The 52,397-nt window shown below is 60.8% G+C and carries 69 protein-coding genes (1 of these 69 running past the window's edge); 37 read left to right on the top strand and 32 right to left on the bottom strand.

The window, feature by feature from the left end; translation table 11 throughout:
- Nucleotides 1-53 carry the final stretch of an MFS transporter gene (locus ACR0BK_RS11685; protein WP_480554753.1) on the top strand. 1,558 nt of this gene lie to the left of the window's left edge, so 53 of the gene's 1,611 nt are visible here — the last part of the coding sequence; its start codon lies beyond the left edge, outside the window; it ends in the stop codon at nt 51-53.
- Between the two features lie 54 nt (nt 54-107).
- On the opposite strand, the gene rpmE is transcribed toward ACR0BK_RS11685, so the two are convergent.
- The gene (gene rpmE, locus ACR0BK_RS11680) at nt 108-329 is read right to left on the bottom strand and encodes a 50S ribosomal protein L31 (protein WP_480473936.1); all 222 of its coding nucleotides are present in this window, start codon (nt 327-329) and stop codon (nt 108-110) included.
- Nucleotides 330-340: 11 nt separating this feature from the next.
- Complete coding sequence (rplS, locus tag ACR0BK_RS11675) at nt 341-724, bottom strand: 50S ribosomal protein L19 (RefSeq protein WP_480473935.1); 384 nt, start codon at nt 722-724, stop codon at nt 341-343.
- Between the two features lie 379 nt (nt 725-1,103).
- On the opposite strand from rplS, the gene ACR0BK_RS11670 reads away from it, so the two are divergent.
- Nucleotides 1,104-1,904 carry a glycoside hydrolase family 25 protein gene (locus ACR0BK_RS11670; protein ID WP_480473934.1) on the top strand — a complete coding sequence of 267 codons (801 nt, stop codon included), beginning with the start codon at nt 1,104-1,106 and terminating at the stop codon, nt 1,902-1,904.
- Here ACR0BK_RS11670 and ACR0BK_RS11665 read toward each other — a convergent pair.
- The 12 genes from ACR0BK_RS11665 to ACR0BK_RS11610 form a co-directional block, all read right to left on the bottom strand.
- A complete protein-coding gene (locus ACR0BK_RS11665; RefSeq protein ID WP_480473933.1) occupies nt 1,901-2,326 on the bottom strand; it encodes a hypothetical protein in 426 nt (141 codons plus the stop codon). The genes ACR0BK_RS11670 and ACR0BK_RS11665 overlap by 4 nt on opposite strands.
- Before the next feature lie 134 nt (nt 2,327-2,460).
- Nucleotides 2,461-3,270, bottom strand: coding sequence for a tRNA (guanosine(37)-N1)-methyltransferase TrmD (gene trmD, locus ACR0BK_RS11660; protein WP_480554752.1), 810 nt, complete (start codon nt 3,268-3,270; stop codon nt 2,461-2,463).
- Nucleotides 3,267-4,082, bottom strand: coding sequence for a hypothetical protein (locus ACR0BK_RS11655; RefSeq protein ID WP_480554750.1), 816 nt, complete (start codon nt 4,080-4,082; stop codon nt 3,267-3,269). Before ACR0BK_RS11655 ends, trmD begins: the two co-directional genes overlap by 4 nt.
- Nucleotides 4,082-4,585 carry a ribosome maturation factor RimM gene (gene rimM, locus ACR0BK_RS11650; RefSeq protein ID WP_480554749.1) on the bottom strand — a complete coding sequence of 168 codons (504 nt, stop codon included), beginning with the start codon at nt 4,583-4,585 and terminating at the stop codon, nt 4,082-4,084. Before rimM ends, ACR0BK_RS11655 begins: the two co-directional genes overlap by 1 nt.
- Nucleotides 4,578-4,727: a hypothetical protein gene (locus ACR0BK_RS11645; protein ID WP_209506115.1), complete on the bottom strand. Its 150-nt coding sequence runs from the start codon at nt 4,725-4,727 to the stop codon at nt 4,578-4,580. Before ACR0BK_RS11645 ends, rimM begins: the two co-directional genes overlap by 8 nt.
- Before the next feature lie 6 nt (nt 4,728-4,733).
- Complete coding sequence (gene bluB / locus ACR0BK_RS11640; RefSeq protein WP_480554747.1) at nt 4,734-5,369, bottom strand: 5,6-dimethylbenzimidazole synthase; 636 nt, start codon at nt 5,367-5,369, stop codon at nt 4,734-4,736.
- A gap of 12 nt (nt 5,370-5,381) precedes the next feature.
- On the bottom strand, nt 5,382-5,771 hold the full coding sequence (gene rpsP, locus ACR0BK_RS11635; protein ID WP_209506119.1) for a 30S ribosomal protein S16: 390 nt from the start codon (nt 5,769-5,771) through the stop codon (nt 5,382-5,384).
- A gap of 122 nt (nt 5,772-5,893) precedes the next feature.
- A complete protein-coding gene (locus tag ACR0BK_RS11630) occupies nt 5,894-6,190 on the bottom strand; it encodes a chorismate mutase (RefSeq protein WP_209506121.1) in 297 nt (98 codons plus the stop codon).
- Nucleotides 6,187-6,729 (bottom strand): GNAT family N-acetyltransferase, encoded by a 543-nt coding sequence (locus ACR0BK_RS11625; RefSeq protein ID WP_267365321.1) that lies wholly within the window; start codon nt 6,727-6,729, stop codon nt 6,187-6,189. Before ACR0BK_RS11625 ends, ACR0BK_RS11630 begins: the two co-directional genes overlap by 4 nt.
- Nucleotides 6,726-7,280 carry a GNAT family N-acetyltransferase gene (locus ACR0BK_RS11620; RefSeq protein ID WP_209506125.1) on the bottom strand — a complete coding sequence of 185 codons (555 nt, stop codon included), beginning with the start codon at nt 7,278-7,280 and terminating at the stop codon, nt 6,726-6,728. The genes ACR0BK_RS11625 and ACR0BK_RS11620 overlap by 4 nt, the downstream gene beginning before the upstream one ends.
- Entirely contained in the window at nt 7,280-8,788 is a 1,509-nt protein-coding gene (gene ffh / locus ACR0BK_RS11615; RefSeq protein WP_480554746.1) for a signal recognition particle protein, read from the bottom strand. Before ffh ends, ACR0BK_RS11620 begins: the two co-directional genes overlap by 1 nt.
- Before the next feature lie 163 nt (nt 8,789-8,951).
- Nucleotides 8,952-9,464: a hypothetical protein gene (locus tag ACR0BK_RS11610; protein WP_480554745.1), complete on the bottom strand. Its 513-nt coding sequence runs from the start codon at nt 9,462-9,464 to the stop codon at nt 8,952-8,954.
- A 91-nt stretch (nt 9,465-9,555) separates the two neighbouring features.
- Here ACR0BK_RS11610 and ACR0BK_RS11605 point away from each other — a divergent pair, with 91 nt between their 5' ends.
- Nucleotides 9,556-10,086, top strand: a complete 531-nt coding sequence (locus tag ACR0BK_RS11605) for a prolyl-tRNA synthetase associated domain-containing protein (protein ID WP_480554744.1) — start codon at nt 9,556-9,558, stop codon at nt 10,084-10,086.
- Here ACR0BK_RS11605 and ACR0BK_RS11600 read toward each other — a convergent pair whose 3' ends face one another.
- Both ACR0BK_RS11600 and ACR0BK_RS11595 read right to left on the bottom strand, forming a co-directional pair.
- Nucleotides 10,087-10,824: an aspartate/glutamate racemase family protein gene (locus ACR0BK_RS11600; RefSeq protein WP_480554845.1), complete on the bottom strand. Its 738-nt coding sequence runs from the start codon at nt 10,822-10,824 to the stop codon at nt 10,087-10,089. It abuts the gene before it with no gap.
- A gap of 72 nt (nt 10,825-10,896) precedes the next feature.
- Nucleotides 10,897-11,478 (bottom strand): FMN-dependent NADH-azoreductase, encoded by a 582-nt coding sequence (locus ACR0BK_RS11595; protein ID WP_480554743.1) that lies wholly within the window; start codon nt 11,476-11,478, stop codon nt 10,897-10,899.
- Between the two features lie 119 nt (nt 11,479-11,597).
- On the opposite strand from ACR0BK_RS11595, the gene ACR0BK_RS11590 reads away from it, so the two are divergent.
- From ACR0BK_RS11590 to ACR0BK_RS11580, 3 genes are all read left to right on the top strand, one after another.
- Nucleotides 11,598-12,476, top strand: a complete 879-nt coding sequence (locus tag ACR0BK_RS11590; RefSeq protein WP_480554844.1) for a LysR family transcriptional regulator — start codon at nt 11,598-11,600, stop codon at nt 12,474-12,476.
- Nucleotides 12,473-13,387: a DMT family transporter gene (locus ACR0BK_RS11585; protein ID WP_480473918.1), complete on the top strand. Its 915-nt coding sequence runs from the start codon at nt 12,473-12,475 to the stop codon at nt 13,385-13,387. The genes ACR0BK_RS11590 and ACR0BK_RS11585 overlap by 4 nt, the downstream gene beginning before the upstream one ends.
- Nucleotides 13,388-13,512: 125 nt before the next feature.
- Nucleotides 13,513-13,926 (top strand): universal stress protein, encoded by a 414-nt coding sequence (locus ACR0BK_RS11580; protein ID WP_480473917.1) that lies wholly within the window; start codon nt 13,513-13,515, stop codon nt 13,924-13,926.
- Here the strand turns inward: ACR0BK_RS11580 and ACR0BK_RS11575 are convergent.
- Nucleotides 13,923-14,258 carry an ArsR/SmtB family transcription factor gene (locus ACR0BK_RS11575; protein ID WP_480473915.1) on the bottom strand — a complete coding sequence of 112 codons (336 nt, stop codon included), beginning with the start codon at nt 14,256-14,258 and terminating at the stop codon, nt 13,923-13,925. The genes ACR0BK_RS11580 and ACR0BK_RS11575 overlap by 4 nt on opposite strands.
- Before the next feature lie 84 nt (nt 14,259-14,342).
- On the opposite strand from ACR0BK_RS11575, the gene ACR0BK_RS11570 reads away from it, so the two are divergent.
- The 7 genes from ACR0BK_RS11570 (at nt 14,343) to ACR0BK_RS11540 (ending at nt 19,071) form a co-directional block, all read left to right on the top strand.
- Nucleotides 14,343-15,254 (top strand): DMT family transporter, encoded by a 912-nt coding sequence (locus ACR0BK_RS11570; protein WP_480554742.1) that lies wholly within the window; start codon nt 14,343-14,345, stop codon nt 15,252-15,254.
- 184 nt (nt 15,255-15,438) lie between these two features.
- Nucleotides 15,439-15,771, top strand: coding sequence for an AtpZ/AtpI family protein (locus tag ACR0BK_RS11565; protein WP_480473911.1), 333 nt, complete (start codon nt 15,439-15,441; stop codon nt 15,769-15,771).
- A gap of 2 nt (nt 15,772-15,773) precedes the next feature.
- Entirely contained in the window at nt 15,774-16,559 is a 786-nt protein-coding gene (locus tag ACR0BK_RS11560; protein WP_267366759.1) for a F0F1 ATP synthase subunit A, read from the top strand.
- Between the two features lie 48 nt (nt 16,560-16,607).
- On the top strand, nt 16,608-16,832 hold the full coding sequence (locus tag ACR0BK_RS11555) for a F0F1 ATP synthase subunit C (protein WP_005981269.1): 225 nt from the start codon (nt 16,608-16,610) through the stop codon (nt 16,830-16,832).
- 86 nt (nt 16,833-16,918) lie between these two features.
- On the top strand, nt 16,919-17,470 hold the full coding sequence (locus ACR0BK_RS11550; RefSeq protein ID WP_480494682.1) for a F0F1 ATP synthase subunit B': 552 nt from the start codon (nt 16,919-16,921) through the stop codon (nt 17,468-17,470).
- Nucleotides 17,471-17,475: 5 nt separating this feature from the next.
- Entirely contained in the window at nt 17,476-18,036 is a 561-nt protein-coding gene (locus ACR0BK_RS11545; protein ID WP_480494680.1) for a F0F1 ATP synthase subunit B, read from the top strand.
- A gap of 201 nt (nt 18,037-18,237) precedes the next feature.
- On the top strand, nt 18,238-19,071 hold the full coding sequence (locus ACR0BK_RS11540; RefSeq protein ID WP_480554741.1) for a hypothetical protein: 834 nt from the start codon (nt 18,238-18,240) through the stop codon (nt 19,069-19,071).
- A gap of 30 nt (nt 19,072-19,101) precedes the next feature.
- Here ACR0BK_RS11540 and ACR0BK_RS11535 read toward each other — a convergent pair whose 3' ends face one another.
- Complete coding sequence (locus ACR0BK_RS11535; RefSeq protein WP_267365974.1) at nt 19,102-19,872, bottom strand: FCD domain-containing protein; 771 nt, start codon at nt 19,870-19,872, stop codon at nt 19,102-19,104.
- Between the two features lie 150 nt (nt 19,873-20,022).
- Here ACR0BK_RS11535 and ACR0BK_RS11530 point away from each other — a divergent pair, with 150 nt between their 5' ends.
- The 5 genes from ACR0BK_RS11530 (at nt 20,023) to ACR0BK_RS11510 (ending at nt 26,741) form a co-directional block, all read left to right on the top strand.
- On the top strand, nt 20,023-21,216 hold the full coding sequence (locus tag ACR0BK_RS11530; RefSeq protein ID WP_480554740.1) for an aminotransferase-like domain-containing protein: 1,194 nt from the start codon (nt 20,023-20,025) through the stop codon (nt 21,214-21,216).
- A 44-nt stretch (nt 21,217-21,260) separates the two neighbouring features.
- Nucleotides 21,261-21,668 carry a hypothetical protein gene (locus tag ACR0BK_RS11525; RefSeq protein ID WP_480483776.1) on the top strand — a complete coding sequence of 136 codons (408 nt, stop codon included), beginning with the start codon at nt 21,261-21,263 and terminating at the stop codon, nt 21,666-21,668.
- 140 nt (nt 21,669-21,808) lie between these two features.
- The gene (locus ACR0BK_RS11520; RefSeq protein ID WP_480473900.1) at nt 21,809-25,264 is read left to right on the top strand and encodes a chromosome segregation SMC family protein; all 3,456 of its coding nucleotides are present in this window, start codon (nt 21,809-21,811) and stop codon (nt 25,262-25,264) included.
- 53 nt (nt 25,265-25,317) lie between these two features.
- Complete coding sequence (locus tag ACR0BK_RS11515; RefSeq protein ID WP_480494786.1) at nt 25,318-25,668, top strand: hypothetical protein; 351 nt, start codon at nt 25,318-25,320, stop codon at nt 25,666-25,668.
- Nucleotides 25,669-25,940: 272 nt separating this feature from the next.
- Nucleotides 25,941-26,741, top strand: coding sequence for a hypothetical protein (locus tag ACR0BK_RS11510; RefSeq protein WP_480554739.1), 801 nt, complete (start codon nt 25,941-25,943; stop codon nt 26,739-26,741).
- Nucleotides 26,742-26,816: 75 nt separating this feature from the next.
- Here the strand turns inward: ACR0BK_RS11510 and ACR0BK_RS11505 are convergent, their stop codons facing one another.
- Genes ACR0BK_RS11505 through cobD form a run of 3 tightly spaced genes read right to left on the bottom strand, consistent with a single transcriptional unit; the run spans nt 26,817 to nt 29,874 of the window.
- Nucleotides 26,817-27,980, bottom strand: a complete 1,164-nt coding sequence (locus tag ACR0BK_RS11505) for a lytic murein transglycosylase (RefSeq protein WP_480554738.1) — start codon at nt 27,978-27,980, stop codon at nt 26,817-26,819.
- 11 nt (nt 27,981-27,991) lie between these two features.
- Nucleotides 27,992-28,912: an adenosylcobinamide-phosphate synthase CbiB gene (cbiB, locus tag ACR0BK_RS11500; protein WP_480554737.1), complete on the bottom strand. Its 921-nt coding sequence runs from the start codon at nt 28,910-28,912 to the stop codon at nt 27,992-27,994.
- Nucleotides 28,909-29,874 (bottom strand): threonine-phosphate decarboxylase CobD, encoded by a 966-nt coding sequence (gene cobD / locus ACR0BK_RS11495; RefSeq protein ID WP_480554736.1) that lies wholly within the window; start codon nt 29,872-29,874, stop codon nt 28,909-28,911. The genes cbiB and cobD overlap by 4 nt, the downstream gene beginning before the upstream one ends.
- 185 nt (nt 29,875-30,059) lie before the next feature.
- On the opposite strand from cobD, the gene ACR0BK_RS11490 reads away from it, so the two are divergent.
- Complete coding sequence (locus tag ACR0BK_RS11490) at nt 30,060-30,422, top strand: response regulator transcription factor (RefSeq protein WP_209506176.1); 363 nt, start codon at nt 30,060-30,062, stop codon at nt 30,420-30,422.
- Here the strand turns inward: ACR0BK_RS11490 and ACR0BK_RS11485 are convergent.
- The gene (locus ACR0BK_RS11485; protein WP_480554735.1) at nt 30,404-31,393 is read right to left on the bottom strand and encodes a glutathione S-transferase family protein; all 990 of its coding nucleotides are present in this window, start codon (nt 31,391-31,393) and stop codon (nt 30,404-30,406) included. The genes ACR0BK_RS11490 and ACR0BK_RS11485 overlap by 19 nt on opposite strands.
- Nucleotides 31,394-31,605: 212 nt before the next feature.
- Between ACR0BK_RS11485 and ACR0BK_RS11480 the strand changes: the two genes are divergently transcribed.
- Nucleotides 31,606-31,959, top strand: coding sequence for a hypothetical protein (locus ACR0BK_RS11480; RefSeq protein WP_480494662.1), 354 nt, complete (start codon nt 31,606-31,608; stop codon nt 31,957-31,959).
- 148 nt (nt 31,960-32,107) lie between these two features.
- Here the strand turns inward: ACR0BK_RS11480 and ACR0BK_RS11475 are convergent, their stop codons facing one another.
- The gene (locus tag ACR0BK_RS11475; RefSeq protein WP_480554733.1) at nt 32,108-33,280 is read right to left on the bottom strand and encodes a MalY/PatB family protein; all 1,173 of its coding nucleotides are present in this window, start codon (nt 33,278-33,280) and stop codon (nt 32,108-32,110) included.
- Nucleotides 33,281-33,374: 94 nt separating this feature from the next.
- Between ACR0BK_RS11475 and def (ACR0BK_RS11470) the strand changes: the two genes are divergently transcribed.
- The 5 genes from def (ACR0BK_RS11470) to ACR0BK_RS11450 are packed head-to-tail and all read left to right on the top strand — an operon-like array spanning nt 33,375 to nt 35,831.
- On the top strand, nt 33,375-33,893 hold the full coding sequence (gene def, locus ACR0BK_RS11470) for a peptide deformylase (protein ID WP_480494658.1): 519 nt from the start codon (nt 33,375-33,377) through the stop codon (nt 33,891-33,893).
- The gene (gene def, locus ACR0BK_RS11465; protein ID WP_480494656.1) at nt 33,890-34,384 is read left to right on the top strand and encodes a peptide deformylase; all 495 of its coding nucleotides are present in this window, start codon (nt 33,890-33,892) and stop codon (nt 34,382-34,384) included. Before def (ACR0BK_RS11470) ends, def (ACR0BK_RS11465) begins: the two co-directional genes overlap by 4 nt.
- Nucleotides 34,385-34,437: 53 nt before the next feature.
- Nucleotides 34,438-35,346, top strand: a complete 909-nt coding sequence (gene fmt / locus ACR0BK_RS11460; protein ID WP_480554731.1) for a methionyl-tRNA formyltransferase — start codon at nt 34,438-34,440, stop codon at nt 35,344-35,346.
- 10 nt (nt 35,347-35,356) lie between these two features.
- Nucleotides 35,357-35,593: a hypothetical protein gene (locus ACR0BK_RS11455; protein WP_267364066.1), complete on the top strand. Its 237-nt coding sequence runs from the start codon at nt 35,357-35,359 to the stop codon at nt 35,591-35,593.
- Nucleotide 35,594: 1 nt separating this feature from the next.
- Nucleotides 35,595-35,831: a GlsB/YeaQ/YmgE family stress response membrane protein gene (locus tag ACR0BK_RS11450; RefSeq protein WP_480473887.1), complete on the top strand. Its 237-nt coding sequence runs from the start codon at nt 35,595-35,597 to the stop codon at nt 35,829-35,831.
- A gap of 61 nt (nt 35,832-35,892) precedes the next feature.
- Here the strand turns inward: ACR0BK_RS11450 and ACR0BK_RS11445 are convergent, their stop codons facing one another.
- From ACR0BK_RS11445 to ACR0BK_RS11415, 7 genes are all read right to left on the bottom strand, one after another.
- Nucleotides 35,893-36,495 carry a COG3904 family protein gene (locus ACR0BK_RS11445; protein WP_480519463.1) on the bottom strand — a complete coding sequence of 201 codons (603 nt, stop codon included), beginning with the start codon at nt 36,493-36,495 and terminating at the stop codon, nt 35,893-35,895.
- A gap of 64 nt (nt 36,496-36,559) precedes the next feature.
- Nucleotides 36,560-37,183, bottom strand: a complete 624-nt coding sequence (locus ACR0BK_RS11440; RefSeq protein WP_480494648.1) for a trimeric intracellular cation channel family protein — start codon at nt 37,181-37,183, stop codon at nt 36,560-36,562.
- On the bottom strand, nt 37,180-37,647 hold the full coding sequence (rnhA, locus tag ACR0BK_RS11435; RefSeq protein ID WP_480519465.1) for a ribonuclease HI: 468 nt from the start codon (nt 37,645-37,647) through the stop codon (nt 37,180-37,182). Before rnhA ends, ACR0BK_RS11440 begins: the two co-directional genes overlap by 4 nt.
- A complete protein-coding gene (locus ACR0BK_RS11430) occupies nt 37,640-38,227 on the bottom strand; it encodes a class I SAM-dependent methyltransferase (protein ID WP_480554730.1) in 588 nt (195 codons plus the stop codon). The genes rnhA and ACR0BK_RS11430 overlap by 8 nt, the downstream gene beginning before the upstream one ends.
- Entirely contained in the window at nt 38,224-38,676 is a 453-nt protein-coding gene (locus tag ACR0BK_RS11425) for a DUF3429 domain-containing protein (protein WP_480554728.1), read from the bottom strand. The genes ACR0BK_RS11430 and ACR0BK_RS11425 overlap by 4 nt, the downstream gene beginning before the upstream one ends.
- Nucleotides 38,673-39,623, bottom strand: a complete 951-nt coding sequence (gene ispH, locus ACR0BK_RS11420) for a 4-hydroxy-3-methylbut-2-enyl diphosphate reductase (protein WP_480494643.1) — start codon at nt 39,621-39,623, stop codon at nt 38,673-38,675. Before ispH ends, ACR0BK_RS11425 begins: the two co-directional genes overlap by 4 nt.
- Nucleotides 39,624-39,812: 189 nt before the next feature.
- Nucleotides 39,813-40,388, bottom strand: coding sequence for a LabA-like NYN domain-containing protein (locus tag ACR0BK_RS11415; RefSeq protein WP_209506211.1), 576 nt, complete (start codon nt 40,386-40,388; stop codon nt 39,813-39,815).
- A gap of 149 nt (nt 40,389-40,537) precedes the next feature.
- Between ACR0BK_RS11415 and folK the strand changes: the two genes are divergently transcribed.
- The 6 genes from folK (at nt 40,538) to ACR0BK_RS11385 (ending at nt 45,792) form a co-directional block, all read left to right on the top strand.
- Nucleotides 40,538-41,107 carry a 2-amino-4-hydroxy-6-hydroxymethyldihydropteridine diphosphokinase gene (folK, locus tag ACR0BK_RS11410; protein ID WP_480554727.1) on the top strand — a complete coding sequence of 190 codons (570 nt, stop codon included), beginning with the start codon at nt 40,538-40,540 and terminating at the stop codon, nt 41,105-41,107.
- A 94-nt stretch (nt 41,108-41,201) separates the two neighbouring features.
- Nucleotides 41,202-41,555, top strand: coding sequence for a DNA-directed RNA polymerase subunit omega (gene rpoZ, locus ACR0BK_RS11405; RefSeq protein WP_209506215.1), 354 nt, complete (start codon nt 41,202-41,204; stop codon nt 41,553-41,555).
- Nucleotides 41,556-41,581: 26 nt separating this feature from the next.
- Nucleotides 41,582-43,714 carry a RelA/SpoT family protein gene (locus ACR0BK_RS11400; RefSeq protein ID WP_480473878.1) on the top strand — a complete coding sequence of 711 codons (2,133 nt, stop codon included), beginning with the start codon at nt 41,582-41,584 and terminating at the stop codon, nt 43,712-43,714.
- 16 nt (nt 43,715-43,730) lie between these two features.
- The gene (locus ACR0BK_RS11395) at nt 43,731-44,423 is read left to right on the top strand and encodes a DUF2062 domain-containing protein (protein ID WP_267364078.1); all 693 of its coding nucleotides are present in this window, start codon (nt 43,731-43,733) and stop codon (nt 44,421-44,423) included.
- Nucleotides 44,423-45,169: a pyridoxine 5'-phosphate synthase gene (locus tag ACR0BK_RS11390; RefSeq protein WP_209598891.1), complete on the top strand. Its 747-nt coding sequence runs from the start codon at nt 44,423-44,425 to the stop codon at nt 45,167-45,169. Before ACR0BK_RS11395 ends, ACR0BK_RS11390 begins: the two co-directional genes overlap by 1 nt.
- Nucleotides 45,166-45,792 (top strand): LysE family translocator, encoded by a 627-nt coding sequence (locus ACR0BK_RS11385; RefSeq protein WP_480554726.1) that lies wholly within the window; start codon nt 45,166-45,168, stop codon nt 45,790-45,792. Before ACR0BK_RS11390 ends, ACR0BK_RS11385 begins: the two co-directional genes overlap by 4 nt.
- A gap of 38 nt (nt 45,793-45,830) precedes the next feature.
- Here the strand turns inward: ACR0BK_RS11385 and ACR0BK_RS11380 are convergent, their stop codons facing one another.
- Nucleotides 45,831-46,679, bottom strand: a complete 849-nt coding sequence (locus ACR0BK_RS11380) for a CE1 family esterase (RefSeq protein WP_480554725.1) — start codon at nt 46,677-46,679, stop codon at nt 45,831-45,833.
- 126 nt (nt 46,680-46,805) lie between these two features.
- On the opposite strand from ACR0BK_RS11380, the gene acpS reads away from it, so the two are divergent.
- The 4 genes from acpS (at nt 46,806) to ACR0BK_RS11360 (ending at nt 49,432) form a co-directional block, all read left to right on the top strand.
- Nucleotides 46,806-47,225: a holo-ACP synthase gene (gene acpS, locus ACR0BK_RS11375; protein WP_209506227.1), complete on the top strand. Its 420-nt coding sequence runs from the start codon at nt 46,806-46,808 to the stop codon at nt 47,223-47,225.
- 62 nt (nt 47,226-47,287) lie between these two features.
- Complete coding sequence (lepB, locus tag ACR0BK_RS11370; protein ID WP_480473873.1) at nt 47,288-48,127, top strand: signal peptidase I; 840 nt, start codon at nt 47,288-47,290, stop codon at nt 48,125-48,127.
- The gene (gene rnc, locus ACR0BK_RS11365; protein WP_480494632.1) at nt 48,124-48,801 is read left to right on the top strand and encodes a ribonuclease III; all 678 of its coding nucleotides are present in this window, start codon (nt 48,124-48,126) and stop codon (nt 48,799-48,801) included. Before lepB ends, rnc begins: the two co-directional genes overlap by 4 nt.
- A gap of 154 nt (nt 48,802-48,955) precedes the next feature.
- Complete coding sequence (locus tag ACR0BK_RS11360) at nt 48,956-49,432, top strand: hypothetical protein (RefSeq protein ID WP_480473869.1); 477 nt, start codon at nt 48,956-48,958, stop codon at nt 49,430-49,432.
- A gap of 51 nt (nt 49,433-49,483) precedes the next feature.
- Here the strand turns inward: ACR0BK_RS11360 and ACR0BK_RS11355 are convergent, their stop codons facing one another.
- On the bottom strand, nt 49,484-50,866 hold the full coding sequence (locus tag ACR0BK_RS11355; RefSeq protein ID WP_480554724.1) for a multicopper oxidase family protein: 1,383 nt from the start codon (nt 50,864-50,866) through the stop codon (nt 49,484-49,486).
- 160 nt (nt 50,867-51,026) lie between these two features.
- Between ACR0BK_RS11355 and era the strand changes: the two genes are divergently transcribed.
- Both era and ACR0BK_RS11345 read left to right on the top strand, forming a co-directional pair.
- Complete coding sequence (gene era / locus ACR0BK_RS11350; RefSeq protein WP_480519479.1) at nt 51,027-51,935, top strand: GTPase Era; 909 nt, start codon at nt 51,027-51,029, stop codon at nt 51,933-51,935.
- Nucleotides 51,932-52,261: a DUF1491 family protein gene (locus tag ACR0BK_RS11345; protein WP_209598772.1), complete on the top strand. Its 330-nt coding sequence runs from the start codon at nt 51,932-51,934 to the stop codon at nt 52,259-52,261. Before era ends, ACR0BK_RS11345 begins: the two co-directional genes overlap by 4 nt.
- Nucleotides 52,262-52,397 lie beyond the last annotated feature (136 nt).

Raw genomic sequence — 52,397 nt, 5'->3', positions numbered from 1 at the left:
CGGCTGAACTTACAAAACCAAAGGATCAGAAACCGGGGAAAAAAGGGGCCTGAAACGAAAGAAGGCCGCCCTTTGGCGACCTTCCTTTGAAAGACTTTGGCAAAGGTTTAGAAACCCAGACCTTCGTATTTCTTCTTGAACTTCGACACGCGGCCGCCAGCGTCCAACAGGCGCGACGAACCACCGGTCCATGCAGGGTGTACCGAAGGGTCGATCTCCAGTGCCAGCTGGTCGCCTTCGCTGCCCCAGGTGGATTTCATCTGAACGATGGTGCCATCGGTCATCTTGACGTCGATGACGTGATAATCGGGATGGATGTCTTTTTTCATCTTTCCGCTCCTTACGCTTCGGCGCCAGCTTTGGGCTTGTAGTTGGAAACCTCTGCGATACGCGCGGATTTGCCGCGACGGGTGCGCAGATAGTACAGTTTGGCGCGACGAACGCGGCCGCGGCGGACAACGGTGATGCTGTCGATATTGGTCGAATACAGCGGGAATACACGCTCCACGCCTTCGCCAAACGAAATCTTGCGAACGGTGAACGAACCGGCAATGCCGCTGCCGTTGTTGCGCGCGATGCAGACGCCTTCGTAGTTCTGCACACGGGTGCGCGACCCTTCGGTCACCTTATAGCCGACACGGATAGTGTCACCGGCTTTGAAATCAGGGATGTCTTTCCCCAGGGCGGCAATCTGTTCCGCCTCAAGCTGTGCGATCAGGTCCATCGCAGTTTCTCCTATCTGCTCGTGGTTAGTCCACGAAGTTGGGCACGGCCTGAGAGCTCTTGGTCTTCACCGGGTCCTGCGTACAGCCCGCCAGAGGTCAGATCGAATGTTCCTTTGGTCTGGCCTGACCCGGCGCATCCCTGCCGAAGAAAACGGGACGTCACGCCATGGTGCAAACCAAAACACCGGCGTCGCAGAACGCGGCACCGGATTGCGGTCGTTTAAGGGTATTGCAGGCAGGGATCAAGGGAAAAACGCCCTGACTTGCCCAACAGGCCGGTAGGAATCCGCCAGCCTGAAACTAAGGCGTTGCCAAGCGGGCCAGATCAGGCATTCTGAGGCAAATAATATGAGCAGATATTTCAGACAGGACCCTATGATGCGATTGGCATTCATGCTGGCCATAACGGCCGTTGCGCTGATGTCTTGCGGTCGAGGCGGCCCGAAACCTCAGGCAGTCGAACCCGTTCCGGGCGTGGACAGGACAGCACCACTTGTGATCTACCCCGATTTTGGCGACGCGGATCCCCATGACTGGGAAGGGAGCCACCCCGGACAATACCCGATCCATGGCCTTGACGTGTCACGCTGGCAGGGGCCGATTGACTGGCGCACGGCCCGGGCATCAGGTGTCAGCTTTGTGTTTCTGAAAGCGACCGAAGGCGGCGACGTGGCAGATCCCCTGTTCGACGATCACCGCCGCGGCGCGCAGTCGGCCGGTGTGCCTTGGGGCGCCTACCACTATTATTATTTCTGCCGTTCGGCCCGGGAACAGGCCCGCTGGTTCATCCAGAACGTGCCCAAAGGGGCAGACCTGCCGCATGTGCTGGATATGGAATGGACGCCGCATTCCAAGACCTGCACGCTGCGCCCCGATGGCAGAACCGTCCGGGCCGAGGCGCAGCATTTTCTGGACATTCTCGAACGACATTATGGCCGCCGCCCGATCGTCTATACCACGGTGGATTTCTATGAAGACACCGATATCGGGCGCCTGCCCAAGACCGAGTTCTGGCTGAGATCGGTCGCAGGCCACCCACGCACTGTCTATCCCCGCGCGGTCTGGCGATTCTGGCAATATACCGGCACTGGTCTGGTGCCGGGCGTTCAGGGCCGGGTGGACATCAACACTTTCAATGGCACGCCAGACGTCTGGGCCAGATGGAAGGCCGGGGGTTAGGTCTTTGGTGCGCCGTAGGTTTCAATGGTGCCGCCGCTAACCAGATGGTCCAACCGGCGCTCACGCTCTTCCCCAAAGGCGTTGCGCACCCAGAACGATTCACCTGCGCTCAGTTCCCGGCGTTCGAAACCGCGCTCTTGCAGGCAGCGGTCCACCTGATCGATTTCGCCCTGCGTGCGCAGTTCGTCCTGGATCGGGGCGGTAATCGCTGGGCCGATGAGGATACCCCATAAAAGGATATTCGTTGCATATCCCCCGATGACGGCGCTGTTTCCGCCTTCGTCAGCTTCCAGAGAACAGGAATCGACCGCTACCCGCGCCGAATGCAGATTGTGACCGGCTTGCGTTGGAACGGACATCCCCAGTGGTTTGGTCGTACAGGCAGAGGCAACCAGAAAAGCGCCAAGCAATAACTTCTTCATAATGCAATTAGTCTTTCGTTTTAAGGCACTGAAAACGCAGGGCTTTCAAACGTGCATATTTTGGAAGATGATCAACTGCAAATAGAATTCTGGCAAACACAGAACCTGCGGCATGTCTGCAACAATTCGGTCTGTCACTCAGACGAATCCGACCGGGATTTTGCATAGTCGGCCCAGATATCCGGGCGCCGCTCGCGGGTTATATCCTCAGCAATCTTGTGACGCCATTCGGCGATGCGGCCGTGGTGGCCCGACATCAGAACCTCTGGTATCGGGCGGCCTTTCCAATCCGCCGGGCGGGTGTATTGCGGATGTTCCAGCAGGCCCGAGGAAAAGCTTTCCTCTTCGGTCGAGGCCTGATTGCCCAGAACGCCGGGGATCAGGCGCACCGTGGCATCGATCAGGGCCTGTGCCGCAATCTCACCACCGGTCATCACGAAATCCCCCAAGGAGACCTCCTGCACACCGTAATGCTCCAGCACGCGCTCATCCACGCCTTCGAACCGGCCACACAGCAGGGTCATGCCATCGCAGCGCGCAAGGGTCTGCATCATGCGCTGGTCCATGCGCCGCCCGCGCGGGCTGAGGTAAATCAGTGGCCAGTTGCCCTGAATGCCCGCCATGGTGTGCTCGATGGCTTCGCCCAACACATCGGGCCGCAAAACCATACCCGCGCCGCCCCCGGCAGGCGTGTCATCCACGTTGCGATGCCTGCCGACACCGAACTGCCGCAAGTCCACGGTTTCCAGCTGCCACAACCCCTCTTGCAGGGCCTTGCCGGTCAGGCTTTCTCCCAGAACGCCCGGAAAGGCAGTTGGAAACAGGGTGATGATCTTGGCCTTCCAGACGCCGTGCAGGTCCGGGGTGGGTGTCATCAGCTCACGCGGTTTCAGCGTGGCCCGGATCGCCTTGCGACCATGGGATTTGCCGGGTTTGTCAGTCATTTCTGGCGGGCCAGTTCATGTTGGGCGGTTCGAATCAGGGCCTTTTTCTGAGTGATCAACGCCGTTTCGTCCAGCGATGATCGGTTCAGGGCCAGCAGTTCCCTCAGGACGTCGTCGGACAGCTGAGGGCTTTCATGCGCGGGCTTCACTAGCCGCGCCGATTTCCCGGGTGGCAGGTCGAGAAATTCGGCAAATGGTGCGCCCAATCCAAGGTGGTGGCCTTTCAGCGCTTCCATCCACGCGGTCCGTACCGTGACAGTTGGCAACCGGTCCCTGATCCGGTCCGCCGTGTCCTGTAGCGATGGCAGATGCGCAAGATCGGCGCAAAAGCCGTCCAGGTCCTGAACCATGCGCGACAGGTGAAGATCGTGGGCCCAAAGGCTGCGCAACCACGCATCGCGATTGCGCAACGACAGGTAGACGGTGATGTCGGTTTCTTCGCCCACCAGACGGCGGCGCAGCACGCTGACAACCGTTTCCGCCAGTTCGGGTGCGGCTCCGTATCCTTCGCTTTTGTTCCTGCTGGGGCGCAGGCCCAGAAAATTCTCTTCGCTCAGGATCAATCCCCGGCGTGCTCCGAAATCCAGACCGTCGAAAAACGTGTGCAGCTGACCGCCAAACCCTGCCAGCGTGTCATCCAGACGATAGATCGAATGGCGCGTGGCCGCTTCGTTCAACCCGGCCTTGCGGGTCTTATAGGGAAGAACCAGAGCGAAATGCGGCCAGATCAGCTCGCGGTTTTCGTGCAGAAAGGACTGTGCTGCCGTCATACCGGTCTTGTGAAAACCCAGATGCAGCAGAACACGTCGCATCAGATCAGGCCTTCGGGCGGGTCGGCCACGATGCGGCCCTGTTCCAGATCGACGGTTGGCACCACCTGCATCGTGAACGGCAGCAGAACCGTCGCCTTCAGGCCCGGCCCGTGTAGTTCCAGCAGGTCTGTGGCCCCGTGGTTCTGCACGGATTTGACCTTGCCCAGCAGGGTGCCGCCGGTGTCATAGACCTCAAGCCCGATCAGGTCTGTGTGATAGAATTCGTCGTCGGGTAACGAGGGCAACTGATCGCGCCGCGCAAACAGGCGCAAACCGTTCAGCGCATCCGCCTGTTCTTTGGTTTCAACCCCGCCAAGACGGGCGGCAAAACCGTTCTTGATCGTACGCGTCAGAACCACCGGATAGCGTTCCTTGCCGTTTTCATCCGTCAGCGGCGAATACGCCTCGATATCTTCGGGAACGGCGCAGAAGCTTTTCAGGCGCACTTCACCGCGTACACCATAAGACCCCGCGACGCTGCCGACGCAGATCAGATCATTCATTGGCAGCCCCCGTCGTCAAACAGATCCCGTTTCTCCACTCTCCAAGCCCTTCGCAGGCTTCGCGCTGATTGTTGCGCTCAAAGAACACGCCCACAATAAAGGCGATCAGCAGCAGAATGGGAAGGCGTATCAATCCGAACATGCGGCCCTACCTTGTTTCGATCTTCAGGCTGTCGGCCCGGTTTTCCCAGCCAACCTGCTCAAGTTCGGGGGTGTCAGATATCTGTTCCGGCCATCCGACACAGAAATACCCGATCAGACGCCAGTTGCCCGGCACATCCAGATCGCGCGCCATCTGTTCGGGGTCCAGAATGGATACCCAGCCCAGCCCCAGCCCCTCTGCCCGTAGGGCCAGCCAGAACAGGGTGATCGCAGAGACCACGGAATAGCGCCGCATCTCGGGCATCGAGCCCGCGCCAAGACCCATCCCCTTGTCGGTACTGTCGTCGCAGAAGACGGCCAGTTGCACCGGCGCTTCCTGCATCCCCGACAGTTTCAGGCGGCTGTAAAGCTGCGCCCTGTCGCCGGAATAGCCCGCCAGGGCATCATCATTGGCGGTTTGGAAATTCCTTAGCGCCGCAGCCCGGGCCGCCGCGCTTTCGACGCGGATCACGCGCCACGGCTCGCTCAACCCCACCGACGGGGCCAGCCGAAACGCGTCGAGGCAGCGCGAAAGCACTGCCTCGTCTACCGCGTCGCCGCGGAACCGGCGCACATCGCGTCGGAGCCGCAACAACAGATCGAACTGCGTGCGAAATGCGTCAGTAAAGGTCTGATCCCGCACGCTTCGGCCTGCTTATTCTTCTGCAGCCGCTTCTTCAGCCGGTGCAGCAGCCGCTTCGGCAGCTTCCGCAGCCTTTGCAGCTTTCTCTTCCGCGCGTTCCTGAGCTTTCTTGCCCGGGGTACCCTTGTTGGGGTTGTTGCGCTCGGCTTTGTCACGGGTGCCGGCTGCTTCCAGCATACGCGCGATACGATCGGTGGGCTGGGCGCCCTGATCCAGCCAGTGCTGAACGCGTTCCATGTCCATTTTCACACGCTCTTCGCTGTCTTTCGGCAGCAGCGGGTTGTAGGTGCCCAGTTTCTCGATGAAACGGCCGTCGCGCGGCATCCGGCTGTCAGCCGCCACGATGCGGTAAAACGGACGTTTTTTCGAGCCTGCGCGGGCGAGACGAATTTTCATTGCCATGGTGGTATCTCCTTTGAATGGCATCACGCCGGAGGCGTGTATTTGATTGGCCGGTGTCTTTTCCGGTTAATTCTGGTGTTTTTTGAACCTCTGGTTCACTTTCAACTTGCTGAACCTCTGGTTCACCCTTGGTGTTTCCTGTGGTGTCGGATGACTTCCTGAATGATGAAATTCAGAAAAGCTTTGGCGAAATCGGGGTCCAGATCGGCCTCTTTCGCCAGGTCTTCAAGCCGTGCGATCTGCGTGGCCTCACGCGAGGGATCGGACGGGGGAAGGTTGTGTTCGGCCTTGAGCTTGCCAACGGCCTGTGTGTGTTTGAACCGCTCGCCCAGCGTATAGACAAGGATCGCATCCAGCCGGTCGATGCTTTCGCGATGCTCTTTCAGCAATGCAGCCGCGCGTGTCACGGGGTTGTTCATTGGCCGGTCCTTTCGGCTGTCGAAACGTCAATCTTGGGGTGCCGCCACACCTGGCAGGACTGGCCCAGCAGTTCGGCATTGTCACGCTCCAGCGTTGCACCCAACCGCTCGGCCAAAGCGCGCGAACGGTCGTTTTCGTGGGCGATATACGAAATCACCCCGTTCAGGCCCTGATGCCGCGCCGCATAGGACCGGGCGGCAAGCGCCGCCTCGTAGGCAAAGCCTTTGCCTTCGAAATCTTCCATCACGGTCCAGCCCAGTTCAGGCTCGTCCCAGCCGGGGGCGTCAATCAGGCCGACGCCGCCTGCGAACCGACCGCTGGATTTCTCGGTCAGGTGCCAAAGGCCAAATCCTTTCAACGCCCAGTGCCCAAGGCGTCTGGCCAACATGCCCCAGCTTTCCAGCGCGTCCCGGGGGCCGCCTACCATATGGCTGCGCTCGGTTGCAAAGAATGCGGTCAGCGCAGGCAGATCATCCAGATGCGGCGCGCGCAGGATCAGACGTTCGGTTTCAACGGTGGGGATGGTGAACGCGGTCATGCGTAGGCCTCCATCCCGCCATTCACCAGATCCGCAGGCGCGGGGTGCCGCCAGATCTCGGACCTGCCGAATTTGGGGTGGTCATAGTGATACTCGAACTGCGCGCCCAGCCGTTTCGCCACCGCCTTGCTGGCATGATTGTCCAGATCAATCAGCGAGATCGCCGTTTCCCACCCCAGAACATCATACGCATAGGAACGTGCGGCCAGTGCCGCCTCGGTCGCGTAACCCTTGCCGGTGGCGTGGTTCATCAGTGTCCAGCCGATCTCGGGTTCGGGCCAGCCTTCGGGGCACCAAAGCCCGATCCGCCCGACATAAGTGCCCGAGGCTTTTTCCTCAGCACTCCAGAACCCGTAACCGCGCAGGGACCAGTGGCCCAGCAGCGAAGCGATCAGTCGCCAAACCTCATCCCGGCGCAGTGGTCCACCGACGAACTTCGCCGCATCGCTGGCAAAAAACGCGGTATCGGCGTCCAGATCAGCCTCGGACGGCGCGCGCAGGATCAGGCGCTCGGTTTCAAGTCGGGGGATATGTTGGGCGATGGCGTTCATTACTTCTTCTTGCCAAACCCGCTCAGGCCCTGAGGCAGCCCCATGCCGCCGCCCAGACCAGGCAGACCGCCGGGCATCTTGCCGCCCATCGCTTTGGCCGCCTGTTCCAGTGCCTTGGGGTCCATGCCGGCAGCCATGTCTTCGGGGCTGGGACCACCTTTGCCGAACATGCCCTTCATGGCCTGTTTCAGCATCTTGCCTTTGCCCATCTTGCCCATCTTTTTCATCATGTCCGACATCTGCCGGTGCATCTTGAGCAGCTTGTTGAGGTCGCTGACCTCCATCCCCGAACCGGCTGCAATCCGTTTCTTGCGGCTGGCTTGCAGCAGCTGCGGGTTGGCGCGCTCCCGTTTGGTCATGGACTGGATCAAGGCGATCTGCTGGCGCAGGATCTTGTCGTCCAGACCCGCCTGATCCATCTGCTTGGCCATTTTGCCCATGCCCGGCATCATGCCCATCATGCCCTGCATGCCGCCCATCTGGATCATCTGTTCCAGCTGCATCTTCAGGTCATTCATGTTGAACTGACCTTTGACCATGCGCTTCATCATGCGCTCGGTCTGTTCCATCTCCATCGTTTCCTGGGCTTTTTCGACCAGGGCAACGATGTCGCCCATGCCCAGAATACGTCCGGCGATCCGGTCCGGCTCGAAGGTCTCCAGCGCGTCCATCTTCTCGCCCAGACCGACAAAGCGAATAGGCTTGCCAGTCACCGCGCGCATAGACAGCGCCGCACCACCGCGCCCGTCCCCGTCCATCCGGGTCAGGACCACGCCCGAGATACCGACCTTGGCGTCGAATTCTTCGGCCACCTCAACGGCGACCTGACCGGTCAGGCCGTCAACCACCAGCAGGGTCTCGCGCGGGTCAACCGCGTTGCGGACCTGTTCGACCTCGCCCATTAGCACTTCGTCGATATGCAGGCGACCGGCGGTATCCAGCATGTAGACGTCATAGCCGCCCAATGTGGCTTGCTGCTTGGCGCGCTTGGCGATGTCGACGGGTTTCTGGCCCGGTACAATCGGCAGTGTGTCAACGCCGACCTGCGCGCCCAGAACCGCCAGCTGGTCCATCGCCGCCGGGCGATAAACGTCGAGCGAGGCCATCAGGACCTTCTTGCCCTCTTTCTCTTTCAGGCGCTTGGCCAGTTTACCGGTGGTGGTGGTCTTACCCGAACCCTGCAGACCGACCATCAGGATCGGGGCAGGCGGGTTGTCGATCTTCAGCTTTCCGGGGTCTTCCTCGCCACGCAGGGTATCGACCAGCGCGTCATGCACGATCTTGACGACCTGCTGACCGGGGGTGATCGACTTGGTCACCGCCTGACCGGTCGCCTGGTCCTGCACCTTCTTGACGAATTCACGCGCCACCGGCAGCGAGACGTCCGCCTCAAGCAGGGCAACGCGGACCTCGCGCAGGGCGGTCTTGACGTCTTCTTCAGACAGGGCACCCTGTTTGGTCAGCCGGTCAAAGACGCCGGAAAGGCGTTCGGATAGATTTTCAAACATGCCTTCGGCCTCCTTAGCCGGTTATCTGATGGCGCGTCCTAGATAGGATGCGTCGGTTAAATGCACAAACGCCCCCACGGGCGAAACTCGCTGGTGGGGGGCGATCCCTGAACGACTCAAGGGACCGGAAGATCAAGACGCTTCCGGATGTTTGGCGGTGGCATTAGGCCGATTGGCTGTCAGAGTCAACTGTGCGGGCGTCATTCCATGCGTTCAGGGTTTGGATCGCGTCAAATGCGCTCGATCCCCATTTCGTGTAACTGGCGAATAATGGAATTGAGCTTGTACCGTCTGAATGCACAAAATGTAGAACCGGACGCGTGGCTATTTCGCCAATACTTCCACCATTGTCTTGCATTTCGGCGCATCTAAAGTCTGACAGTTTGTGTGATTCGACACGATAGCCCAACAGAGTGCGACGTTGGATTTTCAAGGTGTCAGTTGTGCGATCCAGGATGATCTGCATCTTTTGTACAACTTCGAGGGACAATACCACAATAACAACAATCGGGATTGAGAGCGTTTTGAGAATTTCAAGATATCCCGGTTCCTCCTGTATCTGTTGGCTGATCGCGGATCCGGCGAAAATGAGGAAAACGATCAATATAAACAGGCTCCGCCCCCACGGTCTGTGCAAGATTATCAAATGATCGGGGTTGTTTCTGATGATCTTCATGAAAATTGATCTTCAAAGCGTCAGGTTCGTCTCGTTCTTGCCATTTTGGCGCAGTTAGGCCAAGTGCCGTTGAACATTTCGGAGATATCCCATGGACGCATCATCCACATTTCAGGATACATTACCGCTCAGTTCTGACGCGCTGTTGGCGCAGCTGGATGATTGGGGGCTGCCCTACCGCCTGCACACCCATGTTCCCTTGCGCACGGTCGAGGACTCCAAGGCCGTAGAAGGCCGGTTCATGGTGCCGGGCGAGAAAGCGTTGCGGGTCAAGAACCTGTACCTGCGCGACAAGAAAAAGCGCAACTACCTGGTGACGCTGGAACAAAGTCGCGAGATCGACCTCAAGGCGCTGGGCGCAGAACTGGGTGTCGGCACCCTGTCTTTCGGTTCGGCAGACCGGCTGTTGCAGAACCTTGGTATTCGCCCCGGCGCGGTCAGCCCGCTGGCGATGATCAACGGTGTGCAGAACGATGTGCAGTTCTTCATGGACGCTGCCGCCCAAGGGGCCGATGTGATTTATATGCACCCGTTGGTCAATGACCGTACCGTTGTGATGAAACAATCCGACGTGATGGCGTTCTTCGATCGCATCGGTTGCACCGTTACGTGGCTGCCCTGATCACTCAAGCGCCAGTTTCAGCGCGGCGGCGACATGCGCGGCGGACGGGTTGATGAACAGGTGCCCGTCGGCCTCGAATACCGGGTCATCCAGATGGTTTGGAAAGGCAAGCGGCAACTCGGTACAGGCCAGCAGAATGGCGGTTCCGGGACGGGCATGTTTGTTGCAAAAGGCCAGCAACCTTGCGCGCGCTGCATCAGAGGCACCACCGTAGAAATCACTGTCGATCATGGCCTGCATCTCGGAAATCTCGGGGTCGGGCAGCCGCGCATTCGCAGTGATGCCCTCGGCCGCCAGACGATCCGCATAGTTGGTGGCCTGCATCGTCACGGTTGTTCCAAGCACCAATGCGTTAGACACGCCTGTGTTGGCCGTGGCCTCTGCCGTCGCGTCGAAAATGCTGAGAATGGGCATGGAAACACCCTGTCTGATCGCGTGCAGCCGCGCGTGTGGGGTGTTGGACGCTATGATGCCAAAATCGCATCCTGCACGCTCCAGCGTCAGCAGCGCGTCGCGAAACACCGCATCAAACGCCGCCCAGCTGGCTTCGTCCCCTGCGACACCCCGCAGGGCGCGGGTCCTGGCCTGTGTGACAGATTCGATGGTCATGGTAGGGATCGGCAGGGGCGCGCCGTGGCCGCGCGCCGCAAAGTAACGCCCGGCACCCTCGGCAATCGCCCTGTAATAGTCCACGGTCGACGCCCAGCCCACACCGCCAAGAATTCCGATCTTCTTCATGCGCGCCATCCAGTCCGCCAGTTCCATCTGACCAGCAGACTGGACGTTTCAGGGCTTATTGACCAGTGGCGATCAGGCCGCCAGTTCTGTTACCGCCTTTTTGGCGCTTTCCAGCGCGGCTTCGGGGTTCACCGCCATCTGATCCGCGGCGATGATCGCTACATCATGGATGCCGATAAAGCCCAGAACGTGACGCACATAGTTGGTGGCAAAGTCGATCTCGGATCCGACAGCGGTACCGCCCGACGCGATTGCCAGAATGGCGCGTTTACCCTCCAGCAACCCTTTTGGGCCGTTCTCCGAATAGGAAAAGGTCAGGCCCGCGCGGGCGACCAGGTCGATCCAGGCCTTGAATGCAGCGGGGACCGAGAAGTTGTAGATCGGCAGGCCGATAACGATGGTATCAGCCTCTTGCAATTCGGTCACCAGCGCGTCCGAAAGGGCCAGCCGGTCGCGTTGCAGGTCGTCGCGCTGCTCGGCCGGAGTAAAGTTGGCGGCGATCCAGTCTTCGGTCAGCAGGGGCAGGGGGGTGGCCAGATCTCGGCGGACGATGCGGGCGGCACCCAACTGCCGGACAATGCGGTCAGACAGGTCGCGGGTGGTCGAACCCGCGCGGCGGGCAGAGGCGTCGATATGCAGGATGGTTTTAGCCATTTTTCGGGTCCTTTAGGTCAGGGAAATCTTGTTCTGATCCCAATATGGCTGTTGCGTTTGCGAACAAAACTCGGATACATCAACAGCTATTGTTAGAAATTGCACAGAACGGTGTGACGATGGACAATTGGGATGAGGTGCGGACCGCCTATCAGGTGGCGCGCATGGGAACCGTCAGCGGCGCGGCCGAGGTTCTGGGCGTGCACCACGCCACAGTGATCCGCCACATCGACGCGATCGAGGCCCGGTTGGGTGTCAAACTGTTCCAGCGCCACGCGCGGGGATATACCCCGACCGAAGCGGGCGACGATTTGCTGCGCGTGGCGCAGGCCACCGAAGACCAGTTCAACCAGCTTGTCGGCCGGATGAAGGGGCGCGGTGACGATGTATCGGGTGAACTGGTGGTGACTTCGCTGGGCTCCATCGCGCCTTTGGTGGTGCCGACGCTGACCGAGTTTCAAAAGATGCACCCCGAGCTGATCGTGCGCTACCTGACCGGAGACCGCCTGTTCCGGTTGGAATATGGCGAGGCGCATGTTGCAATCCGCGCGGGATCAGCCCCGGATCAGCCCGACAACGTTGTGCAACCCTTCCGGCAGGAAGAAGTCGGCCTCTATGCCAGCACCTCTTATATCGAACGGCACGGCAAACCTTCGGGCATCGAGGATTTCGGGAACCACCACTTCGTCAGCTCTGACGATGAAGGCAGCCGAGCGCCGTTCACCCGGTGGCTGCGCAACACGGTATCCGCCGACCGCATTACCTTTCGCTGCACCAACAATTTCTGTATGCGCGAGGCCGTTCTGGCTGGGGCCGGTATCGGCTTCATGGCCCGTTGGGAGGCCGCCCGTCATGACACTCTGGTCGAAGTGATCGACCCGCTTCCGGAATGGTTCGGCAACCTGTGGCTGGTGACCCATGTGGACCTGCACCGAACCACCAAGGTGCAAACGTTCCTGAGTTTTCTGAAAGAGGCCTCCAAAGGCTGGTGCCCATGAATCCGCAGATGCGCGGCCATCTGGCCATGCTGACTTTTTCGGCACTTGTTGCAGGCAGTTTCTCGCTTGGGTCGATGATTGCCAACGAAATTGCCCCTGCTGCCTTGAATGCGGTGCGCTTTGCCTTCGCGGCTGTGGTGATTGGTGTGGCGGCCTTGGCAACAACCGGTCTGCCCCGCAGTGCCGCGCAGGCGCCCTGGCGGTATCTGGTGCTGGGCGGGTTGTTCGCCACCTACTTTGTCCTGATGTTTTACGGGCTGCAAACCGCCCCGCCGGTCAGCGCTGCCGCGGTTTTCACCCTGACCCCCGTTGTCTCGGCCATTGCGGGCTGGGTCCTGCTGCGCCAGATCACCACGCCGCGCATGGCAATAGCCCTGTCCATCGGTGCGATTGGGGCGCTGTGGGTGATCTTTCGGGCCGACTGGCAGATGTTCCGCGCCTTCCAGATCGGCGAGGGCGAGGTCATCTATTTCTGGGGATGCGTCGCGCACGCGATTTACACCCCCATGATCCGCAGACTGAACCGCGGAGAACCTGCCGTCGTGTTCACGTTCGGTACGCTGGTTGCCGGGTGCCTGTTATTGGTCCTGTTCGGCTGGTCTGACCTGAAGGCAACCGATTGGGCAGCTCTTCCCGCCATCGTCTGGATCGGGTTGTTCTATATCTCGTTCTTCGCAACAGCGGCCAGTTTCGTTCTGGTGCAATTCTCCTCGCTCCGGCTGCCGTCGGCCAAGGTCATGGCCTATACCTATCTGGTGCCAAGCTGGGTGATCCTGTGGGAAATCGCGCTGGGCAAACCTGTCCCGACGGGATTGATCCTGGGCGGTGTGGCGCTGACGGTCATTGCGCTGCTGATGCTGCTGAAAGAAGAGGCCCCGCGCTCCATTCCCCAACGCCGGGCAGCTGAGTAACGCCGCTCCCGGTCTGAAACCGGTACAGATTGCCCACGAATTCCAAAAGCAGAATCTGTTGAGCCAGATCAAGGCAGGCCCTTGGTCTCAGGACTACCTTGGAAGGCGGACAAAAGGAGGAGATTATGTTCAAACATATCATGCTGCCGATTGACCGCCACCTGCCGCCCGAGGTTCGCAAGGCCGCAGATGTCGCCGCGCAGGTGGCAAAATGGCAAGGCGCCAAGATCACTCTGGTCAGTGTCAGCGGGGCCCATATGGGTGCATCCTCGGAAACCGAGGCCGAGATAGACAAGCAACTGGCCGACTTCACCGAACAGCTTGTATCAGAAGGCGCGGGCGAGGTCGCGGTGCGCAAGATACACTCGGTTGATGTTGCTGCCGAAGTGGACAGCGACCTGACCCGCGCGGCGGAAGAGATTGGTGCAGACCTGATCATCGTGGGCACCCACGCGCCCCGGATCACCGACTACATCTTTTCCAGCCACGCCGGATATCTGGCCAAACATGCCAGCATGTCGGTTTTCGTCGTGCGCTAGGCCTCATCCGAGATCGGAAGCTCGACTTCCAGAAACCGTTCGAACGCATCCAGGTTGATGGGTTCGAACTGACCGAACCCCTGCATCCAGACCGAAGCAGTGCGCAACGCGTCGGGTTCCAGCTTGCACCACTTCACCCGGCCGCGCTTTTCCTGTGATATCAGCCCGGCTTTAGTCAGGATGACCAGATGTTTCGAGATCGCCGCCAGCGACATCTCGAACGGCTCGGCGACATCCGTCACGGCCATATCGTCCTCCAGCAGCATCGCCAGAATGGCGCGGCGGGTGGGGTCGGCAAGGGCCGCGAACACGGTGTCGAGATCGTTGGACATGGGTCTTTCCTAATGGGCGAGAACCCGTTTGACAATTTACCCTATCACGTCACTGTGCAGCGGTGATGCGCAAAGGGGGCGGCTATGGCGCTGAAATACTGGCTGGTGATCTGCGTCCTTGGCATCGGGTGGGGCATGTCTTTCATGTTCAACGCCATATTGCTGCGCGAACTTGGGCCGCTATCCGTATCGTTGGGACGGGTTGCATTTGGGGCTCTGGGCTGTTGGATCTATGTGATTGCCGCCCGTATGCCGGTTCACCTGACACTCGAGCGCGCCATTGGACTGCTGGGGTTCGGGGCGCTCAGCTATGCCGCTCCATTTGCGTTCTATGCGCTTGGGCAGCAGCATATCGCATCCGGCGTGGCAGGGATCGTGAATGCGACAACACCGGCCTTTGCCGTCATCGTTTCGCATTTTTGGCCCGGAAGCGAGCGTGCGACGCTGTTGAAATCCCTTGGCGTAGTGTGCGGCTTCATTGGGATTGTCGTGTTGTCCGTCCCGATTTTGCACAATGGCGAAACATCTCAGTTCTGGGCGGTTCTGCTGACCCTGTGCGCACCCATATGTTACGCGTTTTCTGTCAACATTGCGCGGGCTTTCCGCGACATGCAGCCGGTGGTGCTGGTCGCCCTGGCACTGACAGGGGCGGCCTTGGCAATTTTACCCTTGGCACTTTGGCGTGAAGGCTTGCCGATGATCGAGCGCACTGAAACATGGCTTTCGTTGTTGATGATCGGATTTGTGCTGACCTCGGCCGCTTTCATTGCCTTCTACTGGTTGCTGCCCAGAGTCGGGCCAACCAACATTTCGACCGTAACGCTGATCGCACCGGTTTCCGCCCTGATACTTGGAACCTGGGTTCTGGGGGAAACTCTGCAACCCGAACATTTGATGGGCATGGCGGCGATTTTTGCCGGGCTCTTGCTGATCGATGGACGTCTCGTTCGACGCTTGTGGCCGCAGCTAGCGCGCAAAGATCAACCAAAAGGTTGAATATGGGTTTTGGGGCGATTACTGCCGCTCAGGCCAAAGGCAGGCAATTCGATCGGGCGAGCAAGCCAAAAATAACTGTTTAAAAACAATTTATTAGCCTGCGTCATTTCACACCATCAACGCCGTTGACTCTGCGCCTTTCGCGCCTTAGCACCATGCGCAAGACAGCGCGAGGATTCCGTCCGTGACCGATGACGACCAAAAGCAGCGTATGGCGCAGCTTGAGGCCAAGATCGAGGCGGCGAAAAAGGCCAGAAAGCCGGCTGCCCGCGCTGACAGTGACATATCCGGGGGCGAGCTTGCCTGGAGGATGGTCATCGAAATGGTTTCCGGTCTTGGGATCGGATTTGGCATCGGATACGGGCTGGACAGCCTGCTCGGGACGATCCCGATCTTTCTGGTGCTGTTCACATTGCTGGGCCTTGTCGCGGGCGTGAAGGTTATGCTCCGCAGCGCGCAAGAGGTTCAAGATAAACAAGCGGCCGATATGCAGGCCGAAAAGGACGAGAGGGACTGAACGTGGCAAGCGAGACCACCGCAGCACACGGCGCCGAAGGCGCAGACCACGCAGCAGAAGCCAGCAGCCTGGTGTTTCACCCGATGGACCAGTTCATCGTCAAGCCGCTGTTCGGTGGCGAGATTGCCTGGTACACGCCCACCAACGTGACCCTGTGGCTGTTCCTGGCCATCGTGGCGATCTTTGGCCTGCTGGTTCTCAGCACGTCAAAGCGCGCCATCGTCCCGACCCGGATGCAGTCGATTGCGGAACTGGCCTATGGCTTCATCTACAAGATGCTGGAAGACATCTGCGGCAAGGACGGCGTCAAGTTCTTCCCCTATGTCATGACCCTGTTCATGTTCATTGTGACCGCGAACTTCCTGGGTCTGATCCCAACCTCGTTCACCACCACATCGCATTTCGCCGTGACAATCCCGCTGGCGCTGGCCGTGTTCCTGACCGTGACCATTCTGGGTTTCGTCAAGAACGGTGCCGCGTTCCTGGGCCTGTTCTGGGTCTCCAGCGCGCCGCTGGCGCTGCGCCCGATCCTGGCGATCATCGAGCTGATCTCGTACTTCGTACGCCCCGTCAGCCACTCCATTCGTCTTGCCGGTAACGTCATGGCAGGCCACGCGGTGATCAAGGTGTTTGCAGGCTTTGCCGCAATTTCCCTGATTTCGCCTGTGTCAGTTCTGGCGATCACCGCAATGTATGGTCTCGAGGTCCTTGTGGCCTTCATTCAGGCCTACGTATTCACCATTCTGACCTGTGTTTATCTGAAAGATGCGCTGCATCCTTCGCACTAAGGTCCGACAACCCAACATCGAAACTTCCAATTCGTAAGGAGAAACATCATGGAAGGCGATCTCGCACACATCGGCGCAGGCCTGGCAGCAATCGGTTCCGGCGCAGCCGCAATCGGGGTGGGCAACGTTGCAGGCAACTTCCTTGCCGGCGCCCTGCGCAACCCTTCGGCGGCTGCTTCGCAGACCGCAACCCTGTTCATCGGTATCGCATTCGCAGAAGCCCTGGGGATCTTCGCATTCCTGGTCTCGCTGCTGCTGATGTTCGCCGTCTAATCTGCGGAACCTGATCCTTACGCGCAGGTGGGTCCAAGCCATAGCGGCCCACCTGTTGTAAAGACAACGTTCCGACGGAGGACATCATGGCGACTGAACCCATTAGCGAAGAAGTAGTTGGCGCGTGCGTCGACTCGCATGGCTCTGCCATCGGGATGCCGCAGCTCTGCTTCGATTGGTTCCCCAACCAGATTTTCTGGCTGGTCATTACGCTGGTCGTCATCTTTCTGGTCCTGTCTCGCGTGGCTCTGCCCCGCATCGCGGCGATCCTGGCCGAGCGCCGGGGGACCATTACAAATGACCTGGCTGCGGCCGAAGATCTGAAGGCCAAAGCGGTCGAGGCCGAAGAGGCCTATAACAAGGCGCTGGCCGATGCCCGTGCCGAAGCGCAGCGTATCGCGGCCGAAGCCCGTGCTGAAATCCAGGCTGGTCTGGATGACGCGATTGCCAGGGCGGATGCGGAAATCGCTGCAAAGGCGGCTGAATCGGAAAAGGCAATTGCCGAAATCCGTGCCGGTGCGCTGGAAAGCATTCAAGTGGTCGCCAAGGATACGGCGGCTGAACTGGTCACCGCGCTGGGCGGCGAGGCGGATGCCAAAGCCATCGACAGTGCCATTGACACGCAGATGAAAGGATAAGTGACATGCGGAACACTCTTGCCCTTATCCTGATCGTTGGTGCCGCCAGCCCCGCGCTGGCTGCAAGCGGCCCGTTCTTCTCGCTTGGCAACACCGACTTTGTGGTCCTTCTGGGCTTCATCGTTTTCATCGCGGTCCTGTTCTACTTCAAGGTGCCGGGCATGATCGGCGGTGCGCTGGACAACCGTGCCGAAGGCATCAAGGCCGAGCTGGACGAAGCCCGCGCCCTGCATGAAGAAGCACGCAGCCTGCTGGCCTCGTACGAGCGCAAGCAGCGTGAAGTGCAGGCACAGGCTGATGCGATTGTCGAGGCGGCCAAACAGGACGCGGCTCTGGCTGCGGACCAGGCGAAGGTCGATCTCGAAAAGTCGATCGAACGCCGTCTGGCTGCTGCGCAGGACCAGATTGCCTCGGCCGAAGCCTCGGCTGTAAAAGACGTGCGCGATCAGGCCGTTTCGGTTGCGATTGCCGCTGCCGGCTCGGTTCTGGCCAAGCAGATGACAGCCGCGCAGGCGAACAAGCTGATCGAGGTCTCGATCGCAGATGTGGGCGCCAAGCTGCACTGACGGGGACACCGACAGGTAAAAAACGCAGATGACCCGAGAGCATTGCGCTGTCGGGTCTTTTGTTTTGGGGGCGGGGCTGATTGTATTGACCGGAACATCACTCGGATTCTGTACCCGTCTTTGGGTCGGAATGTCCCGCTCGGGGCCGACGGGTGCAAAAAGAACAGGGAAAGACGGGCCGTGGCAGGCGAAAACGTTTCGATGAATATTGTTGGGGTGGTCAGAAACGGCGGGGCCGCGCTGATCGAAAGCATCAACAGGATCGAAGACCTGACCACCCGCTTGTACCGCTATTCCGTGACCATTGCGACAAACGACAACACCGATCGTACGGATCGGGTTCTGTCCGAATTCGCGCGCCGCGACCCGAATGTGGACCTTGTCCGCATGGATGGTCTGGCCTCCAGACTGCCGGGCCGGGTCGAGCGGATCACGGCGGCCAGAAACGCTGTCCTCAACAGGCTGGAAGAACGCGACAGCGGTCACGACCTGACATTGGTGCTTGATCTGAACGGGCCGAATGTCTGTCTGGACGCTCAGACGGTTCTGACGGCCGCACAACGTTCCGTACCACGCTGGGAAGGTGTCTTCGCCAATTCCAAACCGGCCTATTACGATATCTATGCCCTGCGCTGCGCAGGCTGGTGCGACGAAGACGTCTGGCAAAGAATTCGGACAACGCGCAAGCCCCTGTTCGGGCGCCGCAAATGGCGGAAAGTTCTGCTGAAATCAGCGGTTTTCGACCGCCAGTATCACATTCCGTCCGATATGCCCCTGATACCGGTCGATAGCGCCTTTGGCGGCGCAGGATTGTACAAGACACGCGCCCTGCGTGGCCTGCGCTATTCCTGCCGGGATGAAAAGGGCGACCTCGTGTGCGAACATGTGATGCTGCATAAACACCTCAGGGACCGGGGCGCGCGGCTGTTCATCGACCCGGCCCTGACAACCATCGCCCCGAATGACGATCTGGGCGAAGGCAGTGGCACACCTTTCCCGTCACACCTGATCCAGGCCGAGACCGGGGCCGCCTGAGCTCCGCTCCCGGAAGGCCTTCGGAAAGCGCTAGGCCTGACGGGTTTCGTGCTGCAACCTTTGCTGCGCAACGGCCTCGTTCCGCTCTGCCTTCTGCTGATCGATCATGCAGCGTTCGACAAAGCTCAGATGAGTTTCGACGGCCTGACGTGCGGCTGCCGGATCGCGGGCCTGAAGGGCCGCGTTGATAGTGCTGTGCTGGTCCAGAATGGCCTCGCGGGTCGCGCGCTGCCGGAACATTGTCCGTCGGTTATAGAACACTCCCTGCACCAGCAGGTCATACATTGACCGCATCATGTGCAGCATCACCACATTGTGGCTGGCTTCGATGATGGCCATGTGAAACTCGGCATCCAGCTGCGCCTCTTGGTCCGCGGCGTTCCGGTCATGGGCCGCCCGCATCTTGTCATAGATCGCCTGAACAACCTTCAGGTCGCTCTCTGATCCCAGCCGCGCGGCCCGTTCTGCCGCCAGCCCCTCCATGTCGCGGCGAAAGGACAGGTAATCGAATACGGCCTCGTCATGGCTGCTGAATAACCGGATCAGCGCTGGCGAAAAGGCCGACCCCAAAACCTCGGCCACATAGATCCCGGACCCGGCTTTTGTTGTCAGCAACCCCTGTTCCTGAAGCTCGGACACCGCATCGCGCAGGGACGGGCGCGACACGCCCATCCGTTCGGCCAACTCACGCTCGGGCGGCAGACGCTCACCGGGGCGCAGGATGCCGCGCAGGATCAACAGCTCGATCTGGCGAACGACCGCAAGCGACAGTTTTTCCGTCTGAACTTTCTGAAAAGGCATGGTTCGTTCCGAAATTGGTCAACTCATTTGACCATGGACAGGGGGGCTGTTCAAGAATACCCGGTCAAATCCGCTGAAATATTAGGTCAGAAGTGTTGACTTTAATTTGATAAAGCATAGGCTGCGCCGAAATGAGATCGGAGGAGCCTCATGTCCCAACACCCATTGTTTGCCACCCGGGCCTCCCGGATGAAGGCGTCAGAAATCCGCGAGCTGCTGAAACTGCTCGATCAGCCCGGTATCATTTCGTTTGCCGGTGGCATTCCGGACCCCGCGCTTTTCCCGGCTGAGGCTTTCGCGCAGGCGTTTCAGCAGGCATTGGGGCCGGACATGCAGGCGCAGGCGCTGCAGTATTCGGTCAGCGAAGGCTATGCGCCCCTGCGCCGGTGGCTGGTGCAGCACATGCGCGAGATCGGGGTGGAATGTGACATGGATAACGTCCTGATCACCTCGGGCTCGCAGCAGGCGCTGGATTATCTGGGCAAGCTGTTCCTGTCCCCCGGCGACACGGCCTTGGTCGGGTGGCCCACCTATCTGGGCGCTCTTGCCGCGTTCAACGCCTATGAGCCGCGCTTTGACCGGCTCAATGGCAACAAGGGGGCCGATGAATTCAGGGCTGCGGCAGGGAATGGCGCCGTGAAATTCGCCTATCTGTCGCCCGATTTTGCCAACCCGACAGGCGAAACCCTGACTCGCCCTGGCCGTGAGGCATTGCTGGACCTGACCGACGAACTGGACTGCGCGTTGATCGAAGACGGTGCCTATCAGGCGCTGCGCTATGACGGTGATCCGATCCCGCCGATCCTGGCTCTGGAACAGGCGCGCAAGGGGTCGATCGAAAACTGCCGGACGATATACTGTGGCAGCTTCTCGAAAACCCTGTCACCGGGTCTGCGCATGGGGTGGGTGGTTGCGGCTAAGCCGATCATCTCGCAGATGGTTCTGCTGAAACAGGCGGCGGATCTGCATTCGGCGACCATCAACCAGATGGCCGTGCATCAGGTCGCGGAAGCGTGTTTTGACACCCATATCCCGAAAGTGCGCGACACTTACCGCGCGCGCCGTGATGCGATGCTGGATGCGCTGCAACAGCACATGCCCGACGGGGTGGCGTGGACGCGCCCCGAAGGCGGTATGTTCGTCTGGGTGACACTCCCGGCGGGGATCAGCGGGTCTGACCTGCTGGCGCATGCGCTGGATACGGTGAAAGTGGCCTTTGTGCCGGGGCAGGCGTTTTTCCCAGACGGCAGCGGGGCAAACACGATCCGGCTCAGCTTCTCGAACTCGGACGAGGCGACGATCCGCGAAGGCATCCGCCGGTTGGGCGAGGTTCTGCGCGCCTGACGTCCGGAAATGTTCTGTTAACCAATATGCTGCAACTCTGCGGCATGATCCGGTTTCTCGCACCTCTTCTGCTGGCCGCCTGCGCCGCCGGGACCCCGCATTTCCGCGACGTTCCTGCCACCCGCGTGGCGGTGAACGGCAGTGTGTTCGACGTGCGCGTGCGCGGCGATCTGGCCGAGGCGGTGCGGATCAACGCGCAATACGCCCCGCGGCTTGGCCCTGTTCGGGATCGCGCCGCGCTGGCCATGGCGCAGGTTTCGGGCTGCCCGATCCTCGACGTGCTGGGCGACGCGGCTGTCACGGTTGGTGTTCTGGGTTGTGACCGCGAAGCGGGGGAACGGCTGCTGCTGACTGCCGTCTCGACGCCCAGATATGAATGTATCGACTATGGTATCTACGAAAATGTCGGAGGCGACAGCGGCTATCAGGTCTTTGAATGCAGCCCATACTGACATACGCGTGTTCCTGCGCATTTCGGCAAGATGTTGTGGATAACTTGCACTGATATCCCATATCCTGCGCAACTGCGTTGACTCGGACCCCATCCCTTGCGCAGACTTTCAATTCATAGGAATCACGGGACACGCGGCCATTGCGTTTCAGCAAGCTCAAACTGACCGGCTTCAAAAGCTTTGTTGATCCGACCGATCTGATCATCGCGGACGGATTGACCGGTGTGGTGGGTCCGAATGGCTGTGGCAAGTCCAACCTTCTTGAAGCCTTGCGCTGGGTGATGGGGGAAAACCGCCCCAAATCCATGCGCGGCGGCGCGATGGAGGATGTGATCTTTGCCGGTGCCGCCACACGGCCCGCCCGCAATTTCGCCGAAGTTGTCCTGACCATGGACAATTCCGAACGTCTGGCACCCGCGGGGTTCAATGACACCGACCAGCTTGAAATCGTGCGCCGGATCACCCGCGATGTCGGCAGCGCCTACAAGACCAACGGCAAGGATGTGCGCGCGCGCGATGTGCAGATGCTGTTTGCGGATGCCTCGACCGGTGCCCATTCCCCCGCGCTTGTGGGGCAGAACCGCATCGCCGAGCTGATCAGCGCCAAACCCCGCGCCCGCCGCCGCATTCTGGAAGAGGCCGCCGGGATCTCGGGGCTGTATCAACGTCGGCATGAGGCCGAGCTGAAGCTGAAAGCGACCGAGGCCAACCTGACCCGCGTCGATGACGTGCTCGAGCAGTTGGGCGGGCAGCTTGCGCAACTGGCCCGTCAGGCCCGTCAGGCCGCACGCTATCGCGAAATCGGCGAACAGCTGCGTCAGGCCGAGGGGATGCTGCTCTATCGCCGCTGGAAAGAGGCCGACATGGCCCGCCAGCAGGCTGAAGACAAGCTGCGGGCCCGGATTTCCGAGGCCTCCCGCGCCGAGGCCGAAGCCCGCGCCGCAGCAGCAAAAAGGGCCGGGATCGAAGAAACCCTGCCCCCTCTGCGCGAGGAAGAGGCCATCGCCGCCGCTGTCCTGCAACGCCAGCAGGTGCAGCGCGATCAACTGACCGATCAGGAAACCCGCGCGCGCCAGACCATTGAAACACTGACCAGCCGCATTCATCAACTCGGCAAGGATATCGACCGGGAAACCGGCCTGAACCGCGATGCGGGCCAGATGATCGAACGGCTGGAATGGGAAGCCCGTGAACTGGCCAAGGCTGCCGAAGGGCATGACGCGAAGGTGGCGGAAGCCGCAGAAATTGCCCGCGAAGCCGCGTCGATCCTTCAGGACCGCGAAGACCACCTGTCGCAGCAGACCGAAGATATGGCGCGTCTGGTCGCCCGCCACCAGTCGGCGCAGCGACTGGTCGAAGACAGCCGCAAGACGCTGGCACGCTCTGAGGGCGAAGAGGAAAAAGCCCGGCTGGCCGTGGATGAGGCCAAAACAGCCCTGACCCGTGCCAGCGAGGCGTTTGAAACTTCGCAGGAAAGCGAGGAAGAAGCCCGCGAAGCCGCCGAGGCCGCCGAAGAGGCGCTGGCCGCCGCAGATGAGTTGCGCAATGAAACGCAAGCCCGCGAAGCCGAGGCACGCGCGCAACGGTCCGAGGCCGAAGGCGAATTGGGTGCAATCCGCGCCGAAACCACCGCGCTTGCCAAGCTGGTGGAACGCGACACGGCCGAAGGCGGGCAGGTGATGGACCTGCTGCGCGTGGAACCTGGTTTTGAAAAGGCGCTGGGAGCGGCCTTGGCCGATGACCTCCGTGCGCCGCTGGTTGAAGGTGACGGCCCGTCCGGCTGGGTTCAGGTGGCAGGCTATGACAGCGATCAACCCTTGCCCGATGGGGTCGACCCGCTGGCGCTGCACGTGTCAGGGCCGGACAGGCTCAGCCGTCGCATCGCGCAGATCGGGCTGGTCGATGCGGATCAGGGCGCGCGGTTGCAGGCGTCGTTGAAGCCGGGCCAGCGTCTTGTGTCGCGCTCGGGCGACCTGTGGCGCTGGGACGGGTTCCGCGCCTGGGCCGAGGATGCGCCAAGTGCGGCGGCGCTGCGTCTGGAACAGCTCAACAAGCTTGAGGCGCTGAAACAGGAACTGGCCCGCACCGAGGCGCAGGCCGACGGTGCCCGCGCCGCGCATGAAACCCTGTCGCGGCAACTGGCGGACGTGACCGAGGCCGACCGACGCGCGCGCGAAGCCCGCCGTGCCGCCGATCAGCGCATGGCCGAAACCGCACGCCAGCTCAGCCGCGCCGAGGCGGATCGCAACCTCGCGCAGGGCAAGCTGGAAACCCTGGCCCTCGCCGTAGACCGTCACAAGGAAGACGCCATGTCCGCCCGCGTGCAACTGCGCGAGGCCGAGGCGGCGCTGAACGACCTAGGTGATCTTGCCAGCGCCCGCGCCGAGGTTGAAGACATCAAGCAGACGGTCGAGGCAGCGCGGATCACCATGCTGACCCACCGCTCGACCCATGATGAGCTGCGCCGTGAAGGCGACGCCCGCACCCGACGCACGCAGGAGGTCACCAAGGACCTGAGCGGCTGGCGGCACCGTCTGGAAACGGCCGAGAAACGGATTTCGGAACTGGCCGAGCGCAAGGAAAGTTCGGAAGAGGAACTGACCGAGGCTATGGCCGTCCCCGGCGAAATCGCCGAGGCGCGGGAAGAGCTGAACGAGTTGATCGAAGCCGCCGAAGCCCGGCGGGCCGATGCCGCTGACAAGCTGGCCGAAGCAGAAACACAGTTGCGCGAAGTGGTGACGGCCGAGCGTGAGGCCGAACGCCTGGCCTCAGAAGCCCGCGAAAACCGCGCCGCAGCCGAGGCGCGCAGTGAAGCGGCAAAGGAAAGCGTGCTTGCGGCGGCAGAACGGATTGCCGAAGACCAGCAATTGACCCCGAACCAGTTGCTGAACCAGCTGGACGTCAACCCCGACCAGATGCCCGCCGCGGATGCTCTGGAAGCTGAAGTGAACCGCCACAAACGCCAGCGTGACGCCATGGGCGCGGTGAACCTGCGGGCCGAGGAAGACAGCAAGGACGTTCAGGAAGAATTTGACACGCTCAGCAGTGAAAAGGCCGATCTGGAAGAGGCGATCAAAGCTCTGCGCAGTGGCATCTCCAGCCTCAACCGCGAAGGGCGCGAGCGTCTGTTGACCGCGTTTGAACAGGTGAACTCGAACTTCGCGATGCTGTTCAAGCATCTCTTTGGTGGGGGCGAGGCCAATCTGGTCATGGTCGAAAGCGATGACCCGCTGGATGCGGGGCTGGAAATCATGTGTCAGCCGCCGGGCAAGAAACTCTCGACCCTCAGCCTGCTGTCGGGCGGCGAACAGACCCTGACCGCGACCGCGCTGATCTTTGGCGTTTTCCTGGCCAACCCGGCCCCGATCTGTGTGCTGGACGAAGTCGACGCGCCGCTGGACGATGCCAACGTCACCCGTTTTTGTGATCTGCTGGACGAGATGTGCCGCCAGACTGACACCCGTTTCCTGATCATCACCCACCACGCGGTGACCATGGCGCGCATGGATCGTCTGTTCGGCGTCACCATGCAGGAACAGGGCGTCAGCCAGCTGGTTTCGGTCGATCTGAAGAAGGCCGAGCAGATGGTGGCCTGACCGCTCACCGCAACGTTATGATGATTGCAGGCATAACGCGCTACCTTGGCCTCATGACGCGTTTCCTGATCTCCGCCCTCATCGCCGCCACCCCGGTTGTCGCCGCCGACTGGCCTGTCAAACCCGGCGATGTCCCGCTGACAGTGGCCGAGCTTGACGCCCTCGCAGGCCAGACGCTGACCTTTTACGATGATGGTCAGGCCAAGTTTTCGGCCGGTGGGGCCTATTCCTATACCTACGCGGGAGGAGATTCCGCCTTTGGAACCTACGCCATCGCCGATGACGGTTCCGTCTGCATTGCGTACCGCAACGGGTTCAGCCGCTGCGACCTGTATGTCCGCAGCGGCGAGCGGCTGATCCTGATCGATCAGAAAGGGGATCGATACCCGGTGCGGCCCGAATAAGGAAGTCAGCAGTTCAGGACGGTCACTTTGGCAATGGACCAACCCGTGCAGCGTACTGAACCCGCGGCAGGTGCCAAAGGCTACGCCAGGAACATTAGCCCAAAAATGCACGCCCGAAGATAGGCCAGAACCAAACTGTGGGCACCTCGACACAGCGCGCTGGCGCAAAGCAGGGTAAGTCGTGCCAAAACCGCCGCCGCGGTTGACGAGCCACGCACCGCTTCGTTAGTGCAGCAGCGACCCCGTTTCGGCTTAGGGCAAGAGGTGCTGTTTTGGAATTTCAAGTTGCAAGTTTCTGGTTTGGTTCGCTGTTATCTTGCGTTGAAAGAGTATGCATTCAGTCCTTTCTGGATCATGGCTATGTCTTCCACCTGTACGTGCTGGATATGAACATGGATGTTCCCGAAGGCGTCGTTGTTCATGATGCCCGCGAAATCTATACAGATGAAACCACCGAAAACCTGACCGGTGGCCGACGACGGATGGCGGTCTATTCAGACATCTTCCGTATCCACATGCTGCAAAAAACCGACTATGTGTGGGTTGATCTGGATATCTACTGCATCCGGCCGCTGGATGTTCCACCGGACTATCTGTTTGGTGTCGTCTGGCGCAATAAGGCGATGAACAATTGTGTATTGCGTCTTCCCAAAAATTCTCTGGCACTGAAGCTGATCCTGAATTTCCTTGAGTCAGAAGTCCCGATCCCGTTTTGGTTGGGCAGTGATCACATTGAAAAACTGGTCAAACGCTATGAGGCGGGCGAGACACTCACGCTCTATGACCTTCCGTGGACGACAACCGGCCCAAGCGTGACCCGCTGGGCGCTGGGGGTCACCGGTGAAATCGACCGAGGCCAGCATTGGCATTTGTATTGGCCGCGTCGCGGGTTTCTGGACCCGGTCGAGAACATTGAAGACTACGAACCCGATTGGGCCCGGTTTCACCACTTCCAGGGCGAAACCCGCAGTGGTATTCGCAGCAAATTCGGTGGTATTCCTCCAAAGGGAAGTTACATTGATATTGTCTGTCAAAGACATGGAATTGACCCCGAGAAATATCCGGTCACATAATCAGCGGCGTCGGTGCCGATATCGTCGAATAATCTTGGGGTTTTGCGCCATACCGCAGCGGTGCGGGCCGCTGGATCAGAGTTTTTCCAGCAATTCCATCGTTGGCCATGCGTCCGCAGGCAGGCCCAGACGTTTCTGTTCCGCCTGCGTCGCAGCTCGCGTCCCTGACCCCAGAATCCCGTCGATCTTGCCGACATCATATCCTTTGGCCTGAAGCTTGGTCTGCAACTGTTTCATCTGTGCGCCATTCAGGCCCTGCGCGGGATTGCCCGCATCATAGATCTGGCCGCCCTCAAGCCGTGTTCCGAAATAGGCGGCAGTCAGAACATAAACAAAGCTCTGGTTCCATTCGAAATAGACATCGAAATTCGGATAGGCCAGAAAGGCAGGCCCGTTGCGCCCCTGTGGCAGGATCAGCGAGGCGGGTAGGTTGGCCAAGGACCCGCCGCGCGCCTGTACGCCCATCGCCTGCCATTCCTCCACCGAACGCGGTTTGCCGGGGCCGGACAGGGACCAATCCATCTGCGCGGGCACGGTGACCTCCTGCAACCAAGGCTCACCCGCGCGCCATCCCAGATGGGACAGCATTCTGGCCCCCGACATCAGCGCATCAGGTGCCGAGCTTTTCAGGCGGACATGCCCGTCACCGTCACCATCGACGCCGTTTTCCAGTATGTCACGCGGCAGCATCTGCACCATGCCGATCTCTCCGGCCCATGCGCCGGTGGTGCGGGCCGGGTCGAAATCACCGTTCTGAAACAGCTCGATGGCGGCGAAGATCTGTGGCCGGAACAGCTCCGGGCGGCGGCAGTCATGCGCCAAAGTTACCAGTGCGTTGCGGGTGTTGAAGTCGCCTTGAAACGATCCGTAATCGGTTTCAAATGCCCAGAAGGCCAGCAGCACCCCGCGGGAAACGCCATATTCCCGCTCGATCCGATCAAAGACCGCATCGTATTTGCGCGACATCGCTTGCCCGCGCTCGATCCGGTTTTGCGAAATCAGACGACGAGAAAATTCAACAAAGGGCTTCTGAAAAACGCCCTGCGCCCGGTCGGCCTTCAGCACGGCGATGTCCTGCTGCACCCCGTCAAAGAACCCGTTCACTGCTGATTTGTCCAAACCTTGCTGCACGGCCTCGGCCTTCAGCCCTTTGACAAAGGAATTAAAACCACCGCCACATTGCGCCAGCGCAGGTGAGGTGAACAGGGCAGCGGCGAACAGGCCAGAGAGTATACGCATGAAAAGGTCCGTCAGAATATCAGTTTGGCACCAACCCACACTGACACGAGCCCAAGCGCAAGCCCCCAAACCCGCCAGAGCATGTCACATGCGCGAAAAACTTCTGATGCGCCGATCTCGCGCGGGGCGTCGCCATTGACCCAGGCTAGGTCGCGCACCTTCCCGTCATAGCTGCGCGGGCCAGCCAGCGCGACATTCAGGGCGCGGGCCATGGCGGCCTCGGGCCAGCCAGCGTTGGGTGAGATATGGCGTTGCGCATCCCGCACCATCTCAGACCAGCGAGACCATTGGCCGGACAGCGCCACGATCATCACACAGGTCAGGCGGGCAGGGATCAGGTTCAGCAGGTCGTCGAACCGGGCCGCGGCCCAGCCAAAATCGCGGTACGTTTCGGTGCGATAACCGATCATACTGTCGGCGGTGTTCACCGCCTTGTACACCAGCAACCCCGGAAGCCCCGCGACCAGAAACCAGAAGGCAGGCGCGATGACCCCGTCGCTCAGGTTCTCTGCCGCGCTTTCGATGGCTGAACGCGCCACCTGTGCCCCGGTCATGTCCTGCGTGTCGCGCGAGACGATCATAGCCACCTGCGCCCGCCCGTCTTCCAGCGAAGTTTGCAACCCGTCACCAACCGCGCGGACATGGGCAACCAGCGACTTTTGCGCCAACAGGATTGCGCAGCCAAGAATTTCAACGACCGGCCCCAGCTGCGACAGACCCCATCCAAGACCCCATGCGCCGCAGATCAGAAGGGCAACCACCGCCACCCCTTTCAGTCGCCGACCGCGCCCGTGGTTCAGGCGTTTGTCCAGCCAGCCGATCAGGTTGCCGATCATTACCGCCGGGTGTTTGACGCGGGACCAGAGCCAATCGGGCTCTCCCAGTGCCGCGTCCAGACACAGGGCGCAGACCAGCATCAGGGCAGGGCTCACAGCGCGGCCTCCAACCTGTCCCAGCCCTTTTCTGGCGGCAGACCCAGACGCAGAAAGGTTGCTGAATAGGGAAAGATACGACTCCAGATATGGGCGCGGGCCAGCCGGTCCTGCCAGCCCAAGGCGTCATCGACCCGATACAGACGAAACAGGCTGGTACCACCGACGATATCCGCGCCGCTGGTCAGCATCAGCGCATCCAGCCGGGCCGCCTCAGCCGCCAGTCGCGCGCGTGTGGCATCGGCCCAGTCATCGTCCGACAGGGCCTGTGTCCCAACCCGCAGGGCCGGGCCGGACACTGACCAGGGTCCGGTCAGGTCGTTCAGGCGGTTGATCAGTTCAGGCCGCCCGATGGCAAACCCAAGCCGCATCCCGGCCAGCCCCCAGAACTTGCCAAAGCTCTTCAGCACGATCACGCCGGGACGTTCCGCCAGATGGATCAACGATACCTCTGGCGTGACATCGCAAAAGCTCTCGTCGATCACGGTCAGCGGGGCCGAGACGTCGCTTTCCTGCCAGATACGTCCGTCCGGGTTATTTGGATGCACGATCACGCGGGCGTCAGCCGCGCCCTCAGGCTGAACACGCCACCCCTGCGCCGAAAAGGCGGCGGCGTGTTCGTTATAGGTGGGCGGTGTGATCTGGACACGCCCTGGCGCGGCTAGCGCCGGAATGCGAGAGATGACAGCCGATGCACCGGGTGCCGGCAGGATCTCAGCCCCCTGCGGCACGTTCCAGAACCTGCGGGCCGCATCACTCAGCCGTTCAAAGGCACCGTGATCCGGCAATTCGGCCCAATCTCCGGCGGTCAGACCCGCGACTGCGTAAGGATGCGGATTGATTCCGGTCGACAGATCGATCCAATCTGCGCGCGTTCCACCATACCTGACAATCGCCCTGTCCAGCCCCCCGCCGTGGTCGCGAACTGCGCGGGGGTCCAAGCCGTGATCAAGTGTACTCATCTGCTCTCTCTGCGGGGATTGACCGGTTTCGGGGTGCTTCAAGCGGATTTTTGCCATTTACACAAGCAAATCCGCCCGAACACGCAAGCGTGCGGCTGCTGTTAACACTTTGTTAAGGAAATAACGAGATCACGGACCACGGGGGTCGGCACCACTCACCATACCAAGTGCCGAGGTTGTTGCAAATGAAAGTTCTGATTGTTGAGAGTAACCCCGACCTTGGTCGGGTCTGGAAAAGACATCTGGAGCGGCAAGACGCCGAAGTCACGCTGGTTGACGCTCAGGAGGCCGCCATTCTGGCGCTCTATGGCACGGATTTTGATATCATCGTGCTGGATCTGGTTCTGGAAACCGGAAGCGCATTGGCTGTGGCAGATTTTGCCAGCTATCGCCGCCCCGAGGCGCGGGTGATTTTTGTCACCAACACCACCTTCTTTTCCGACGGGTCGATTTTTGCGCACAGTCCCAATGCCTGTGCCTATGTTCAAAGCGAAACGCCGCCAGAGGATCTGGCGGCGATGGTCGAACATTACGCTGCGGGGCGCTGACCGCGTCCATGCGGCTCCATGTAATCCAGTACCGGGTTCACCGGAATGATCCGGTGCGGATTGATGCTGTCATGGCTGTAGTGATAGTGGCGCACAATGTGGGCCATGTTCACGGTCTCGGCGACACCGGGCCATTGATACAGCTCACGCGTATAGGCCCATAGGTTCGGGTAATCGACCAGGCGCCGCCGGTTGCACTTGAAATGCAGGTGATAGACCGGGTCGAAGCGGATCAGGGTTGTGAACAACCGCCAATCGGCTTCGGTGATCCGATCCCCCATCAGGTAACGGTTCCGGGCCAGACGCTCCTCCAGCCAGTCCAGCGTGTCGAACAATGGGTGTACGGCAGCGTCATAGGCGTCCTGCGTGGTGGCAAAGCCCGACTTGTAGACGCCGTTGTTGACGTCTGAATAGATGCGCGTGTTGACCTCTTCGATCTCGTCCCGCATCGCCTCGGGCCAGTAATCGTCCGTATTGCCAGTGATATCGTTGAAGGCCGAATTGAACATGCGGATGATTTCCGAACTTTCGTTCGAAACGATGGTCTCCTGCACCTTGTCCCACAGGATCGGAACCGTGACGCGACCGGAATAGGACGGATCCGCCTTGGTATAGATCTGATGTGCGTGGCTTAGCCCGTAAAGACCGTCACCCGTGGCACCGTGATCATCCACCTCAAAGGTCCAGCCCTGGTCCAGCATGTCGGGATGCACGACCGAAACCGGGATCAGATCGCTCAGCCCTTTCAACGCGCGAAAGATCAGGGTGCGATGCGCCCAGGGGCAGGCGTGGCTGACATACAGGTGATACCGCCCGGCTTCGGCCCGGAACCCGCCTTTGCCCGACGGTCCCGCGCGGCCATCGGCGGTCAGCCAGTTGCGAAACTGCGCCGCGCTGCGTTTGAATGCGCCACCGGTGGATTTGGTGTCATACCAGGTGTCTTGCCATTTTCCGTCGACCAGCAGGCCCATATCTCATCCTCCGCACAGGCGTTTGGTCAAAGATAGGTCCAAGCCCCGCCCGTTCCTATGCATTTGCCCGCGCACAAGACCTGCATGCGCGCACAGCCAATGCTGGGATTTCTGTGCAACAAACCGCAGGCACAGCCAGTTCCGTGAACGCGTTCACTGGATTTTTACAACAGTTCCCGCACAATAGAGGTCATTAGCGGGGGAATGATTTAATGAGTACTTATGTTTCAAAGGAAATACGCGCCGAGTTGGATGCGGCCCGAATCGCCACATTGAAAAAGGCCAGTCGCCTTCGTGTCCAAATGGGCGACAATACCTATAAAATTCTCAAATTGTGGAAAGATGGTTTCACGGTTGAGGCGGAAACAACACCGCGCCTGCGCGGGTTGGTCGATATCTATGACGGGGCCAATCTTATGTATCAATGCCTGATCATTGCCGATCAGGATGAAGGCGGAGAGATGCGATACGAATTCAAGCGCAGCACCGCCGCCCATGACAAGGCACCGCTGGATTTCTACCGCGCCCCGGATGCGCCCATCGCACTGCTGGGCTACGAAGACTAGGCTCGGATTTTCATCGTCCCGGGTTCGGTCAGGGTGACGCCCACCATGCCGTAGGGCTGGCTATCGATTTGGAATTCACCATTCTGGTCCGCGCCCGGACAACAGGCGCGGTTCATCGTGAGGCCAGTCAAACCAGCCACCGCTTGGCTTATTGCAGGTCGCCAAAGGCCCGCTTCAGCCGCGCGCAGGCGTCCTCGACCCGCGCCCGTTGTGTGGCCAGGTTGAACCGTTCAAACGTTTCTCCGCCAGTGCCAAAGCCGGGCCCGGACGAGGTTGCAATCCGCGCATCCTCGCGCAGGCGGCGGACAAACTCGGTGTGATCCATGCCGGTGCCGGAAAAGTCGACCCAGGCCAGATAGGTCGCCTGCAAGGGCATCGACCAAAGGCCCGGAATCGCGGCGATGGTCTGGTCGAACAGACGCCGGTTTTCCTCCAGATGCGCGATCTGGGCATCTGCCCATTCCGCGCCGGCCGGGCTGTAGGCGGCGGTGATCATCGCCACACCCAACGCGCTGGGGCCATAATCCAGCGTTGTCAACCGATGCTTCATCGCCTCGCGCAGTTTGGGGTCGGGAATGATCATGTTGCCGGTGCGCTGCCCGGCGATGTTAAAGGTCTTCGATGCCGCTGTCAGCGTCACCGTCCAAGGCCGCGCATCCGGGGCCGCCACATCCATCGGCACAAACTTGGCACCGGGATAGACCAGATCGTGGTGGATCTCGTCTGACACAAGGATCAGCCCGTTGCGCTCGGCAAATGCGGCCACGGCGCGCAGTTCCTCTGGCGTCCAGACCCGGCCCGACGGGTTCTGCGGCGAACACCACAGCAACATCTTCTCGGACCCGTCCAGCCGCGACTGCGCATCCTCCAGATCAAGCCCATAGCTGTCGCCGTCGCGCACCAGCGGGCATTCCACAACCCGGCGGCCCGCCTTGTTCACCTTATGGGCAAACTCATGGTAGACAGGGGTGAAGGTCACGATGCGATCGCCAGGCTCGGTCCAGACATCCAGCGACAGGGCAATAGCATTGCCCAGACCCTGAGACGTCAGAACCCAGTCCGTGTCAATTTCCCAGTCGTGGCGGGTTTTCATCCACCACTGGACCGAGGCCAGATACTCCGGGTGCGCCCAGGAATACCCGAACACGCCGTGATCTGCGGCCTTGCGTACTGCGTCGATCACGCAAGGGGCCGTCGGGTAATCGGAATCGGCCGTCCACATGGCCAGCCCGTCCTCGGGCGAGACGCCGTACAGCATCTCCATCTTGTCCCATTTGGTACTGTTGGTGCCCCGGCGGTCGATCTGGTCGTTGAAAGTCATGTCAGCTCCATTCTGATGGTCGAAAGCTAACCGCAATTCAGGCAGGTGCAAGGGGGGCGTTGCGGCGCGGGGCACGATGCCCTAAATCAGCCTCATGAAACGTAACATCCTGATCTATCCCGACCCCCGTCTCAAGAAGGTCTGCGCCCCCGTGGCCGATCTCACGGACGACCTGCGCGCACTGGCCGATGATATGCTGGAAACGATGTATGACGCCCCGGGTGTTGGCCTCGCCGCGCCACAGATCGGCGTGCTGGATCGCTTGATCGTGCTGGATTGCATTAAGGAAGAAGGCGAGGCGCCGCGCCCGCTGATCATGTTCAACCCGCAGGTCATCGCGGCCTCGGAAGAAACCAATGTCTACGAGGAAGGCTGCCTGTCGATCCCTGATCAATACGCCGAGGTGACGCGCCCCAAAGTGGTCGATGTGACTTGGATGGACCGCGACGGAAACCTGCAACAGGAAACCTTTGACGGGCTCTGGGCCACCTGCGTTCAGCACGAGATCGATCATTTGGACGGCAAGCTGTTCATCGACTATCTCAAGCCGCTGAAACGGCAGATGATCACCCGCAAGATGCAAAAGCTCAAACGCGAACGGGCCCGTGCATGACCGTTCGTACCTGCCTGCCATGGCCTGACAAGCGCCTGCGCACCAAGGCGGATGAGGTGCCTGAGATCACCGATGAGGTCCGCGCCATCTGGGACGACATGATCGACACGATGGAGGCGATGCCCGGCGTCGGTCTTGCCGCGCCACAGATTGGGGTGATGCTGCGGCTTGCCGTTGTTGACGGCTCTGCCGAACGGGGCCGGGCCGTGCGTCTGGCAAACCCGGAAATCCTGCACAGCTCGATCGAGCTGCGCGAACATGAAGAGGCCAGCCCGAACCTGCCCGGCGTCTCGGCCACAATCAAACGCCCGCGCGCGGTGACCGTGAAGTTCCTGAACGAACATGGCATGCTGGATCGCCGCGATTTCGTCGGGATCGATGCGACCAGCGTGCAGCACCAGATCGACCACCTGAACGGACGGATGTATTTCGACCGGCTTAGCAAGGTCAAACGTGACATGCTGCTGCGCAAGGCACGCAAACAACCCTGACGTCCCTAGGCCGGGTTTCAGCCCGGCACCTGTCCCAACCGCCGGAGCCAACGATGCGCATCATCTTCATGGGAACCCCCGATTTTTCGGTCCCGGTGCTGGACGCACTCGTCAAGGCCGGGCACGACATCGCCGCCGTCTACTGCCAGCCCCCGCGCCCCGCCGGACGTGGCAAGAAAGACCGCCCGACACCGGTTCACGCCCGGGCCGAGGCGCTGGGCCTGCCCGTCCGCCACCCGGTCTCTCTGAAATCTGCTGACGAACAGACCGCGTTTGCCGCGCTGAACGCCGATATCGCTGTCGTCGTCGCTTATGGCCTGATCCTGCCGCAACCCATTCTGGACGCGCCGCGACACGGCTGCCTGAACATCCACGCCAGCCTGCTGCCGCGCTGGCGCGGTGCCGCCCCGATCCACCGGGCGATCATGTCCGGCGATGCCGAAACCGGGATCTGCATCATGCAGATGGAGGCCGGTCTGGACACCGGCCCGGTCCTGCTGCGACAGGCAACCGCGATTGAGGTTGAAGAAACCACCGCGCATCTGCATGACCGGCTCTCGGCCATGGGGGCCGCGCTGATCGTCGAGGCTCTGGCCAAGCTGCCGGATCTCACACCGGAACCGCAGCCCGAGGATGGCGTGACCTATGCCGCCAAGATCGACAAGTCCGAGGCCCGCATCGACTGGACGCGCCCGGCGGTTGAGGTCGACAGGCAAATTCGCGGGCTGTCACCCTTTCCCGGCGCGTGGACCGAAATGAATGGCGAACGCATCAAGCTGCTGGCATCGCGGCTGGCAGACGGGCAGGGCGCAGCGGGTGAGGTTCTGAACGACGACCTGCACGTGGCCTGCGGTCGGGGCGCGGTCGAACTGCTGCGCTTGCAACGGGCGGGTAAAGGCGCGCAGGATAGGGAAACCTTCCTGCGGGGCTGGCCCATTCCCACCGGCACCCGCCTGACCTAGGAGAAGCCCGATGTTCATGGTGATGATGGGGACCGTCGTGATTGCCGGGATCGTCGGATATCTGTCCGAACAGACCGGGTTCACCCATAACGGCTATCTTCAGTCGATCATCATCTGCGTGGGCGGGGCGTTCCTGTTCTACTTCATCCGCATCATGTTCGGTATCAGCTTTGGCCCTCCGGGTTTGGATGCGGTGATCTCGTCTATCGGCGCGCTGATCATCGTGCCGACCCATTGGCGAAAATGACATGCCCGTCGTCGCCCTGATCATCATCGGCGCTGCCGCGGGGTTCCTCGCCACCCGCCTGATGCGGATCGAGGCGGACATTCCAACCACCATGCTGATCGGTGTTTTCGGGGCCCTGATCGGAGGGTTCGTTCTGCGGTTTCTGATAACCGTCATGGGCTGGATGTCGGGCTTTGTGGGCGCGGTTCTGGGCGCATTGCTGGTGATCTGGATCTGGCAGACCTACCTGCGCCGCTAGCATATTCCTTGGCCGCGCATTCCGTCCTGGAAACCTTCACTCGACAAGATAGTGCAGCAGATCAGCGCTCGTCGCACTCCAGCGCTGAACCAAGCGCCGGGGCGGCTTTCGTCGTCATATCGAACCGGTTCGCCTCGGCGGCGGTCATCCAGTGGATGCTGTCGGCCGGGGCCGCATACAGCGTGTACCAGTAAAACGCCTCATCCACGCCAATGTCCCTGAAATAATCCAGATAGCGGTCATGTTCCGGGTCATCCTTGGGCAGCTCCGTGGCCACCAGCCCCGATCCGGCCCAGCTGTGAACACCGACACAGGCCCCCGGTTGCAAAACGCGGCGATGTCCGGCCAGAAACAGATCGGTGCCGCCGCTGGCAACCAGACCGTCCGAGGGCACAACGGTATCGAACCCGGCCTTGCGCACCTCTCGGCTGAAGATGACATTGGCGTCGTCATCCACCGACCCCTCGATATATTGCAGCACCAGCGTGCGCGCTTTGGGGTTTTCGGCGGTGACGTCTTCGAAAGCGGACAGCGTTGTTTCGTCAATCGTGCCCGAGGCGATGATCCGGTCACCCTCAGCAACAAAGCGGACGGGTGCATAATATGCGCCGCATGAGGCCAGCAAAGCCAGTGAGACCGCAATCGATGTAAGTCTGAACGGCATTTGGCCTCCGGGCTGCGCGTTCCAAACAGCTATCAGCCCGCCCCGGTCGCGTCCACCGACAGGTTCAGTTTCGGGGCGGGCGGCTTTTGTAGACGGGCAACTGCCAGCCAAACACCAGCGACCCGGCCCGCAAGGCCCAGCACACAATAGCGCACAGGCCCAATACAAAGGCGGGCTCCAGCCCCAGCCTGACCGCAAGTACCGCCGTCAACGCCCCCACAAACGCGCACGAGACGTAAAGTTCGCCCTGTTTCAGCACCAGCGGCACCTCGTTGCAGACCACGTCGCGCATCAGCCCGCCCAGACACCCGGTCGTCACTCCCATCAGCACGACGATGATACCGGGCTGATCCAGTGACAACGCGGCACCGGTTCCGGCCGCAACGGCGACTGACAGCGCGAAACTGTCCAGCCAGACCAGCCAGTTATAGCGGCTTTCCACCAGATGCGCGGTAAAGAATACAAACACCGCCGCCGCGACGGCGATCAGGATGTAATCCGGCTGGCCGACCCAGAAGATCGGGTGCCGGTCCAGCAACAGATCGCGTACCGTGCCGCCGCCAACTGCGGTCAGGCAGGCCATGAAAGCAAAACCCACCAGATCCAGCTGCGCCCGGCTGGCCACCAGCGCCCCGGTCAGCGCAAAGATCAGAACCGAGGCATAATCCAGCAGCGTCAGCGCGCTCACGCCTGCGCCTTTTTCGGCTTGAAGGGCGCCATGCCTGCGCGGGCCAGTTCATCGGCCTTTTCGTTTTCGGGATGGCCCGCATGGCCCTTGACCCATTCCCATGTCACATCATGTCGTTCCTGCGCCTCGTCCAGACGCTGCCACAGATCGACATTCTTGACCGGCTTCTTGTTCGAGGTTTTCCAGCCATTCCGCTTCCAGCCGAATATCCAGCCGGTGACGCCGTTCTTCACATAGGCGCTGTCGGTGACAATGGTGATCTTCGACGGGCGCTCCAGCGTCTCAAGCGCGCTGATGGCAGCCAGCAACTCCATCCGGTTGTTGGTCGTCTCGGCCTCGCCCCCGTTCAGTTCCCGCTCTTTCAGAACCCTGTCCCCGTTCTTCGCGCGCAGCAGCACGCCCCAGCCTCCGGGGCCGGGATTGCCGGAACAGGCGCCATCTGTATAGGCAAACAACTCAGGCATGGGCGAACACCAGAATAAACCCGTCGTACGACCCGGCCAGACCCTTGCCCATTCCTTCGACCGTGCGGTCAACCGTGAACCCGGCCTGGGTCAGCGCCTCTCGGATTTCGGCTTCCGAGTAATAGGTGTAATAGCGGTCCAGATCGTCACGATGCTCGCCCGTGCCCAGCTTCATGCCCAGAAACAGCTGGCCTCCGGGCTTCAGGGCCGTGTGGATCGCTTTCAGGTGACGCGGAAAATCCGCACGCGGCGCGTGCAGCAGGGAAAAACTGGCGTAGACGCCATCATATTCGGCGGTTTCGGTAACGTCGTCGAACGTGCCCAGATGCGCGTCCACCCCGTTCCGGCGGGCATGTTCGACAAAGGCGGGGGTGGCATCCAGCGCCCGCACCTTCAGCCCCTGACGCATCAGGAAACCGCTGTCCGATCCGGGTCCTGACCCCAGATCCAGCACATAACCGCCCGCACCGACCGCATCGGCAAATTCCTGACGGGTCTTGAGCTGTTCGGCTGGTAAAGGAATGGCCAGATATTCGTTTACTCTGGTCGTATAGGCATCAATTGTGCGTTTGTCGCTCACAGGTACACTCCGACGGCTAGGCTGGCCAGAACGACCGCGGTCAGCAGGATACGCAGCTGCGTCCACCAGACCGGCGTCAGCCGCCAGTATGAAAACAGGGCGTCCAGCAGCAGCAAGCCAGTGAACCCGTAGATCAGATTGGTGCCCGCAGTGACCGGCCCGCCGCCCGTCATGGCAAAGGCCCACAGCGCAGGCAGGACCGACAGCCCATAACACAGCGCCGCCTTGCTGCTCGAGGTCTTGGTGGCAAACCCCCACAGAACACCGGACATAAAGCTCAGGATGACCGAGCCATAGAACAGCTGCACATAAGGCCCGACAAAGCGCGGGCCAAATGTATGCGTGCCCCAGTCGTTCAGATCGCCGTTCAGATATGTCAGCGCGCCCCAGACAAACGGGACCAGTCCCGCCAACCCAAGATAAAGCGGCGCCTTCGGCACGCCGGTCACGCCGGTTGCCTCAACACGCGCGGTACTTTGAACTCGACGTTTTCGGTTGCGGTCTCGACCGGCTCGACAGTGACATCGTAATGGTCGCGGAAGGCGTCGATCACCTCGTTCACCAGCAATTCCGGGGCCGATGCGCCTGCGGTCACCGCAACGCTTTCGATGCCCTGCAAAGCGCGCCAGTCGATCTCGGTCGCACGCTGGACCAGCTGCGCGTATTTGCACCCCTCGCGTGAGGCAACCTCGACCAGACGGCGGGAGTTTGACGAGTTCGGAGCTCCCACAACCAGAAGCGCATCGGCCTTGGGGGCCACGGCCTTCACGGCCTCCTGCCGGTTGGTGGTGGCATAACAGATGTCTTCCTTATGCGGCCCGACAATGGCCGGGAACCGGTCCTGAAGGGCTGCGATGATGTCCTTGGTATCATCCACTGACAGGGTGGTCTGGGTGACAAAGGCCAGCTTGTCGGGGTCGCGCACCTGCACGGTGGCCACATCCTCGACCGTTTCGACCAGCAGCACATCACCCTTTGGCAACTGTCCCATCGTGCCAACGGTTTCGGGATGGCCCTTGTGGCCGATCATGATCATCTGCAATCCCGCATCCGCATGGCGCTGCGCCTCGACATGAACCTTCGACACCAGGGGACAGGTGGCATCCACATAGATCATCTCACGTTGCGCGGCTTCGGCGGGTACCGATTTCGGAACACCATGGGCGGAAAAGATCACCGGGCGGTCATCGGGGCATTCATGCAGTTCTTCGACAAACACAGCCCCTTTGGCCCGCAACCCGTCGACCACGAATTTGTTATGCACGATCTCGTGGCGCACATAGACCGGCGGCCCCCATTTCTGCAGGGCCATTTCAACGATCTTGATGGCGCGGTCCACACCGGCGCAGAACCCGCGGGGGGCGGCCAGGTAAAGTGTCAGTGGCGGCTTGGTCATTCGGCTGTCTCCTTAGGGCACAGGTAAGTCTTTTCCCGGCCTTGGTCCAGACAGGACATTGTCATTCATCTGACACGAATCGTTGTTAGTCAGAGGATGTTTCAGCACCAATCCTTAGTTAAAGAAGCGCGGCCAGGACCCCGGTCCTGACCGCGCGAATTTTTCCCATCAACAGGCAGTGGTGCCGGATCAGCTGCCGCCTGCAACCGCGACGCTGCGATGCTCTGCCGGCATTTCACGCGGCGGGCGACCGATTACGTCGCGCAGGTCTTCCAACTCGATGAAGTTGTCGGCCTGGCGGCGCAGTTCGTCCGAAATCATCGGCGGCTGACTGCGGATCGTTGACACGACTGATACGCGAACGCCCTGACGTTGCAGGCTGGCGATCAGCGGGCGGAAATCCCCGTCACCCGAGAACAGCACGATATGATCCACACGCGGTGCCAGTTCCATGGCATCGACCGTCAGCTCGATATCCATGTTTCCTTTGACTTTCCGACGCCCCATGCTGTCGGTGTATTCCTTGGCCGGTTTTGTGACCATGGTGAAGCCGTTGTAATGAAGCCAGTCAACCAATGGGCGGATCGGTGAATACTCGTCGTTTTCAAGCAGCGCTGTATAGTAGAAAGCCCGAAGCAACTTGCCACGGCGCATGAATTCCTGCCGCAGAAGTTTGTAGTCTATGTCAAAACCGAGTGCTTTTGCCGCGGCATAAAGATTCGAGCCGTCGATGAACAGCGCTAGCCGTTCGTCCTTATAAAACATAAATAGGTCCTTCCGGTATAATCCAGATTGCGCCGCGTTACGTGAGTGAGTGGGTGTGTGAGTTATAATATGGCGCACTCTGGTGGGCTTATAATTAGAACTTTTGTCGGTTATCGCAAGTATGCAATGTGTCGAATATAGGGTAGCATATGTACAATTCTTTGCCAAATGCGGTTGTGGCATTGGGCGCAAATCTCGATCTGAGAGGAAATGGGCCCGCTGTAACGCTACAGCGCGCAATTGACGCACTTTCGCAGCAGGGCGTAGTGATTCGCTCTGTCAGCCGGTTTTTTGCGACACCCTGCTTCCCCGCTGGCGCTGGTCCGGACTACGTGAATGCGGCTGTGCTGATCGAAACTGACAAATCCCCGGCCGAGCTTTTGCGCCTGCTGCACGAGGTCGAGCACCAGTTCGGCCGTGAACGGGTGCAGCGCTGGGGAATGCGGACGCTGGATCTGGATCTTGTGTGCTATAGCGATCAGATTCTGCCCGACCGCGCCCTGTTCGACCGCTGGCTGACCCTGCCGCCCGAGGCACAGCGACAAGAAGCACCGCAACAGCTGATCCTGCCGCATCCGCGCCTTCAGGACCGCGCTTTTGTACTTGTGCCGATGGCGGATATTGTGCCCGACTGGCGCCACCCCGTGCTTGATCGCACGGTTTTCCAGATGGTCGCCGACCTGCCCCCATCCGAGGTTGCAGCGGTTACGCCGCTGTGATCCCTGCAAATGCAGCATTTCCTGCTTGTCAAGGCGCGGAATCGCGCTTAGATAAACCTCTTCCTGACATGGACTCAGAAACGGAGAGCGCCCAATGGCCCGCGTGACGGTTGAAGATTGCGTAGACAAGGTTCCAAACCGGTTCGAACTGGTGATGCTGGCCGCCCATCGGGCGCGCGAGATTTCTGCCGGTGCCGCGATTACCGTTGACCGCGACAACGACAAGAACCCTGTCGTGTCCTTGCGCGAAATCGCCGACGAGACCCAAGGCGCGGACGCCCTGCGCGAACGCCTGATCGAGGCCAACCAGACCCAGATCGAGGTTGATGAGCCGGAAGAAGATCAGATGGCGCTGCTGATGGGTGCCGAGTCGGACAAGCCTGCGATGGACGACATGTCCGAAGAAAAGCTCCTGCGCGCTCTGATGGAGGCTCAAGGGCAGGGGTAAGCTCCAAAGACGAAGGTGCGGGCCGGATGATTTCTGCTGACGATCTGATTGCGCTGGTCCGCAACTACAATCCCAAGACAAATGCTGAACGTCTCGCGCTGGCCTATGAGTTTGGCCAGCAGATGCACGCAGGGCAATTCCGCCACTCTGGCGAACCCTATTTTACCCACCCTGTTGCCGTTGCCGCCATCCTGACCGAACAGCGTCTGGATGATGCGACGATCATTACGGCTTTGCTGCATGACACGATCGAAGACACCAAGGCCAATTACGGCAAGGTGTCCGACCTGTTCGGTGATGAGGTCGCCAAGCTGGTCGATGGCGTCACCAAGCTGACCAACCTGCAACTGTCCAGCCGCGAAACCAAACAGGCCGAGAATTTCCGCAAGCTGTTCATGGCCATGTCCAAGGACCTGCGGGTCATTCTGGTCAAGCTGGCCGACCGTCTGCACAACATGCGCACCATCAAGGCGATGCGGCCCGAAAAGCAGGTTCAGAAAGCGCGCGAGACGATGGATATCTACGCGCCGCTTGCGGGCCGCATGGGGATGCAATGGATGCGCGAGGAGCTCGAAGACCTCGCGTTCCGCGTCCTGAATCCCGAAGGCCGCCAGTCGATCATCCGTCGCTTTATCACGCTGCAACGCGAAACCGGCGATGTGATCCACCGCATCACCGGCGACATGCGCCACGAGCTGGAAAAGGCAGGCATTGAGGCCGAAGTCTTTGGCCGCGCCAAGAAACCCTATTCGATCTGGCGCAAGATGCAGGAAAAGGATCAGGGCTTCTCGCGCCTCTCGGACATCTACGGGTTCCGCATCATCACCCAGACGGAAGAAGACTGCTATCGCACGCTTGGGGCCATCCATCAGCGCTGGCGCGCGGTGCCGGGGCGGTTCAAGGACTATATCAGCCAGCCGAAATCGAACGGCTACCGTTCAATCCATACCACGGTTTCAGGGCGCGACGGCAAACGGGTCGAGGTTCAGATCCGCACCCGCCAGATGCACGATGTGGCCGAAACCGGCGTTGCGGCGCACTGGTCCTACCGGGACGGGGTGCGCACGGAAAACCCCTTTGCCGTCGACCCGGCGAAGTGGATATCCAACCTGACCGAGCAATTTGACAACGAGGATGATCACGAAGATTTCCTCGAAGCCGTCAAGCTCGAGATGTATTCGGACCAGGTCTTTTGCTTCACCCCCAAGGGCGACGTGGTGAAACTGCCGCGCGGTGCGACCCCGATCGATTTCGCCTATGCCATCCACACCCGGATCGGCCATGCCTGCGTGGGGGCCAAGGTCGATGGCATTCGTGTGCCGCTCTGGACGCGGATGAAGAACGGCCAGTCCGTGGATATCATCACCGCTGACGGGCAGACACCGCAGGTCACGTGGCTTGAGATCGCCGTCACCGGCAAGGCCCGTACCGCCATCCGCCGCGCCCTGCGCGAGGTGGATCGCGAACGGTTCATCAAGCTGGGCAAGGAACTGGCGCGCTCGGGCTTTGACCATGTGGGTCGCAAGGCCACCGACAAGGCGCTTGATACCGCCGCCAAGCACCTGCGCCTGAAAGACCGGCATGAATTGCTGGCCCGTCTGGGCAGTGCCGAACTGACCGCTCATGAGGTGGTTCAGGCCGTTTATCCAGAACTGGCTCAGGATGACGGCGATGCCATCCCGCTGCGGCGCGCGGTGATCGGTCTTGAACCCGGCCAGAAATTCGACCGCGCGCCCTGCTGCCAGCCGCTGCCGGGCGAACGGATCGTCGGCATCACCTACCGGGGCAAGGGTGTTGTGGTACACGCGATCGACTGCGACAAGCTCAGCCAATATGAAAGCGAACCGGAACGCTGGGTCGATCTGCACTGGCATTCGGGTACGCACCCGGCCGTCTATGGGGCGACACTGGATCTGACCATCGGCAATGATGCCGGGGTTCTGGGGCGCATTTGCACATTGATCGGCGAGAAAAAGGCCAATATCTCGAACCTGGAATTTGTGGACCGCAAACCGGATTTTTACCGCCTGCTGATCAATGTCGAACTGCGCGACCTTGAACAGTTGCATTCGCTGATGCTGATGCTTGAGGCTGAAAGCGACGTTGCAGCGGTCGAGCGTTATCGGGACCGGACCAAAACCGCGACCGCGGCTGGCTGAGAAGGGGTGATCACGGGTGGTATTCAAGCGCCGAGACCGACGCTCTCCTGTTCAGGTCGCATCGGAACTCGTCTATCCGCGTGGCGGATGGACCCGCGCCTTCCACTATGTCAAACACCGTGTCCGCCGCCTGCCGGATTCCCCTGACCGGATCGCCCGCGGCATCGGGGCGGGCGTTTTCGCATCCTTCACGCCGTTTTACGGGCTGCACTTTCTGGTTGCGGCAATTGGTGCGCGGCTGATCAAGGGAAATATTCTGGCCGCGCTCAGCGGCACGTTCTTTGGCAACCCCCTGACCTATGTCCCGATTGGGGTGATCTGCCTGCAAACCGGGCATTTCCTGCTGGGCACCGAATATGAAGAAGGCGACACGCAGGGGCTGATGGGCAAATTTGCCGACGCCATCGGTGACCTCAAGGACAACCTTCTTGCGCTCTTCACCGATCGCGTGGCCGACTGGCACGGGCTGGGGCAGTTCTATCACGACGTTTTCTATCCCTACATGATCGGCGGCATCATTCCCGGTATCGTGGCGGGCATCATCTGCTACTACCTCAGCCTGCCGCTGATCCTGACCTACCAGCAGCGCCGCCGCGCCAAGATCAAGGCAAAGTTTGAAGAAATCAAACGTCTGGCCGGAGAAACATCTGCCAGTCCCGCGCCAAGATCGCTAAGGTCGGGGCGAAAATCTGCAAAAGGAACAAAATGATGTCCGAAAGCCGTCTGCGTCTGGGTGTGAATATCGATCATGTCGCCACCGTGCGCAACGCGCGCGGCGGGGCCTATCCTGACCCGCTGCGCGCCGCCAAGCTGGCAGAAGAGGCCGGCGCCGACGGCATCACCGCGCATCTGCGCGAAGACCGCCGCCATATCTCGGACGCCGATATCGACGGCCTGATGGAGGTTCTGTCGGTGCCTCTGAACTTTGAAATGGCCGCCACCGACGAGATGCAGAAAATCGCCCTGCGCCACAAGCCGCACGCCGTCTGTATCGTTCCCGAAAAGCGCGAGGAACGCACCACCGAAGGCGGGCTCGAAGTCGCGCGCGAGGAAAACAAGCTGGCCCATTTCATCGCCCCGCTTCGCGAGGCCGGGTGCCGCGTGTCGATCTTCATCGCCGCGGATCAGCGCCAGATCGAGGCCGCGCACCGTATCGGTGCCGAGGTGATCGAGTTGCACACTGGCGCCTATTGCGACGCCCACGCCGAAGGCCGCATGGACGCCGCCGAGCGCGAGCTTGAATCGCTGCGCCAGATGTCCACCTTTGCCCATTCTCTGGGGCTCGAGGTCCATGCAGGCCATGGCCTGACCTACGACTCCGTAAAGCCGGTTGCCGCCTTCCCTGAGGTCATGGAACTGAACATCGGGCATTTCCTGATTGGCGAGGCGATCTTTCTGGGTCTCACCCCCGCCATTCGGGAAATGCGCCGTCTGATGGACGAGGCACGCGCGTGATCACCCCCGGCTTTATCGCCATCTGGTTCGCCTGGCTGATGGCCGGGGGCTCGCCGGGCCCGGCCACGATGGGCATTGCCGGAACCGCCATGAACGAAGGCCGCACCGCCGGGCTGGCCTTTGCCCTTGGCATCTGCGCCGGATCGGCCGCCTGGGGCATTGCCGCGGCGCTGGGCCTGTCGGCGGTCATGCTGGCTAATGTCTGGCTGTTCGAGGTAATCCGCTATGTCGGCGTGGCCTATCTGGGCTGGCTGGCGCTGAAGGCCCTGAAACGCGCGGTGACCTCGGATGATGAGGTCGCATTGGGCAAACCGGTCACCGGCACGCTGCCCACGGTTTTTGCCAAAGGCGCGGCGATCCACCTGACCAACCCCAAGGCAATCCTCAGCTGGGGGTCGATCTATGCCATCGTCGCGCCGAGCGATGCCAACCTGCCGATGCTGCTGGGCTATTTCGCCATGCTGTACGCAGGATCGCTGCTGATCTTCATCGGCTATGCGTTCCTGTTCTCATCCGCCCGCATGGTCCGCACCTACCGCCGCGCCCGCCGCTGGTTCGATTTCGCCTTTGCCGGGTTCTTTGGCGTGGCGAGTTACAAGATTCTGACGGTGCGGTTGGGGTAAAGCAGGCAAATTGATTTCCGCAAATGCCGGTGGAGGCGCTAGGGCGCGCTCGAGATTTCCAGAAACCATTCCGCAACAGCATTTGCCCAACCGGGTTGCCTGCCGTGACCATGTGGCCCCAGCGACAGGGTGACAGAGCCGTTCTGACACTCGGTCCACTTCTTTCGCCAGGTTGCACCTTCTGTTGAAACACTGTTCGCCATCTGCCCGCATCCATTGGTTTTGGTCAGAATTTCAATGGATTTCAAAACGCTACCCTGTTCGAAATCATAGTCCCCAAAGGTCACAAAACGCCCTTCCAGCGGGACGGTCCGGTCTGCAAATCCGTGGGAATGATGCATGTGAACTGGGCCGCTGCACCGCCGCCACATTGGCTCCCAAAAGGCCCCTGATGCCGAGGCATAGGCAAAGGCAAAGGAATGATCCGTGCAGGCCTTGTCCCAAACCAGTGATCCGCCGCGTGAATACCCCGCCAGCAAAATGCGATCTGCGTTCAGGTCGAAACGGGCAATGGCGTCTTCCTTGATCTGCTCCAGCGCGGCCAGGTCATCCCGCGGCCAGCGATAGCCATCATGCACCCCCCAATCCAGCGCCTTGGGGTTGCCAATGTCGACCTGACCGTTCGGCGCGATAAAGGCGATGCCGCGGTCGGTAAAGGCCGCCGCGAGGCCGGAAAGATTCACGGCTGAATTCGCCGTTGCCCCATAGCCATGCAGATAGATAACAGCTGGCGGCTCGGGCGCGGCCTCGGGCAGAACCACCCGATAGGACAACTCTCCTACCTGACAGGGGGTATCCTCGGTTCCGCAATCCTGTGCAAAAGCGGGGAAAACGGTGCTTGCGACAATGCCAGCCACCGCGATTGCCATGAACGGAATTTTCGACATTGCGTCCCCCGAACCAACGTAAAAATTGAACATTCCGGTAAAGTATATCACGGAATGCGGCAACCAACCGCTTGCGTGTGGTCATCAATTGCCGTTGATTGGCCCGACCAGAGAAATGAGAGCCATATGATCCTCGGCATCGGCACAGACCTTGCAAACATCGACCGCATTCAGGGTACGCTCGACCGGTTCGGCGACCGGTTCCGCAACCGTGTCTTTACTGACACCGAACAGCGCAAGGCCGAACGCCGCGCGGATACCGCAGGCACTTATGCCAAACGCTGGGCCGCGAAAGAGGCATGTTCAAAGGCGCTCGGCACCGGCCTGCGCATGGGCATTTCGTGGAAAGACATGGCCGTCACCAACTTGCGCACCGGGCAGCCGGTGATGCATGTCACCGGCTGGGCCGCCGAACGCCTGAACGAACTGACCCCCGCAGGTCACGAGGCGATCATCCACGTCACCCTGACCGATGACCACCCCTGGGCACAGGCCTTTGTCGTGATCGAGGCGCGTCCCCTGCAAGATCACGTCACACAGCCTTGACTTGACCCCATCCCCCCCGCATGTAGCAGCGAAGCCAAGCACAGAGAACTGGAGAGAGCAGTATGGCCGAGGAAGCCAAAACCGGAAGCGGCGTCTGGGAAACGATCAAGACCATCGTCTATGCCCTGCTGATCGCGGGCGTGTTCCGGACCCTCTTCTTTCAACCGTTCTGGATTCCGTCCGGTTCGATGAAGCAGACGCTGCTGATCGGCGATTTCCTCTTCGTCAACAAGATGGCCTACGGCTATTCCTACGCCTCATGTCCCAGCCTGATCATCCCTAGTGTCGGCCTGAATATCGACGCCGAAGATCTCTGTGGCTGGATGCAGGGCGACGACGGAAGCCGCATCTGGGGCGGCGATCCCGTGCGCGGCGACGTCATTGTCTTCCGCCACCCGGTCAGCGGGCGTGACTATATCAAGCGCCTGATCGGCCTGCCGGGCGACCGCATTCAGGTCCGCGAGGGGCAGATCATCCTCAACGGCACACCGGTTCCGCAGCAGCCTGACGGCATATTCACCGAAATCGCCGAACCACAGGGCCCGCAACGACTGCGCCCACGCTGTGAAAACGGCCCCGTCGGTGTTGGCGGCGCCTGTGAAAAGTCGCGCCTGATCGAAACCCTGCCCAACGGCGTCACCTATGACGTGCTGAATATCGGCAATCAGGGCTCGGACAATACCGGCATCTATACTGTGCCCGAGGGCCATTATTTCTTCATGGGCGACAACCGCGACAACTCGGCTGACAGCCGCCTGCCGCAATCCGCTGGCGGGGTTGGCTATGTGCCTTACGAAAACCTGATCGGTCGCGCCGACCGGATCATGTTCTCGTCTGCCGGCCGGTCGATGCTGTTCTTCTGGACCTGGCGCGGGGATCGCTTCTTCAAGGCGGTCAATTGAAGCTCTCAGCCGAGATAAAGGCGTTTCAGCAGCGTTTGGGGTATGAATTTGCCAACCCCGAGCTGCTGGTGCGTGCGCTGACCCACGGCTCGGTCTCATCGTCGACCCGGCCCGACAATCAGCGGCTTGAATTTCTGGGCGACCGGGTGCTGGGTCTTGTCATGGCCACCGCGCTGCTTGAGGCCGACAAGAAAGCCTCCGAAGGCCAGCTTGCGCCCCGGTTCAACGCTCTGGTCCGGAAAGAGGCCTGCGCAGATGTCGCCCGCCAGATCGATCTGGGCGCGGTGCTGAAACTGGGCCGGTCCGAGATGCTCTCGGGTGGGCGCCGCAAACAGGCGCTGCTGGGCGACGCGATGGAGGCGGTGATTGCCGCCATCTACCGCGACGCCGGGTTCGAAGCTGCCCGCGATGTTATTCTCGCCCTCTGGGGCGACCGTATCTACAAGGTCGAGGCCGACGCCCGCGACGCCAAAACCGCGCTTCAGGAATGGGCGCAGGCGCGCGGCCAGAAACCACCCAGCTATGTCGAGGTCAAACGCAGCGGCCCCGACCACGCCCCCGTCTTCACAATCGCCGCCCGCCTTCAGGACGGAACCGAGGCACAAGCCACCGCAGGCTCCAAGCGCCAGGCCGAACAGGCGGCCGCCAAGGCGTTGCTGGATCGGGTCAGCTGATCGGTGCTGCCGCCCGGCCTGTCACAAGTTTCAATCAAACTTGAAGACTATAGCCGCCACGACCCGAGATATGTATCTGGGTGTTAACTGCTTTGGCATCAGTCTGACTGCGACAGGTCAAAGCACTTGAGAAACAACGGATAAAGGCAATCCAATGCAACGTGCAAAACTCTCGCTCGTCAATATCGGCTTTCTGTTCATTGCCGGGTTTGTGGCAACCATGGCCTTCGATTTCTGGGGGCAGGTCGTCAGCCCAGGCATCGGCTGGGCCAACCTGTCACCCGAAGGTCTGGCGCAGAGTTTGCTGTCCAGTCTGGGCCTTCCCAGCAACGCTTTTCTGGGTTTCTTCGTGCATTTCTACATTGTCGGCCTGATTGCCTATCCTTTGGGCTGGTTCCTTGTTTTCCAGCCAATCTGGGTCAAGGTTCTGGGCCCGGTCCACATGTTTGTTGCCTCGGCAATCTATGGTTTCGGTCTGTGGGTATTTGCTATCGGAGGTGTCACGACCTTTGCCGGTCTGCCGCCGTTCCTGAACTTTGTCGGCATCACATGGGTCGCGCTGATCGGACACGTTTTGTACGGTATCGTGTTTGTGGCCGTGCTGAACCCCATCCTGCGCCGTCACCCGTGATCTGATCCGTTCAACCCGCCGGTCCGGTGTCGGGCCGACGGGTTTCATCGTTCAAACCACCCGGATGAACCCGGTCAGCCCGGTTTTCTGATGTTCGATCACATGGCAATGAAACGCCCAGTCGCCGGGGTTGTCCGCCACCAGCGCGATGTCCGCCACCTCATCCTTCAACAGCAGCATTGTGTCGGTCATCAGCGGAGGCAGGGTGCGCAGGTTGGATCGCAGCGGCACGAAGGCCAGCCCGTGCAGGTGGATCGGATGCAGGTTGGGCGACTCGTTGCGCAATCGCAGGACATAACTATTGCCCTGTTCCAGAACCGCCAGCGGCCCGGTGCCCTGCGCTGCATCACCCGGCCAGGGTTTGCGGTTGATCGACCAGAAACTATACCCCAGCGTGCCGCAGAACCCGTCATTCGGGGCACCGCCCTCCGGGGTCCAGCCAAAGACGAACTCATGCAGCTCCGCGCCGTTTGGATCAGGTCGCACAACGGGATTTGCACGCAGCGGGCGCAGCTCTCGCAGATCGCGCGCCGCTGATGCGCCGTTAGCCCGCAAGCGCGCCATGGCGCGGTGCGGCTGGCCGGGAAACTTGGCCATCAGGTCCGCCGTCTGCCCTTCGCCCTCGGGCATCCGGACGGCAAAATCCACCCGCTGACCGGGGCCCAGCAACAGCGGTTCATCCGCCGTTGGCACCGGTAGGTCGATCTCGACCGGATGCCCGTCCCACGCGATGATCCGGGTCTCGGCCCCCTCGGGATGCAGCTTGTAGATGCGGGTCGTGTCCGTGTTGACCACCCGCAGCCGCACCAGACTGCCCGCCGCATGCTCATAGACCGCCTCGCTCTGCCAGTTGGCGGTCTGCACTGTACCAAACGTGCCCGCCCGCGCCGCACCCCGCGCCGTATAGGCAGGCAGGAACGCGTCATCCTCGTCCAGACGGAAATCCCGCAGATTGATCACCTGTTCGCTGTCGAACCCCGGCTCGTCCGGCTCGGCAATCACCATCACGCCGGTCAGCCCGCGCGCCATCTGCTCCATCGTCATGCAATGGGGGTGGTACCAGTAGGTCCCCGCATCCGGTGGCGTGAACTCATAGGTAAAGCGCTCACCCTCGCCGATGGGCATCTGGGTCAGGTAAGGCACCCCGTCCATCTCGTTGCGAATGCGCAGCCCGTGCCAGTGCATCGAAGTGTAATCCGGCAGCGTATTGCGCACACTCAGCCGCATAGGCTCGCCCTGTCGCCCATACAGAACCGGCGGCGGCGCATCGGGCGACAGGCTGACCATCCCTGTGGTCAGCCCTTCGCGCAGCCGGTAACTGGCGGGTTGCAGCACCAGTTCCTGTGCTGCATCACCTGCTGCCAGCGACCATCCGCCCAACCCAAACGCGCCAGCGGCGGCACCGCTTCCAAGAAGAAACTCGCGACGTTTCATGAAAACCTCATTGAAAGGATTTGCTGCCGGGCTGGAACTGGCTGGGCATCTATGCCTGTCCTGCCACCGCAAACGCAGGGCCGCAATGCGACAAATCCCTCTGGCCCGCCGGACCTTTCTGCTATAGGGGGGCGCAGTTGCAGACAGGATTGCCAGACACATGACCACACGCGCCGGATTTATCGCCCTGATCGGAGAGCCCAACGCAGGCAAATCCACCCTCCTGAACCGCATGGTCGGGGCCAAGGTCTCGATCGTGACCCATAAGGTGCAGACCACCCGCGCCCGTATCCGGGGCGTCGCGATGGAAGGCGATGCGCAACTGGTCTTTGTCGACACGCCGGGCCTGTTCAAACCGCGCCGCCGTCTGGACCGTGCCATGGTCGCCGCCGCCTGGGGCGGGGCCGCCGATGCCGATATCGTCGTGCTGATGGTCGAGGCGCATCGCGGCATCACCGAAGGGGTTGAACGCATCCTCGAAGGGCTGGCCGAGATCGGGCAGGGCCGCACCATCGCGCTGGCCATCAACAAGATCGACAAGGTACCGTCCGAGAAACTGCTGGCCCTGACCAGCGACCTGAACGCGCGCTACCCCTTCGCCGAAACCTTCATGATCTCGGCCGAGAAAGGCCACGGCGTCGACGACCTGCGCAAATGGCTGGCGGGCGAATTGCCCGAGGGGCCGTGGCTTTATCCCGAAGATCAGATCGCCGATCTGCCCCTGCGCATGATCGCCGCTGAGATGACGCGCGAGAAGCTGACCCTGCGCCTGCATCAGGAACTGCCCTATCAGCTGACGGTCGAGACCGAGACCTGGGAAGAACGCAAGGACGGCTCGGCCAGAATCGATCAGATCATCTATGTCATGCGCGACGGTCACAAGGGCATCGTTCTCGGCAAGAAGGGCGAGACGATCAAGGCCGTCAGTCAGGCGGCACGGGCGGAACTGGAAGAGTTCCTCGACCGCAAGATCCACCTGTTCCTGCAAGTGAAAGTCCGGCCCAACTGGCTTGAGGAATCCGAGCGCTATTCGGAAATGGGTCTGGATTTCAAAGACGGCAACGCATGACCCGCCTGACCGCCGATTTCTGGGTTCACGCCTATCTGGCGCGGCTCCGGTTTCAGGAAATCCCCGCCTTTGTTGTGGCCCATGGCGACGACACCGCGGGCGCGGTTCTGGTCAAGCTCAACACGCTCGACGGGCAGGCCACCGCCTTTCAGCGCAGCTTTGATCTGATGAGCGGCGAACGCACATGGGTCGAACTTTCCTCTGGCCCCGAGGGCGACGTGGATCACGCCATCCAGCGCCAGCGCAGCTTTGACCCCGACCTCTGGGTGATCGAGGTTGAAGACCGGCAAGGCCGGCACCTGCTGGGTGAAGAGGGGCTGGAGTAGCGGGCCGGGCGAATGTCGGCTTTGAGCCGATATTGTTGAAAAACAACGTGTTGCTGGCGCAGAGAGAGGCGTACCGAACTGAGCGCGAGTGCCTTTCTTGTCAGGCTTTGCTCGTTTGCTGCGGTGCGGGAAAGAT

This window comes from Ruegeria sp. AF1 (assembly GCF_056542125.1).
Note: the sequence above shows the minus strand (reverse complement) of the source record. Positions and strands in the feature narration are given on the sequence as shown.

Excerpts from the sequence above, each read along its gene's own strand:
- ACR0BK_RS11585 (WP_480473918.1), top strand. The coding sequence starts at position 12,473 with ATGAATCCGCAGATGCGCGGCCATCTGGCCATGCTGACTTTTTCGGCA.
- ACR0BK_RS11630 (WP_209506121.1), bottom strand. The coding sequence starts at position 6,190 with ATGAACAACCCCGTGACACGCGCGGCTGCATTGCTGAAAGAGCATCGC.
- cobD (WP_480554736.1), bottom strand. The coding sequence starts at position 29,874 with ATGAGTACACTTGATCACGGCTTGGACCCCCGCGCAGTTCGCGACCAC.
- ACR0BK_RS11575 (WP_480473915.1), bottom strand. The coding sequence starts at position 14,258 with ATGTCCAACGATCTCGACACCGTGTTCGCGGCCCTTGCCGACCCCACC.
- fmt (WP_480554731.1), top strand. The coding sequence starts at position 34,438 with ATGCGCATCATCTTCATGGGAACCCCCGATTTTTCGGTCCCGGTGCTG.
- era (WP_480519479.1), top strand. The coding sequence starts at position 51,027 with ATGACCACACGCGCCGGATTTATCGCCCTGATCGGAGAGCCCAACGCA.
- ACR0BK_RS11490 (WP_209506176.1), top strand. The coding sequence starts at position 30,060 with ATGAAAGTTCTGATTGTTGAGAGTAACCCCGACCTTGGTCGGGTCTGG.
- rpsP (WP_209506119.1), bottom strand. The coding sequence starts at position 5,771 with ATGGCAATGAAAATTCGTCTCGCCCGCGCAGGCTCGAAAAAACGTCCG.
- acpS (WP_209506227.1), top strand. The coding sequence starts at position 46,806 with ATGATCCTCGGCATCGGCACAGACCTTGCAAACATCGACCGCATTCAG.
- ACR0BK_RS11555 (WP_005981269.1), top strand. The coding sequence starts at position 16,608 with ATGGAAGGCGATCTCGCACACATCGGCGCAGGCCTGGCAGCAATCGGT.
- ACR0BK_RS11525 (WP_480483776.1), top strand. The coding sequence starts at position 21,261 with ATGATCCGGTTTCTCGCACCTCTTCTGCTGGCCGCCTGCGCCGCCGGG.
- ACR0BK_RS11485 (WP_480554735.1), bottom strand. The coding sequence starts at position 31,393 with ATGGGCCTGCTGGTCGACGGAAAATGGCAAGACACCTGGTATGACACC.
- ispH (WP_480494643.1), bottom strand. The coding sequence starts at position 39,623 with ATGACCAAGCCGCCACTGACACTTTACCTGGCCGCCCCCCGCGGGTTC.
- ACR0BK_RS11590 (WP_480554844.1), top strand. The coding sequence starts at position 11,598 with ATGGACAATTGGGATGAGGTGCGGACCGCCTATCAGGTGGCGCGCATG.
- ACR0BK_RS11550 (WP_480494682.1), top strand. The coding sequence starts at position 16,919 with ATGGCGACTGAACCCATTAGCGAAGAAGTAGTTGGCGCGTGCGTCGAC.
- ACR0BK_RS11610 (WP_480554745.1), bottom strand. The coding sequence starts at position 9,464 with ATGAAGATCATCAGAAACAACCCCGATCATTTGATAATCTTGCACAGA.
- ACR0BK_RS11480 (WP_480494662.1), top strand. The coding sequence starts at position 31,606 with ATGAGTACTTATGTTTCAAAGGAAATACGCGCCGAGTTGGATGCGGCC.
- ACR0BK_RS11445 (WP_480519463.1), bottom strand. The coding sequence starts at position 36,495 with ATGCCGTTCAGACTTACATCGATTGCGGTCTCACTGGCTTTGCTGGCC.
- ACR0BK_RS11400 (WP_480473878.1), top strand. The coding sequence starts at position 41,582 with ATGATTTCTGCTGACGATCTGATTGCGCTGGTCCGCAACTACAATCCC.
- ACR0BK_RS11515 (WP_480494786.1), top strand. The coding sequence starts at position 25,318 with ATGACGCGTTTCCTGATCTCCGCCCTCATCGCCGCCACCCCGGTTGTC.
- ACR0BK_RS11415 (WP_209506211.1), bottom strand. The coding sequence starts at position 40,388 with ATGTTTTATAAGGACGAACGGCTAGCGCTGTTCATCGACGGCTCGAAT.
- ACR0BK_RS11665 (WP_480473933.1), bottom strand. The coding sequence starts at position 2,326 with ATGAAGAAGTTATTGCTTGGCGCTTTTCTGGTTGCCTCTGCCTGTACG.
- ACR0BK_RS11670 (WP_480473934.1), top strand. The coding sequence starts at position 1,104 with ATGCGATTGGCATTCATGCTGGCCATAACGGCCGTTGCGCTGATGTCT.
- ACR0BK_RS11505 (WP_480554738.1), bottom strand. The coding sequence starts at position 27,980 with ATGCGTATACTCTCTGGCCTGTTCGCCGCTGCCCTGTTCACCTCACCT.
- ACR0BK_RS11390 (WP_209598891.1), top strand. The coding sequence starts at position 44,423 with ATGTCCGAAAGCCGTCTGCGTCTGGGTGTGAATATCGATCATGTCGCC.
- ffh (WP_480554746.1), bottom strand. The coding sequence starts at position 8,788 with ATGTTTGAAAATCTATCCGAACGCCTTTCCGGCGTCTTTGACCGGCTG.
- rimM (WP_480554749.1), bottom strand. The coding sequence starts at position 4,585 with ATGAATGATCTGATCTGCGTCGGCAGCGTCGCGGGGTCTTATGGTGTA.
- ACR0BK_RS11580 (WP_480473917.1), top strand. The coding sequence starts at position 13,513 with ATGTTCAAACATATCATGCTGCCGATTGACCGCCACCTGCCGCCCGAG.
- ACR0BK_RS11345 (WP_209598772.1), top strand. The coding sequence starts at position 51,932 with ATGACCCGCCTGACCGCCGATTTCTGGGTTCACGCCTATCTGGCGCGG.
- rplS (WP_480473935.1), bottom strand. The coding sequence starts at position 724 with ATGGACCTGATCGCACAGCTTGAGGCGGAACAGATTGCCGCCCTGGGG.
- ACR0BK_RS11645 (WP_209506115.1), bottom strand. The coding sequence starts at position 4,727 with ATGTTCGGATTGATACGCCTTCCCATTCTGCTGCTGATCGCCTTTATT.
- ACR0BK_RS11625 (WP_267365321.1), bottom strand. The coding sequence starts at position 6,729 with ATGACCGCGTTCACCATCCCCACCGTTGAAACCGAACGTCTGATCCTG.
- ACR0BK_RS11475 (WP_480554733.1), bottom strand. The coding sequence starts at position 33,280 with ATGACTTTCAACGACCAGATCGACCGCCGGGGCACCAACAGTACCAAA.
- def (WP_480494658.1), top strand. The coding sequence starts at position 33,375 with ATGAAACGTAACATCCTGATCTATCCCGACCCCCGTCTCAAGAAGGTC.
- ACR0BK_RS11570 (WP_480554742.1), top strand. The coding sequence starts at position 14,343 with ATGGCGCTGAAATACTGGCTGGTGATCTGCGTCCTTGGCATCGGGTGG.
- ACR0BK_RS11600 (WP_480554845.1), bottom strand. The coding sequence starts at position 10,824 with ATGAAGAAGATCGGAATTCTTGGCGGTGTGGGCTGGGCGTCGACCGTG.
- ACR0BK_RS11380 (WP_480554725.1), bottom strand. The coding sequence starts at position 46,679 with ATGTCGAAAATTCCGTTCATGGCAATCGCGGTGGCTGGCATTGTCGCA.
- rnhA (WP_480519465.1), bottom strand. The coding sequence starts at position 37,647 with ATGCCTGAGTTGTTTGCCTATACAGATGGCGCCTGTTCCGGCAATCCC.
- ACR0BK_RS11595 (WP_480554743.1), bottom strand. The coding sequence starts at position 11,478 with ATGGCTAAAACCATCCTGCATATCGACGCCTCTGCCCGCCGCGCGGGT.
- ACR0BK_RS11360 (WP_480473869.1), top strand. The coding sequence starts at position 48,956 with ATGCAACGTGCAAAACTCTCGCTCGTCAATATCGGCTTTCTGTTCATT.
- ACR0BK_RS11535 (WP_267365974.1), bottom strand. The coding sequence starts at position 19,872 with ATGCCTTTTCAGAAAGTTCAGACGGAAAAACTGTCGCTTGCGGTCGTT.
- rpmE (WP_480473936.1), bottom strand. The coding sequence starts at position 329 with ATGAAAAAAGACATCCATCCCGATTATCACGTCATCGACGTCAAGATG.
- ACR0BK_RS11605 (WP_480554744.1), top strand. The coding sequence starts at position 9,556 with ATGGACGCATCATCCACATTTCAGGATACATTACCGCTCAGTTCTGAC.
- ACR0BK_RS11355 (WP_480554724.1), bottom strand. The coding sequence starts at position 50,866 with ATGAAACGTCGCGAGTTTCTTCTTGGAAGCGGTGCCGCCGCTGGCGCG.
- ACR0BK_RS11455 (WP_267364066.1), top strand. The coding sequence starts at position 35,357 with ATGTTCATGGTGATGATGGGGACCGTCGTGATTGCCGGGATCGTCGGA.
- folK (WP_480554727.1), top strand. The coding sequence starts at position 40,538 with ATGTACAATTCTTTGCCAAATGCGGTTGTGGCATTGGGCGCAAATCTC.
- ACR0BK_RS11540 (WP_480554741.1), top strand. The coding sequence starts at position 18,238 with ATGAATATTGTTGGGGTGGTCAGAAACGGCGGGGCCGCGCTGATCGAA.
- ACR0BK_RS11620 (WP_209506125.1), bottom strand. The coding sequence starts at position 7,280 with ATGAACGCCATCGCCCAACATATCCCCCGACTTGAAACCGAGCGCCTG.
- ACR0BK_RS11530 (WP_480554740.1), top strand. The coding sequence starts at position 20,023 with ATGTCCCAACACCCATTGTTTGCCACCCGGGCCTCCCGGATGAAGGCG.
- rpoZ (WP_209506215.1), top strand. The coding sequence starts at position 41,202 with ATGGCCCGCGTGACGGTTGAAGATTGCGTAGACAAGGTTCCAAACCGG.
- ACR0BK_RS11655 (WP_480554750.1), bottom strand. The coding sequence starts at position 4,082 with ATGCGACGTGTTCTGCTGCATCTGGGTTTTCACAAGACCGGTATGACG.
- trmD (WP_480554752.1), bottom strand. The coding sequence starts at position 3,270 with ATGACTGACAAACCCGGCAAATCCCATGGTCGCAAGGCGATCCGGGCC.
- ACR0BK_RS11450 (WP_480473887.1), top strand. The coding sequence starts at position 35,595 with ATGCCCGTCGTCGCCCTGATCATCATCGGCGCTGCCGCGGGGTTCCTC.
- ACR0BK_RS11545 (WP_480494680.1), top strand. The coding sequence starts at position 17,476 with ATGCGGAACACTCTTGCCCTTATCCTGATCGTTGGTGCCGCCAGCCCC.
- def (WP_480494656.1), top strand. The coding sequence starts at position 33,890 with ATGACCGTTCGTACCTGCCTGCCATGGCCTGACAAGCGCCTGCGCACC.
- lepB (WP_480473873.1), top strand. The coding sequence starts at position 47,288 with ATGGCCGAGGAAGCCAAAACCGGAAGCGGCGTCTGGGAAACGATCAAG.